At 36.9% G+C, this 57,671-nt stretch carries 41 protein-coding genes, 1 tRNA gene and 1 riboswitch (2 of these 43 cut by a window edge); of the genes, 26 read left to right on the plus strand and 16 right to left on the minus strand.

The features are described from left to right. The 6 genes from LUA91_RS12535 to LUA91_RS12560 all read left to right on the plus strand — a co-directional run. Nucleotides 1–739, plus strand: the 3' portion of a protein-coding gene (locus LUA91_RS12535; RefSeq protein WP_231426396.1) for a DUF6688 family protein. The gene continues 335 nt to the left of window position 1, outside the view; 739 of the gene's 1,074 nt are visible here — the last part of the coding sequence; its start codon lies off the left edge, out of view; it ends in the stop codon at nucleotides 737–739. Between the two features lie 33 nt (nucleotides 740–772). Further along, on the plus strand, nucleotides 773–1,525 hold the full coding sequence (locus tag LUA91_RS12540) for a hypothetical protein (protein ID WP_231426397.1): 753 nt from the start codon (nucleotides 773–775) through the stop codon (nucleotides 1,523–1,525). Between the two features lie 136 nt (nucleotides 1,526–1,661). Then, nucleotides 1,662–2,303 (plus strand): hypothetical protein, encoded by a 642-nt coding sequence (locus LUA91_RS12545; RefSeq protein ID WP_231426398.1) that lies wholly within the window; start codon nucleotides 1,662–1,664, stop codon nucleotides 2,301–2,303. A 37-nt stretch (nucleotides 2,304–2,340) separates the two neighbouring features. Then, nucleotides 2,341–3,306 carry a hypothetical protein gene (locus LUA91_RS12550; RefSeq protein ID WP_231426399.1) on the plus strand — a complete coding sequence of 322 codons (966 nt, stop codon included), beginning with the start codon at nucleotides 2,341–2,343 and terminating at the stop codon, nucleotides 3,304–3,306. Between the two features lies 1 nt (nucleotide 3,307). After that, entirely contained in the window at nucleotides 3,308–3,757 is a 450-nt protein-coding gene (locus tag LUA91_RS12555; RefSeq protein WP_231426400.1) for a hypothetical protein, read from the plus strand. A 104-nt stretch (nucleotides 3,758–3,861) separates the two neighbouring features. Further along, nucleotides 3,862–4,905: an NAD(P)-dependent alcohol dehydrogenase gene (locus LUA91_RS12560; protein WP_231426401.1), complete on the plus strand. Its 1,044-nt coding sequence runs from the start codon at nucleotides 3,862–3,864 to the stop codon at nucleotides 4,903–4,905. A gap of 95 nt (nucleotides 4,906–5,000) precedes the next feature. Here the strand turns inward: LUA91_RS12560 and LUA91_RS12565 are convergent, their stop codons facing one another. The 8 genes from LUA91_RS12565 to LUA91_RS12600 all read right to left on the minus strand — a co-directional run bounded on the left by LUA91_RS12565 (nucleotide 5,001) and on the right by LUA91_RS12600 (nucleotide 17,181). Continuing rightward, entirely contained in the window at nucleotides 5,001–7,475 is a 2,475-nt protein-coding gene (locus LUA91_RS12565) for a TonB-dependent receptor (RefSeq protein ID WP_231426402.1), read from the minus strand. Between the two features lie 45 nt (nucleotides 7,476–7,520). Continuing rightward, the gene (locus LUA91_RS12570; protein WP_231426403.1) at nucleotides 7,521–8,906 is read right to left on the minus strand and encodes a DUF3526 domain-containing protein; all 1,386 of its coding nucleotides are present in this window, start codon (nucleotides 8,904–8,906) and stop codon (nucleotides 7,521–7,523) included. Further along, nucleotides 8,903–10,324 (minus strand): DUF3526 domain-containing protein, encoded by a 1,422-nt coding sequence (locus LUA91_RS12575; RefSeq protein ID WP_231426404.1) that lies wholly within the window; start codon nucleotides 10,322–10,324, stop codon nucleotides 8,903–8,905. Before LUA91_RS12575 ends, LUA91_RS12570 begins: the two co-directional genes overlap by 4 nt. 2 nt (nucleotides 10,325–10,326) lie before the next feature. Further along, a complete protein-coding gene (locus tag LUA91_RS12580) occupies nucleotides 10,327–11,037 on the minus strand; it encodes an ABC transporter ATP-binding protein (RefSeq protein WP_231426405.1) in 711 nt (236 codons plus the stop codon). Between the two features lie 639 nt (nucleotides 11,038–11,676). Continuing rightward, entirely contained in the window at nucleotides 11,677–12,129 is a 453-nt protein-coding gene (locus LUA91_RS12585) for a hypothetical protein (RefSeq protein WP_231426406.1), read from the minus strand. 1,041 nt (nucleotides 12,130–13,170) lie between these two features. After that, nucleotides 13,171–15,588, minus strand: coding sequence for an outer membrane beta-barrel family protein (locus tag LUA91_RS12590; RefSeq protein WP_231426407.1), 2,418 nt, complete (start codon nucleotides 15,586–15,588; stop codon nucleotides 13,171–13,173). Nucleotides 15,589–16,152: 564 nt separating this feature from the next. Next, a complete protein-coding gene (locus LUA91_RS12595; RefSeq protein WP_231426408.1) occupies nucleotides 16,153–16,410 on the minus strand; it encodes a hypothetical protein in 258 nt (85 codons plus the stop codon). Nucleotides 16,411–16,635: 225 nt separating this feature from the next. Beyond that, complete coding sequence (locus LUA91_RS12600; protein WP_231426409.1) at nucleotides 16,636–17,181, minus strand: hypothetical protein; 546 nt, start codon at nucleotides 17,179–17,181, stop codon at nucleotides 16,636–16,638. A gap of 307 nt (nucleotides 17,182–17,488) precedes the next feature. Between LUA91_RS12600 and LUA91_RS12605 the strand changes: the two genes are divergently transcribed. The 11 genes from LUA91_RS12605 to LUA91_RS12655 all read left to right on the plus strand — a co-directional run bounded on the left by LUA91_RS12605 (nucleotide 17,489) and on the right by LUA91_RS12655 (nucleotide 36,359). Then, the gene (locus tag LUA91_RS12605; RefSeq protein ID WP_231426410.1) at nucleotides 17,489–18,019 is read left to right on the plus strand and encodes a sigma-70 family RNA polymerase sigma factor; all 531 of its coding nucleotides are present in this window, start codon (nucleotides 17,489–17,491) and stop codon (nucleotides 18,017–18,019) included. 58 nt (nucleotides 18,020–18,077) lie between these two features. Continuing rightward, complete coding sequence (locus tag LUA91_RS12610) at nucleotides 18,078–19,091, plus strand: FecR family protein (protein WP_231426411.1); 1,014 nt, start codon at nucleotides 18,078–18,080, stop codon at nucleotides 19,089–19,091. A gap of 51 nt (nucleotides 19,092–19,142) precedes the next feature. Then, nucleotides 19,143–22,112, plus strand: coding sequence for a SusC/RagA family TonB-linked outer membrane protein (locus LUA91_RS12615; RefSeq protein ID WP_231426412.1), 2,970 nt, complete (start codon nucleotides 19,143–19,145; stop codon nucleotides 22,110–22,112). Between the two features lie 17 nt (nucleotides 22,113–22,129). Beyond that, the gene (locus tag LUA91_RS12620) at nucleotides 22,130–23,650 is read left to right on the plus strand and encodes a RagB/SusD family nutrient uptake outer membrane protein (protein ID WP_231426413.1); all 1,521 of its coding nucleotides are present in this window, start codon (nucleotides 22,130–22,132) and stop codon (nucleotides 23,648–23,650) included. Nucleotide 23,651: 1 nt separating this feature from the next. Continuing rightward, entirely contained in the window at nucleotides 23,652–24,656 is a 1,005-nt protein-coding gene (locus tag LUA91_RS12625; RefSeq protein ID WP_231426414.1) for a metallophosphoesterase, read from the plus strand. Nucleotides 24,657–24,818: 162 nt separating this feature from the next. Beyond that, a complete protein-coding gene (locus LUA91_RS12630) occupies nucleotides 24,819–26,423 on the plus strand; it encodes a tetratricopeptide repeat protein (protein ID WP_231426415.1) in 1,605 nt (534 codons plus the stop codon). Nucleotides 26,424–26,683: 260 nt separating this feature from the next. Beyond that, a complete protein-coding gene (locus tag LUA91_RS12635) occupies nucleotides 26,684–29,461 on the plus strand; it encodes a TonB-dependent receptor (protein ID WP_231426416.1) in 2,778 nt (925 codons plus the stop codon). A gap of 22 nt (nucleotides 29,462–29,483) precedes the next feature. Next, nucleotides 29,484–30,746, plus strand: a complete 1,263-nt coding sequence (locus LUA91_RS12640) for a right-handed parallel beta-helix repeat-containing protein (RefSeq protein ID WP_231426417.1) — start codon at nucleotides 29,484–29,486, stop codon at nucleotides 30,744–30,746. 1 nt (nucleotide 30,747) lies between these two features. Then, entirely contained in the window at nucleotides 30,748–31,824 is a 1,077-nt protein-coding gene (locus LUA91_RS12645; RefSeq protein WP_231426418.1) for a phytase, read from the plus strand. Nucleotides 31,825–32,325: 501 nt separating this feature from the next. Further along, nucleotides 32,326–33,336, plus strand: a complete 1,011-nt coding sequence (locus LUA91_RS12650; RefSeq protein ID WP_231426419.1) for a YhcG family protein — start codon at nucleotides 32,326–32,328, stop codon at nucleotides 33,334–33,336. Between the two features lie 17 nt (nucleotides 33,337–33,353). Beyond that, nucleotides 33,354–36,359 carry a DEAD/DEAH box helicase gene (locus LUA91_RS12655; RefSeq protein ID WP_231426420.1) on the plus strand — a complete coding sequence of 1,002 codons (3,006 nt, stop codon included), beginning with the start codon at nucleotides 33,354–33,356 and terminating at the stop codon, nucleotides 36,357–36,359. A gap of 127 nt (nucleotides 36,360–36,486) precedes the next feature. Here LUA91_RS12655 and LUA91_RS12660 read toward each other — a convergent pair. Further along, nucleotides 36,487–36,559: transfer RNA gene (locus tag LUA91_RS12660), tRNA-Lys, on the minus strand. A gap of 378 nt (nucleotides 36,560–36,937) precedes the next feature. Between LUA91_RS12660 and LUA91_RS12665 the strand changes: the two genes are divergently transcribed. After that, the gene (locus tag LUA91_RS12665) at nucleotides 36,938–38,242 is read left to right on the plus strand and encodes a sugar MFS transporter (RefSeq protein WP_231426421.1); all 1,305 of its coding nucleotides are present in this window, start codon (nucleotides 36,938–36,940) and stop codon (nucleotides 38,240–38,242) included. Nucleotides 38,243–38,321: 79 nt separating this feature from the next. On the opposite strand, the gene LUA91_RS12670 is transcribed toward LUA91_RS12665, so the two are convergent. Next, nucleotides 38,322–39,746 (minus strand): MATE family efflux transporter, encoded by a 1,425-nt coding sequence (locus LUA91_RS12670; RefSeq protein ID WP_231426422.1) that lies wholly within the window; start codon nucleotides 39,744–39,746, stop codon nucleotides 38,322–38,324. A gap of 325 nt (nucleotides 39,747–40,071) precedes the next feature. Next, entirely contained in the window at nucleotides 40,072–40,491 is a 420-nt protein-coding gene (locus LUA91_RS12675; protein WP_231426423.1) for a thioesterase family protein, read from the minus strand. Between the two features lie 386 nt (nucleotides 40,492–40,877). Here LUA91_RS12675 and rpsO point away from each other — a divergent pair, with 386 nt between their 5' ends. The 4 genes from rpsO to LUA91_RS12695 all read left to right on the plus strand — a co-directional run bounded on the left by rpsO (nucleotide 40,878) and on the right by LUA91_RS12695 (nucleotide 46,897). Continuing rightward, a complete protein-coding gene (gene rpsO / locus LUA91_RS12680) occupies nucleotides 40,878–41,162 on the plus strand; it encodes a 30S ribosomal protein S15 (protein WP_055913898.1) in 285 nt (94 codons plus the stop codon). Between the two features lie 178 nt (nucleotides 41,163–41,340). Next, nucleotides 41,341–43,476, plus strand: a complete 2,136-nt coding sequence (gene pnp, locus LUA91_RS12685) for a polyribonucleotide nucleotidyltransferase (protein WP_231426424.1) — start codon at nucleotides 41,341–41,343, stop codon at nucleotides 43,474–43,476. A gap of 249 nt (nucleotides 43,477–43,725) precedes the next feature. Beyond that, the gene (rpe, locus tag LUA91_RS12690; protein WP_231426425.1) at nucleotides 43,726–44,397 is read left to right on the plus strand and encodes a ribulose-phosphate 3-epimerase; all 672 of its coding nucleotides are present in this window, start codon (nucleotides 43,726–43,728) and stop codon (nucleotides 44,395–44,397) included. Nucleotides 44,398–44,476: 79 nt separating this feature from the next. Next, entirely contained in the window at nucleotides 44,477–46,897 is a 2,421-nt protein-coding gene (locus tag LUA91_RS12695) for a TonB-dependent receptor (protein ID WP_231426426.1), read from the plus strand. Between the two features lie 359 nt (nucleotides 46,898–47,256). On the opposite strand, the gene LUA91_RS12700 is transcribed toward LUA91_RS12695, so the two are convergent. Further along, nucleotides 47,257–48,483, minus strand: a complete 1,227-nt coding sequence (locus LUA91_RS12700; protein WP_231426427.1) for a multidrug effflux MFS transporter — start codon at nucleotides 48,481–48,483, stop codon at nucleotides 47,257–47,259. Between the two features lie 147 nt (nucleotides 48,484–48,630). Here LUA91_RS12700 and LUA91_RS12705 point away from each other — a divergent pair, with 147 nt between their 5' ends. After that, on the plus strand, nucleotides 48,631–49,401 hold the full coding sequence (locus tag LUA91_RS12705) for a queuosine precursor transporter (RefSeq protein ID WP_231426428.1): 771 nt from the start codon (nucleotides 48,631–48,633) through the stop codon (nucleotides 49,399–49,401). Nucleotides 49,402–49,485: 84 nt separating this feature from the next. On the opposite strand, the gene LUA91_RS12710 is transcribed toward LUA91_RS12705, so the two are convergent. From LUA91_RS12710 to LUA91_RS12720, 3 genes are all read right to left on the minus strand, one after another. Beyond that, nucleotides 49,486–50,730 (minus strand): homoserine dehydrogenase, encoded by a 1,245-nt coding sequence (locus LUA91_RS12710; RefSeq protein ID WP_231426429.1) that lies wholly within the window; start codon nucleotides 50,728–50,730, stop codon nucleotides 49,486–49,488. 218 nt (nucleotides 50,731–50,948) lie between these two features. Continuing rightward, complete coding sequence (metX, locus tag LUA91_RS12715; RefSeq protein ID WP_231426430.1) at nucleotides 50,949–52,007, minus strand: homoserine O-acetyltransferase; 1,059 nt, start codon at nucleotides 52,005–52,007, stop codon at nucleotides 50,949–50,951. Nucleotides 52,008–52,039: 32 nt separating this feature from the next. Further along, the gene (locus LUA91_RS12720) at nucleotides 52,040–53,371 is read right to left on the minus strand and encodes an O-acetylhomoserine aminocarboxypropyltransferase/cysteine synthase family protein (protein WP_231426431.1); all 1,332 of its coding nucleotides are present in this window, start codon (nucleotides 53,369–53,371) and stop codon (nucleotides 52,040–52,042) included. A 293-nt stretch (nucleotides 53,372–53,664) separates the two neighbouring features. Continuing rightward, a riboswitch (SAM riboswitch) is annotated at nucleotides 53,665–53,775 on the minus strand. A gap of 193 nt (nucleotides 53,776–53,968) precedes the next feature. Here LUA91_RS12720 and LUA91_RS12725 point away from each other — a divergent pair. Continuing rightward, complete coding sequence (locus LUA91_RS12725) at nucleotides 53,969–54,976, plus strand: hypothetical protein (RefSeq protein WP_231426432.1); 1,008 nt, start codon at nucleotides 53,969–53,971, stop codon at nucleotides 54,974–54,976. 254 nt (nucleotides 54,977–55,230) lie between these two features. Here LUA91_RS12725 and LUA91_RS12730 read toward each other — a convergent pair whose 3' ends face one another. After that, nucleotides 55,231–56,346 (minus strand): PLP-dependent aspartate aminotransferase family protein, encoded by a 1,116-nt coding sequence (locus tag LUA91_RS12730; protein ID WP_231426433.1) that lies wholly within the window; start codon nucleotides 56,344–56,346, stop codon nucleotides 55,231–55,233. A gap of 123 nt (nucleotides 56,347–56,469) precedes the next feature. Between LUA91_RS12730 and LUA91_RS12735 the strand changes: the two genes are divergently transcribed. Both LUA91_RS12735 and mqnE read left to right on the plus strand, forming a co-directional pair. Then, nucleotides 56,470–56,964: a hypothetical protein gene (locus LUA91_RS12735; RefSeq protein WP_225872404.1), complete on the plus strand. Its 495-nt coding sequence runs from the start codon at nucleotides 56,470–56,472 to the stop codon at nucleotides 56,962–56,964. A gap of 213 nt (nucleotides 56,965–57,177) precedes the next feature. After that, nucleotides 57,178–57,671, plus strand: partial view of an aminofutalosine synthase MqnE gene (gene mqnE, locus LUA91_RS12740; RefSeq protein WP_231426434.1) — the start only. It continues 700 nt past the right edge of the window; the window shows 494 of its 1,194 coding nt (coding positions 1–494); the start codon lies at nucleotides 57,178–57,180; its stop codon lies off the right edge, out of view.

Here is a 57,671-nt window from a genome sequence, read left to right on the forward strand (position 1 = left end):
AGTTTTTGTAGTGATCGGCTTCCCAATATCCCTCGCCATTATATTGCAGGTTTCAAAAATTAAAGCAGACAATAGTGGTATGGGTATCCTATTTGCATTTCTGCCGTTCAGTTATATGATATCTTCAATTTTTGTTCTATTACATACCACTCTAAATGAAGCTAAATTGGCATCAAACAGAGTTTATCATAATAAAATTTTAAACTATCTGAATCAGAAAATGGCAACTGTAAGTACACAACCTTTGTGGGTTTTATTATTGCTGATACCTGTTTTTATTTTGATTACTGCTATTTTAATGCTTTTCGGTCAGCATGCAAATTCCATAACCAAAGTTTTTACCGAAACCACCACGTGGGCTTTTTCGCAAAAAACACATCCTCCGTTTTTAGATCATAAAGGGCATTACTTGTGTACAGTTGCTGCCTGCGGCGATCCACAAATAGTTAAACCCATTCGCTTGGGTAAAAGGCATGGTTACGAAATAATCGTAAATAGACAGTTAATGGTGGCCAATGCTTTTGAAGATCTCATTCAACAATACACACCTGCTTTACATAAAGTGATCAGAAGTTTCTACGATCAATATGGTTATTCTTTATCAAAAAATATTACTTCAGCCAAAGGCTCAAATTTGATTTATATTTTAATGAAACCATTAGAATATTTTTTCTTAATTGTGCTTTATTTATGCTGCATAGAGCCCGAAGAACGCATTGCTAAACAATACAGTATGTAATTTTTTGAGCCTTCATATTCATAAAAAACCGTTATGCGAAAATTATATCTTTATTTCATTTTTGTGATTTGTTTTGCTGCATGTAAATCAGATAAAAAAGGAATTCAATCAATAACGACTGGTTCTTCTTTTAAAATAGTAGGATTAGATACCTTGTCATCCAATACTGAAAAAACCAAGCCCTCAGTCTCAGTATCAAAAAAGATTTTTACTGATACCATAACTTTTATCGAATATGACGACAATGGCGATTATCCACTTTTATTTGCGAAGAAAGGAAACCAAAGAAAAACCTTTATTTATCAAAAAGAGGGTAAAATTAATTTTTTACGCGATGATGAATTACGCATCCAATGGAAAGCAGATAGTACCTGGATTTCGGGTGAAGGTGAAAAATTAGAGTTAAGGGAATGGATTGTAAAAGCATCGAAAATAAAGGATGGCAGCGTTTCCCGATACAGAAAACAAAACCGAAAACCTATTAAGTATTGGCATGCAACAGATGATAGTTACACCGATACTTTTAAGGATTATCTCTATACCTTGATAGAATATTATTTAGCCAATACCAAAAATAAATTGGTGTTAGCAAACCAAAAAGCTGATGCCAATTTCAGTTACTCCATAGAAGATGGTCAGAAAGAAGGTCGATCCTACACTATTATTGGACTTTCGAGCATTGCTGAAGGCCAATCAAATATTAATGCGTGGCTTTATTTGGATAATGAAACCAGAAAATTTTATGAATATGATTTAGCTCAAGACAAACTATTCGAATTTAAATAATTCGAATGATATTCCAATGAGCCATCCTACAAATAATAAGCTAAAACCAGCAGATATAATATAAACTGTTGCGAATAATTAATTGCCAAATAAGACATTTTAAAGAGCTGTATATTTCTTTCACATTGAAGTAATTATGGAAGATAATAAAACAGTACAAACAGCAGAAAAAATTAAGGCTGCAGCAATGGGTTTTATTGGTGCTGGTATTTTTAGTCAGGGAACCTTATATTTTCGTCCACAATCGAGTTATAATGTTCCACGAATATTGTATCCAGTGTTTGAACTTTTGGGGAATAAAGGTTTAGCTGTTGCAATGATTATATTGGGTTTGCTTTTGCTTTATTTTGGCTTTAGCAAATGGAAAAAGTTTAATGGTAGTCTTAGTGTTTTTAGTTTAATCGGTGGCGTGTCGCTTGCTCTATTTTTCTCCATATTGCTTTTAACAGGAAAGAAACAGCAAAGCACTCAAGAAATATTAAATGCATCAAATCAAGATCGTGAAAAAGCCATTGCTGGTATGCAAGCGATGGATAAACCTGATTTCGGAAATAAAGCAATAGACAATCATTTTGTAATCTTTGAAATTAGCCTGAAGCATTATAAGGAGGCTGTTTTGCGAAAAGATGATACCGCAGTTGAAGCAAGCCAGGCAGCTTTTGCTAAATGGAATGAACGGGCATCGGCATTAATGCTAAAACTACCTACAATTGCAGAAAAACAGCAAATGGCCCTATATGTAGGTAAACTAAATATGAAATGGCAGGAAGTAAAGTAGACCTATGGAGCGGCGATAGTACAGATAATTTTAGTTGATGAATATCTACAGAAAGAATATTTTAATAATTCTATTTTCGGTTAGTGGCTTTATATTAAGTATTGCCTACGGCTATTTCTTTCGAAACTTCATCAATCAGCCTAGCTTTCAAATAAAAGATCAGGAATATAAAATGTTAAGTGAAGGAATTGAATCAGATAAGTACACCATTTCTCTACTATTCAAAAACGGCTCTGCAAGTAATCTTTCAGGGCCTTATTGTTTTCCTGAAATGAAGAAAACTATTTTTGGTAATAATCATGAAGATAAACGTGAAAAAACATTTTATAAAATAGATAGTTTAGGGGATTTAACGGATAGTATTTCATTTTCCAATAATTATAGCACTCATATTTTTGGATCCTATATCCTGCAAGACACAAAATTTTCTAGTTGGATTATTAATGGCGATACCTTAAAGAAAGATTACATCGAAGTGAATCCCAAAGCTGATTGGAACCAGGAGAAAGTTGATCGAGAATTCTCTCGTTTGAATCAAAAGGCAGAAAGTGTTTTTTATTTTCAAGCCGATCGCTTGTGGGGATATGATGATCCTAAAAGAAAAAATCAAATAGATAAAGCAGTATTTTTAATCGGTGGTAAATGGTATGCGCTTTATGGAACGAACCTTTATGTTAATTTAGACGATCTTCCAACTGATCAATTAAACAACCTGGTGCCAAATAACAGTCGGTTTGATAAACCAAACAATATTGTTTATGTAGCAGACTTTCAGAAAACCAACAGGATTAAAAAGAATAGGTGGGATGGTTTCGCTTACCTTAACTTATTTTACAAAACTGATACTATAAAAATAAAATTAAAGCTAACCCAAAATGAAACACTTAAACAGGGTGAAAGTAAGTATGCTTGGTACAATGTAGAATATTACAAACCAAATGGTTTACCATACGCATTTATAGTTCAGGATAATGTTTATTATATAATTAAAAGTAGAAAATAGATTGAGAATTAAATTATCATTTTTAAAGGCTTTTTTAATTTCACTGGTAACTACTATCGGGTTGTTGATTTATGTATTTGCAAATCCGGAATTAAACAGCGGCTATGCAGGTTTATTTTTCTTAAGCATTAGCCCGGCAGTATTAATAGGAATTATTGGATATTGCTACCTTATAAAACTATTGGATAAACTAAATATTCTTGCACCCCATTTCATTTTTAGGTATTTGGTACCTTTTTCGGTAATATCATTAGCCATTTGGATTGCGATAAATTGCGGTGATGATCCTTACATTGAGGCTTATCAACAAGATAATTTTCAAGATTATATTACTTATTTTTTTGATTTTGCACTATCTGTTTTATTGCCATTAGCAATAACTTTAGCCGCCATTACAGCAATGCTGCATATCGGGAATGATGAAACAATGAACGATCAAAACCAACAATAGTTGTGGAATATTTGATCTTATCAATTTATTACTTTAATAATATAATTTTTGTTTAACAATTAGCCATTATTTTTGTTCAAGTATAATTAACTAAAATTTATAAAATGATTGCAACAAAAGGATATGCGGCACAAAACCCAGGTACAGACTTAGCACCTTGGGATTTTGAACGCCGCGAAGTTGGACCACATGATGTTCAATTCGAAATATTATTCTGTGGCGTTTGCCACTCAGATTTACACCAAATTAAAAATGACTGGTTTCCAGGTATTTTTCCGATGGTTCCAGGGCATGAAATTGTGGGACGTGTTATTAAAGTGGGCGATCATGTAAAGAAATTTAAAGTAGGCGACTTGGCTGGTACGGGCTGTATGGTAGATTCTTGTCAGGTTTGCGAAAACTGCAAGCAGGATTTGGAACAATACTGTTTAGAAGGAAATACTCAAACCTATAACGGCTTAGAAAGAGATGGCAAAACGCCAACTTATGGTGGTTATTCTAACTCGATAGTAGTTAGAGAAGAGTTTGTTTTGCATGTTTCTGACAAATTAAATTTAGCTGCGGTTGCGCCATTATTATGTGCGGGCATTACCACTTATTCTCCATTAAGACATTGGAAAGTAGGTAAAGGACATAAACTTGCGGTGCTTGGACTTGGTGGTTTAGGGCATATGGCCGTTAAATTTGGAGTGGCTTTTGGCGCTGAAGTTACTGTTTTAAGTACATCTCCAAAAAAAGAGGAAGATGCTAAAAAACTTGGTGCGCACCATTTTGTAGTAACTACTGACCGCGAACAGGTTAAAGCTGCCAAAGGAACTTTCGATTTTATTCTGGATACGGTATCAGCAGAACATGATTTTAATATGTATCTATCATTGTTGAGAACAAACGGAGTACATATTTGCGTTGGTGTTCCGCCGAAACCTGCTGAAATTGCTGCTTTTAGTTTATTAGGTGGTAGAAAAAGCCTTGCAGGCTCAGGAATTGGCGGTATTGCTGAAACTCAAGAAATGTTAGATTTCTGTGCAGAAAACAATATCGTTTCAGATATCGAAATGATTGATATGAAAGATATTCATAACGCTTACGAGCGCATGGAAAAAGGGGATGTTCGTTATCGTTTTGTAATTGATATGGCTACTTTGTAAGAGAAGTATGCCGTAATTTAAATGCCCAGCAGATTTAAATTTGCTGGGCATTTTTGTTTCTGTTAATTATGTTTGATAAATAGTTAGCAAAATCATTAAAAAATCTTCGACAAAGTAAACATCACATTTCTAGGTTCTCCTGGGAAAATCCGGGTATAATTATAACCTGCAATCCAATATTTTTGATCGGTTAAATTATTCAGATTCATGGCCAACCTTATTTTGTTGATGGTATAATAAGCGGCAATGTCCAAAGTTGTGTAGGAAGGAAGCTGAAGACTGAGGATTTCTGTATTTCTAACAGAACTGTAATTTAATCCTGCACCTAAACCTAATCCTGCAAAAAGACCGTTTTGGATCCCATATTTAAGCCAGAGATTGGATAAGTGCTTTGGGGCATTGGCTTTTTGTAAACCTTGTTCAGTTGAAAGGCCCTGGACTATTATTGCTTTATTCAAAGCATAGTTTGCATTAACTGATAGATTTGGCAAAATATTTCCGATGATTTCGATTTCCATACCACTGGAACGCTCTTCACCACGCTGCCTTAGCAAATCCGTATTAACAGGGTCGTTTGCACTAACCAGGGTGTTTTTCTGCTCAATTCTATAAACTGATAAGTTAAGAGCCAATCTATTTTCAAAGAAATTTCCTTTTGCACCAGCCTCGATCATATTACTGGTAGAAGGTGCAAATGGTCCACCATTATTGGGGTTGTTGAATGTGGATGGACTTTGCGGCTGATAACCTTCGGTATAGGTTGTATAAATATTAACCAGTGGATGTATTGCATAAACCACTCCAGCTCTTGGGATGATTGCCTTTTGAACAATACGGGTTTCGTTTGATTCCTTGAAGTTGGTGTAGTCTGTATAATATTCTCCACGAATACCTAATAAAACCTGAAGTTTACCAAATGTGATCTGATCCTGAAAGTAACCTGCATTTACAGCATATTTACTTTGTGCATAAATAGTTGGCGAGAAGAAATAACCTGTTGTGCTGCGGATTGGATATTGTACTTTCTGCAAATCAAAATGTGCAACGTTTGGCACAGGATTGCCCGATGCATCCAATAAGTAATCACTTTTTCTGGCAGGGTTATAGCTATTGATGGCGCCCGTATTGGTGGCATTTCTGTAACCACGGGCAACATTTTGTGTGCTGCCCACCGGTCTGATTTGCTGTATGAAATCATAACCCAAAAGCAAGGTATGGGCAAAAGCTCCGTGTTTTAGTTTGTATCGGAAAAAAGCATTGATATTATCCGAACTAATCTTCTGCAACCTGTCGAATACCTGCATGGCAACTTTGGAAGGGATTTCCTTTCCGTTTCCGTCGACAGCAAAAATATTGCTCGTACGATGTTCCAAAAGCTTTTCGTCCCAGGCAAATTTCATATATGAGGCATTGATAGATAGATTTTCATTGAAATCATGAGTCAGGCCAAGATTCAACTGCAGGTTTTTAACCTTATAAAAATCATTGGGTGCACCTATTGCCAAACTGATTGGTGTGGCGTATATATCGTTGACAGCGCTTGCCCCAAAAATTGGCTGCCCACGGTCTATTTTACTGTTATTTTGATTGTAAACCAAATCAACATTAATCCTTGTCTTTTCTGATGGTAAAAAACTAAAGGAAGGTGCAATCATGTAATTTTCGGCACCTTGCAAATTCCTGAAACTCTCATAATTACTATATGCGGCATTTAAACGATAAAGGATTGTACTGTCTTGATTAACTGGTCCTGTAAAATCCGCCGACCCTTTTAAAGTGTTGAAACTTGCACCGGAAAAGCTAAGTCCATATCGTTTCTCGGCTATTGGTTTTTTGGTCACAAAATTTATGGTTCCTCCGGGTACGGCATTTCCGAAGAGTGCAGATGCGGGCCCTTTAACCACTTCAATCCGTTCGAGATTTGCGGTTACCGGCTGGTCAAAATAGCCAAATGCTGCCCTAAGTCCGTTGATTAACCTGGGCTGGTTTTCGCCACTCCGAAAGCCGCGAATCACAATATCGTTATAATTGGAATATCGGTTTACGCCACTCATTACTTTGGTTGCGTCCCAGGCCCGTTCAATTTGTCGATCCGCTAATAACTCTTTTGTCACCACGCTCACCGATTGTGGAATATCTTTTAAATAAGTGGCGGTTCGGGTTGCACCAAATGTATAATCACTTTTGTAGGTGCTTTCCTTTCTCCCAAGAATTTCAACCTGCTGAAGCTCATCAGACGACGATTCCATTACAATCTGTAAATGTTCTGCGTCACTTTTTTGTGTATCAATATTTCTTGAGATGGATTTATAACCCACGGCAGAAAAAAATAACTTAAACTTTCCAGCCTGTGACAATAAAAGTTTGAAATTCCCATGCTCATCTGTTGATGCAGAAAGATCTAACGTTTTTAGGCTAACCGTAACGCCTGACAGTTGCTCATCCTGCTGATTCACAACTTTTCCAGTGATCAGCAGGTTTGAGGTTTGCCCGAAAGTATCGCTAACGGGACATATAAATAGGTATAAAAAGGCCATGAAAATCCATAGCCGGATATTAATTGAGTTCATCTGGTTATTATTGTTTGTTTGCTTTGAGTGATGTAGCTAAGCGTGTTATTCTAAAATATTATTCGAGGATTTGTAAATAATTAAGCCTGCAAGAATGGCGATTACGGTTGCACCCATCATAGCAATTAAACCATTAAAGATCTGTAGATCATCTGCCTTTGACCTAAAACTCATTTGCGGCTCACTGGCAAAATCATCATGTGTGAATGGTAAATTTTTAAAAAGAAAGGGATAATAAAATTTTTTTAAGCGCTCATGGTAATTCTTGCTCGCTAATAAGAAATCAAGCTGCGCCTGAAAACCCGTTCCAGAAATACCATTTATGGTCTGCTGAAGTTTTGCTGCTGGTGATAGCATATCAAGATTTGCACTTAATGCAGCTCTTGTAGTTAGTTTCTGCATATAATTTTCGAAAAGAGATTCTACTGATGCATCACCAAGCTCCTGAAAAGCAAAATACCATTTCCACTTAAAGGCACCCTCCACAGATGTAGTATCTTTAAATTGAGGGTAACGCTGAAAAAAGCGTTTCATGGTTTCAGCCCTGGGTTTGTCCCAGCCCGAATGAACTTCCTGCCTCTGTTTCAGACTTATCGCCAAACCTTCATCAACAGGAATTTTTACCTCGCTATAAGTTTTTGCCAATACCGGAAAAATAACCACTAATAACAGCCAGATGCCCAAAAGTGAAACGGCATTAAAAGCCGAATTGCGTTTGATGGCAATAATGGCAAAGGAAACTGAAAACCAGAAAAGTGCATAAAGCAATATAGCCATTAGCCAGGTCAATGCCCTTGCATCAATAACAACATCAGCCCATAACCATCCGGTAATGGATAATGTGAAAACAATAACAGCAACAACAATAAACCTAAAAGTGAGTTTGGCAAGCAAGAAAGTAGAAAGCTTTACCGGAAAAGATAATACCAGTGCCAGCGTTCCCTGTTCCCTTTCGGAAGAGAGCACATTAAAACTTATCGAAATGATAAATAGGGGCAATAGAAAAACAAAAACAAAGGCTAAATCGAAACTTCCAACAGATAATTTAAATGGGTTGGTGTTTTCAGATGCATATAATTGGTTTTGAACCGCTAATAACCGAAGCTTTAAATAGGAGGGGGCAACATCCCGCTGACCAATGGAAAGTTTTGCCCAGTTGTCTGGTAAATTTTTAGCAAAAGTCGAATGATAATAACCAATATCGCCTGCGTCAGCATCAGCTGGAAATTTTTGCTTCATTTCCGCAATGTTTTCCTGATAGAGTTTATCAAGCGCTTCAAGTTTTGATTTTTGGTTATTGATTAAGCTGCTCCCAGAATAAATACCGTATAAACCAGACAAAAGAATTAACATTGCGAAAAGCAACATGCTGCGCTCAGAACGGAAGTTTAACCATTCAAAATAAGTCAGTGTACGAAATTGCTTGATCATAAGATGGAAATGTTTTTGAGAATAGTAATGCATAAAATATAGATACCCAATGCCCAGATGTATAAAGCAAATATTGAAATGAGGCTTGGGAACAAAACCTGCCAAAATGTGGGCGGGTTATAGCTAAACTCAGGATAGTGATTGTATTCTGATTTATCTAAACGGGTGTCTTTAGCTTTATTGGCCAATTTATAAGCTTGCAAATGATTGAGGTGTTGCGCAAGTTTGAACCTGTAACTTTCAGCAGCATTTAAGAAGGTAACATAGTGCCTGAAATCAGAACCAGCCATCGACATAGAAATCGCTCTGATAGATTGATATGGGTTTAAAAATCCAGACCATTTAGAAATATTATTTTGCTTCTCGTAGGTATTCACCAGTTCATCAAAATGTTTCTGATAAAGTTTACTGCTAAAAGCTTCACCCTCGGCCATCACAAGCCCGCCCAAATTTACCGGTAACTGACTGGCAGAATCTACACCATATTTTTTGAGCAGTTTTTCCGTGAATTCTTTTGTTCTCTTATCCTGATCATCATGTCCATTAATTCCGTTTTTTGCCTGACGGTGAATAGCTGCATCCATTGCTGCTTTAGATGGAGTTTGGAATAATGCATCCCCTAAACTCACGGTTAATTTTGGTATCACCACGCAAAAGAATATCCAACAGCCTAAGAGTGCAATTAATGCCGTTTTTGATTGCTTGCATAAAGATGAGATGAGTACAGAACCTGTGATGAAAATGAAAAAATATGCTGCATAACTTAGTAGCATAGTGAATAATCTCAGGGCTGTATCGAAATTCCAGGGCTCATTGTTTATTACTAAACTCGTTAATATGGCAATCAGGAAAGCCGGAAAAATAACAATCGTAATCAGCAAACTAAAGCCCATTATTTTGCCCTTTGCAATCTGCTGAATAGATATTCCCTGGCTCATCAGCAATTTTAATGTACCGTTTTCACGCTCCTGCGTAAAAGCATTGAAACATAAAAAAATGATTAGCAAAGGCATGAGCCACTGCATTACAAACGCCATAGTCATTTCGCCAATTCGTATGAGCGTGTTGGATTGCTGCGCTTGTGAAAAGTTAGCGCTGTTTTGCTGGTGTGCTTCCAGGTAAACCATTGTTCCGGTATAAGGATCTAAGCCGGCATCAAGAAAACTTAATGCTGATTTTGGCCGGAATGCGTAAGAACCATAATGTGCTACGCGGTGCGGATGCCTGTCTGGTTGACTGTGAAAATCTTCTTCGGCATGATGTTGTGCCAGATTTCGCTCTGCCTGCAGTATGCTGTAACTTTTGTATCCGCTGATAATGGAAGTAAATAGCAAAATGAAAATTATTATGGCGAAAACCATAAAGCGTTTATCCCGCAATGCGGAATAAAATTCCTTTTGTGCAATTGTTCTGATCATCTTTAAGCCCTCATGTAATCCAGGTACAAACTCTCAATTTCAGAGGCATTAAAAACCGTATGATCTAAAAGGTCGATAAGCTGTCCGTTTCTCATGATACCAATGCGGTTACTGATTTCTGTTGACCGGAAAATATCATGGGTTGCCATAAAAATGGTTGTGCCTTTTGCCGATAATCCTTTTAAAAGTTCAGAAAATTCATTACTTGCTTTGGGATCCAGACCAGAAGTTGGCTCATCAAGCAATAATACTTTGGCATCTCTGGCAACTGCAGCCGCGATACCAACCTTCTGGCGCATGCCTTTTGAGTAGCCACCTACATTTCTTTCAATCGCATCAGGCTGAAGACCAGAGGTAATCAGCAGCTCATCCAGTTGATCTTTAGCATAATTGAAACCAGCCAGGCTGCTCAATAAAGATAGGTTTTCCCTTCCGGTGAGATTTTGGTAAAGCATTACGTTCTCAGGGATGTAAGCCAGGAATTGTTTAGATGCTACGGGCTGAGCGGAAACATCAATACCATTAACGAAAGCCTGTCCGGAAGTAGGTTTGATAAAGCCTAAAAATAGATTGATGGTCGTGGATTTTCCAGCACCGTTCGGACCAAGGAGACTAAATATTTCTCCCTTGTTAAGTTGCAGATCTAAAGAAACCAAGGCCGTTTTTTGCCCATAAGTTTTAGATAGCCCTGCAGCTTCTAAAATAAATTGCATAATAAAAAATTAAAATGAATGATCTCGACCATCGTAAAACGATAATCAGATGAAAATGAAAAGTTTAGGAACTACAACGTAGTTAGCATATTGCAGCAGGAGGTCCTCTGCCAGTTATCTGAAATATTATTGAAGTATACTGTGCCTGGCAGAAATCAAAATTTATTACAACCGAACTTGGATTAAAATCAGTTAAATATGTACATTCAGAAGGATAGAAATGGCTGTTAAAGTGATTAGCAACCGACTTGCAGAGTTCACAATTCAGTTGATATTGCTGAATGGAGGTTGATTTTGTATCGAGGGATTTTACAGTTGAAAACCCTGGATGTCCACTTGAAAAGTCATGGTGCAAACATTCAGCCGTACCCATACTGAATAGAAATATCAGTAAGATGCGTGAAATGTAAACTAAAACCTTGTGGTGGATGAACCTCATTTTGTGCAACAAAGTTGCAGGTATTTTTTTTAATAGACGAATTTATTTCAAATGACTTCAAATTTTTGGGAAAAAGTTAAGATTTCATTATTTCCTAATTCCCTGTACAAAAACTCAATTTTCATTATTGTCTGATCAATAATATTAAAGAATTAGCTATGATATTGATCGCTTTTAATTCGGGTTTTAGAGGCTTCAATTTATTTCCGGCTGAAATAAAATATCTGCTTTGCGGTGGCATAAGCGGGATCATTCTTGTATGGCCCCTCAACCGACCAAGTCATCTTATTGTTTTCTATATTGATATTGTAGGTTTCGGTAGGGTTATTTGTTATGCTGATATAGTTAACATTGTTGAGCTTGGAGAAACTGTAGGTGTAAGTCCTTTTTCCCCTGTTGTCATAACTGTTCACCGAGTTGTTGTCAAAATATTCCCAGGTCTGCTCACTGGTACCCGACTGATCTACTGTGTTTGCCAATTTTCCACTCGCATCATAATATTCGATAATGGCGCCTGTGGTAATCCAGTTTCCCAAAACTTTTTGTTTGAGTAATGCCAGATCGTCAATAGTTGGCGTGTCGTTTGAATTTTTCTTGCAGCTGATAAAAAAAACAGAAAGAATCAGGGTAAATAGGGACAGTTTAAGTTTCATGCAGATAATTTTTATGAGCAACATTTTGTTTCAATAATAGTTTGATTACCTGTAATAAATAATATAAGGCTAATCCACCAGGTCTCTTCTACGCTTATTTCAATGGAAAGCCAAAGGGAAAATTCGCTGATTGATATCGCTTCGAGGAGTGGAATGGATGGATTAATTTTATTGAGATTTACAAATGATTTAAATATAATGGCTTACCATTAATCGAGTAATCTTATGGGAGATCTGTTATTTATGTAAATAAGTATTCGGTACAATATTTTTCCGAAAATTTAAAAATAGAACAACTAACAGTGCCAAGTAGGGTATACAAAATAGAATTCCTGGCCAAGGCTGATCCCACATGGCTAATAATAAGATAAATACAAAGACAGCAGGTAGCAGAAAAAAACTTGTGGCACTCCAGCCAGGACTGGATCTCACCCGGTTATTGAGATTAAGAAAAATTGGAAATGTTCCCAGTGCAAAGCAAAGGTTAATTCCAATAGCAATGCCATAAGGAAGATTATTGAAATCTGAATCACCGGCTCCTATATATTTAAGGGACGACAAGATAAACAGGCCTAAAAAACTGATGATTGTGGAACCGAAAAAACAAATGATAATCAACTTCAAATACTTCATATTGATAAATGTTAAGGACATTTATTATAATAACGAACAAGCTGTACATATGTTTAAATGATTTTTACATCAAAGGTCTGAAGTATTTTGCAGGTATCATTTTGTAGAAGTGGGAATGATATGATGCTAAACTCTTAAATCTTACTGCAGGAACTTGTTTGATTTATCATCCTTATTTGATTATTTAAATTGCCTTTGATATTAAGGATTCTTCATTTGTGTGAAGAAAAATCATTGCAAACAAATATGCTAAAGAAAAAACGGGATCACAGCAATAGCCATAATCCCGTTTATCTAAATTATCTTTTCAATCTTTATTCAACTTCTGTTTAAGCGATAGTTAATATGATAGCTGAGCGTGAATAATAGAAAAATTTAACTAATCAAATAACATCTTTAGTAAACAGATTAATTAGCTGCCTTTTTAGTATCATCATTATTAATGCTGCGTTCACTTTTTTTAATGGATCCTTTAAGTTTTCCAAATTTCCAGTTCATCGCAAAACTCACTCGTCGGAAAGGGTTTTCTCTGATGCGTTCCTGGGTAAAGTTTACGCCCTCTGTGTAACTTCTATACTCCCGGTTTTTTTGGAATGGATTCGCTACCATAGCAGTTAAGGTCAGTTTATCTTTGATAAGATCCTTACTTCCGCTCAAACCTAAATAATAATAGTCATTGGATTTACCTTGCAACATCACATCCGGTGCACCATAATTAAATGACACGCTTGTTTTCCAGGTCTTCTCGAATTTATAGCTGGTGGTGAAGCTGGTATATCCAGTGATGCCACTGTTTTCAGCAAGTACGCCATTGATCATTCCCTCAAGCCAGATGTAGTTCATATTGGCACTCACATTCAGGTTCCATTTTGCGGTAAGTGGATAATTAAAATTGGCATTAGTTCCCAGCAATCTTGTTTTGCCAATATTGAAGGAAGTTACTCTGGTCAGGTTTTCTGCCGGAAAATAAGTGGAAACCTCTTGCTGGGTATTGTTGGCGAAATTATAACTTAAGCTTAAATTTAGTGAGCCTTTTTTAAAGTTGCTATAAGTTAATTCAAAGTTATTGCTTAACGTGGCCTCTAAATCCGGATTACCAAAATACTCGAAATTAGGCCTGGATTTGTCAACAAAAGGATTTAAGTTCCAGATTCCCGGACGCTGAATTCGCTGGGTGAAGCCCAAACTCAAACTCTGGCTATTCTTTAAAGTTCTGTTTAAAGATACGGAAGGAATGAGGTTGAAGTATTCTGTTTTTACGCTTGTTCCGGTAGTCTGGAAATTACCAGTAACGTAAGTACCCTCAAGGCGTGCACCCGCTTTAAATGTCCAGTCTTTAAGTTTGAGTGTGTACGTGTTGTAGACTCCAAAAATATTCTGATCATTTCCATATACATTGCTTTGCGAAGGATCGATGATGTAAATATTTTGAGCGGAATTAAACCCTAAATATTGGAAATCACTGTCTCCACGCCTCAAAATTGCTTTTACACCTGCTTCTAAAGTAAGTTTTTTCCATGGGTTAACGTAGTCAATCTGGGCAGTTTGTTCTTTCGAGCTGCTTACATTATCCTGTCTGTAATTTATCCCGTTGAAGTTTGTACGATTGGTGAACATCACATCGTTAGTCTGCGGCTCTGAGCTGTCAAAGAATTTATACGATAAGGTTAAAAGGTGTTCCTTTTTATCCCTAAAACTTCTTTGATAGTTGAAGGTGTAATCTGTTCCTCCCCACTCATACCTGGTTTTTCCATCTAAATCGTAAGAGGAAAGTACCGAACCATCCCGCAAATCAAAATGCTGACTGAGGTCTTGCTGGTTATAACCTCCATAGGGATTTACCTCTACTGTGATCAGATTAAGTGAATCAATCTCATAACTTAACTCTCCACCGCCCCAAGCCCATTTGTTATCGGTTTTCTGAAAACCTAAAGAATTCAAGCTCGAAGGAACGGCAACCCCTCTACTGTTTCGCATGTCGCTAATTTTTACCCCATCTACCTGCCATACACCTGTCCCTCCGTATAAGTTTGCACCAAAATTGCCCTGTTTGAGGGTAAAATTCACATTCCCACTTGGTCCACCTGGAGTTTGATAACGGGCATTTACATTTCCATTGTAGCCATTTTCCAGCTTTCTGGACGTAATGATATTGATAATCCCTGATAAGCCTTCGCTTTCGTATTTTGATGGAGGCGTAGTAATGACTTCTATTTTTTGTACGCCTGCTGCCGGCATGCTCTTTAAATATTCTTTTGGATCACGGGTGAGGATACCTGACGGCTTACCGTTAATCAATATCCTATAATTACCTGTTCCTTTTAGCTTTACATTGTCATCTGCATCAACCGACAAAAGGGGAATCTTGCGCATCATGTCCATTACGGAGAGTACTTTACTTTCTGCATCTGCCTGAATATCATATACAATTCTGTCTGGCTCTTGCTTAATAAGGGGCCTGCTGGCTGCTATGGCAACCTCTCCAAGTTCATTGCCGGCTGAAACTACTACAATATTATTGAGGGAGGTATCATTGTTTATTTTAACAGCAATCGTTTTTGACTTATATCCCAAGGCGCCTATAATGAGTTTATATTCTCCTGCGGGCACACCAGTGAAAAGAAATTTCCCTTGTTCATTTGAAACTGCGGTTTTAATTACTGTTGAATCTTTTCGAAGTGCGATGGTAAAATATTCACCAGGTTTTTTTGAAAGGCTATCCACCAGAATCCCTGAGAGCTGGTATTTGTTTTCCTGGGCCTGCGCCAGATTAGATAGGAGAAAGCATTGAAATGCAATGCAAAGCGTTAATAAGTATCTGCTCATAAAATAATTTTGTCTGGTCGGTATTATGTAGTTGTTATATACTAGATGCTAAAAAAATAAAAGTGTTGCATCTGGAATTTAATTTTTATTAAAAACTACTGATAATCAGTGTGATAATTTTAGTCTGAAGCTTATTTGCAAATATTTATATTTCTGCAAAATTGTGGGTAGGAGTTCAATAAGTTGTGCTAACTCAGGCCTAAATAAGCACTGCAGTATGGAAATTGATTAGGTCTTTTGGTATGTTACTGTTTGATAGGCTAAGATGAGTGATTAGGATTAGCATCTGAAATAAACTAAAAAAACACCCTTAATACCTATTTGAAAATAAGGAGGAGAGTTCACTCAAAGTTTCATAATTATAAACCGGTAAATGTACGGATTGTTGCCTCGAGAAGATCATTCAAACTTAGAGAGGAGAGCTTACAGGTAAAGTTCCGCTAACTGTTTCAATAAGTCACTTTACTTATATTCAAAGATCAACCATTCAAATGCCTTATCATTTTGGCTTGGATTTTATTCCAAATCAAAGGCGTGAAATGAATCTGGACATGTGATTGTCTTTCATTCTTCAATTAATTTTAAACTCAAATTACTGAATTGACCTTGACTACTATTAACACTTATTTGATAAGCATAACAACCATCTTTTAGCGGCTCCTCCCCAACAAAATCAATGGGCTGAATAGTGTAAGTCTTGCCATCGATTTCCAACTTGACGAAGGCATAGCGGTAGGCTTTGCTAAATTTTTGGTATGCTGTATTTTTTCCAGCATCTAAATTGCCAAAGGTTACTTCACCTGTTCCCGTATTGACAACCACATTTTTAAAGTTATGGTGACTGCTGTTTAACAGGCGTATTCTGGCCCGGATTGTCCGCTAATCTTCTCTTTTGAGCAACCGATGATGATATTAATCATGAAAATAAAAGCCAGGATTCTTTTCATTTGCTTTATTTTAGGTGGATAAGAATTAAATTACAAAATAAAAAAGCTAACCTCTGTGTTTATATCAGCTTTCCCCTTAGTATTAGTTTGATATTACTGATTACTTCAGCACTACTCCATTAATCTTTAATCTGGTCCAGTCTCCCGGATATCCCTGGCCTTTAATGTAAGTATTTACGTATGGATGCCCCTTCAGGTTAATATGGTAGATGTAATCAAAGGAGAAACTTATTCTGGTATCGGTTTTCTCTGTAACTGTCACTTGTTGGTCGGTATCGGTCCCGGTTCCTATGGTGAAAAACTGTTCGCCAACTTTTGCGCTGAAATCCCCGCGGATAACTTGTAAATCAGGATATTTTGGATCACTGGAGATGAGTTTTCCGTTCTCATCAATGCGCAGGTAACTAATTGCAAAGGCATCGCCTCCTATGAGTGAAACGAATTTATAATAAAGTTTTCCCCTAATCATTACGCTGTCCTTAATTTCGGTATAGTTCTGGCTGTTCATGTACCAGAGATTACCAACCTGCATCGGCAGGAAGGATTGGGATGTTGTAGGCGCTGGTGTTGAAAGTGGTTTTTTGCAGCTGATTACGATGGCCAGGCTAAGCATTAAAATAATGAGTTTAAGCGTTAAGTTTTTCATAGGGTTGGTTTTATGAAGTTTATCTCCTAAACGGGATAATGGGGTTTAACGCTACATCAGCATCAAAAAAAATAATCGCGATAAATTAATCGGTCTTCGAAATATATTAGAAATAAGAATTAAATTATAAAGATGTTCAAAGTGTGTTTTCAAAATGCTAATCCTTTAAAATATCATCCCTAAGTGTTCAATGGAGATTGGTTAAAAATATCATAAACATCATCAATATTTGCCATGAGAGACTTCACACATTGATAACATTAAATTAAAATACCTTCGCGTGTAAGCCTATAATTTTGTGGCTTCAATGATCCAGGATAAGATACGCGAAATTAGGGCAGGAGAACTGCCGGCTTTTAATGAGGCATATTCCCGTTATCATCAGCCAATTTATCAATTCATTTTTAAGAAAACACAATCAGAATATATTGCTACAGAAGTTGTTCAGCTTTGCTTTATCCGTTTGTGGGAGAAAAGAAATTCGTTGAGCGAAACCACCGAATTAAATGTTCAGCTTTTTGGTATGGCTCGCCAGGTAATGATTGATGAACTGAGAAAAGAATCAACCCGATTAAAATACAACACACAATCCAGCCAATATCCTTTTACAGATAATTTGATGAAAATGATCGAAAGTAAGGATATGTTAAAACATTTTGAGCAAGAGATAGAGGCGATGCCGCCGATGCGGAAAATGGTTTTTAACCTGAGCCGGGATAATGGACTTTCATATCTTGAAATCGCTGAAATGCTGGGTATCTCTACCAAAACCGTCGAAAACCATATTGGAAAGGTTTTATCGCGGTTAAAGCATTATATGTTCACCATATTGATGTAGCTATATTAAGTTATTGTTAACTCGTGAGGGCTAACCCGGCGGCGTACGTAATTATAGTATGAAGCCAAACAAAGGAAGAAAACGCAAGCTCAGTGATGAGGTGTTTATCCAGGAAAATTTTAGTGATCAGCAATGGCAATCTTTTAAATCGGATGAGGAATTATCTTCTTCCAAATCAGAAGAGATGCATCGTTTTGTACTCAACGAAATTTTCGCCAGGCAAGCACAAAAGCAAGCCAGAAAAATCAAATTAATTCAGTTCAGTAAATATGCAACTGCGGCATGTGTAACGATGCTTTTAGGTTTTGCATTGTACCTAGGTTTAAACAATGTAAGCAACCAACCTTCAAAAATCAATCCGGTTGCCAAAACTACAATTAAACCAGTTGCAGCAGAAAATATCTGGAAAACCATTAATAATACCGCTCAGGAAATACTAAATTATCAATTGCCAGATGCTTCACAAGTAACCATTTATCCTGGTTCGGGTATCAAATTTAAAAGTGCATTCGATCAAAAACTGCGTGATGTTTATTTAACCGGTAAAGCAAAGTTTAAAGTTAAAAGAAACACTTCGAGACCATTTAGCGTGTACTCAGGTGCTTTAAAAACCACTGCCCTCGGCACTTCTTTTACCATAAATACCAAAGGAAAAAATATTTCTGTTAAGCTGCACACAGGGAAGATTGTCGTGGCAAACGTTAAAACCAAAAAACCACTGGCATACATTTCCACCGTTGGAACCACTTTAGTGTATGATCCAAACCTGGAATCTACCAATTTCATCAATTCATCAAAATTAATTAAAGCCCCTACTGAAGCCATTTCACATGAAGGCGCTGTGATTAATATGAAGAATATTCCATTGGCAAAAGTTTTCAATCTGTTGCATGACGCTTATGGAATTGCAATCAGTACCGATCAAAAAGAAATCAATCACATCACTTTTACAGGCAAAGTTGATACGGTAAAGGAACAACCAGAAGACATCCTAAAGGTAATATGCCTCATCAACAATATGACTTTTACCAAGGTATCAGAAAACGAATTTTTTATTCAAAAATCCAATTAATATAACCAAACAGCATCCACACAAATTATTATGTATTCAAAAAGATTAAAAATGCTAAAACGTATGTTATGCCTCGGCATCATCGGTTGGGCAAGTCCACTTTTGGCACAGGAGCAACCCGTTAAAGGAATTGTTCTGGATATTTCTGGACAGGGGATTCCTGGCGTAACCGTTAAAGCGGAGCATGAAAAAACACGCAAATCGGCGGTAACAACTTCGTCAGGTACCGGATTATTCAGCTTTTCAAATATTGCTCCTGGTGGTCCATATCGTTTTATTTTCAGTTCCATCGGTTTTAAATCCGATACGCTTTCGGGTTATACCGTTACTTCGGGTCAGCAAATTGCTTTGAGTATAAAATTAAAAGAAGCGTCAAATGATTTGCAGGAAGTGGTTATCGGTTATGGTAAAAGTAAAAGAAACGAAATTACCGGTGCCGTAACTTCCATTAAACCCGATGAATTTAACCGAGGTGTAGTGAGTTCTCCAGGACAGTTGCTGCAAGGTAAGGTTGCAGGTTTGAATATTACCAGAAGTGGTAATCCAACTGATAAGCCTGCGGTAATTTTGCGTGGTCCATCGAGTTTTAGGGAAGGCGCACAAGAACCTTTTTATGTAATTGATGGTGTTCCAGGAGCATCAATTGATCTGGTAGCACCGGATGATATTTTAAGCATGGAGGTTTTAAAAGATGCATCATCAACCGCAATTTATGGTTCAAGAGCAGCTAACGGGGTAATTATGGTGAATACCAAAAACTCGGGAAAAGGGCTTGGAAAACTTTCATACAGTGCTTATGGGGCAACTGAAACCATTTCAAATAGTATTGAAATGGCCACAGGCGATGAATTAAGAACTTACTTAAGAGATAACGGAAAAGTATTGGATAAAATTAGTGATGATGGTAGCAATACCAACTGGTTAAATGAAGTAACCAGAACAGGTATATCTCAAAACCATAATTTAAATTTTAATGGCGGTGGAGAAAATTCATCGTATGGTGCCAGTTTAAATTATTTAGATAATCAGGGGATTATTAAAAGGTCAGGAATGGAGCGCTTCATTGCCAGGGCCAATATGGAACAAAGATTATTGAATAACCGCCTGAAAATAAATTTGAATTTAACCAACAGCAATACCACAAATGATAGAATTGCAAGCCAGGTTTATAACAATATGTTTACTTATTTGCCAACTGTAGGTGTTAGAAAAGCAGATGGAAGTTTTTATGAAGACCCCACCAGAACAACCGGAACGGGTGGTTATTATAACCCTGTCGCCTTGCTTGAAAATAATACTTTTCAAGGCAAAAGCAATCTTTATTTAATTAATGGAAACGTTAAAGCCAATATTGTAAATGGATTGGATTTTAACGCAATGGTTTCCATGCAAAGCGAACAGATAAATGAAAACCTCTACAATAACCGGTTTTCGATGTTAAAACAGGGATTTAATGGTTATGCAGAACGTTCATCAGTAAAAAACACGCAAAAGGTATTTGAAGGTTATTTTAACTACGATAAAAGCTTTGGCGATCATAACCTAAAACTATTGGCTGGTTACTCGTGGCAGGAAAACCGCAATGGCGATGGTTTTCAAACATCGGGACAGAATTTCGTGTCAGATGATCTGTTGTGGAATAACCTGGGCTTAAGTAATGGTAACGGCTCAACGGTGGTAAATTATGGCAGCAATTACATTTCTACCCTTCGATTGATTTCCTTTTATGGAAGAGCCATTTACGATTATAAAGGCAAATATTTACTGCAGGCCACCATTCGTAGGGATGGTTCATCAGCCTTTGGTATAAACAACAGATGGGGAATGTTTCCTTCAGTTTCTGCAGGCTGGAATATTGACCGTGAGGCTTTTATGGAAAACGTATCTTTTGTTGATAATCTAAAGATTCGTGCTGGTTATGGTGTTTCCGGAAATTCAATCGGTTTTGATGCCTATACTGCCAGACTCATTTATGGCGCACAAAGTGGATCATATTTTTACTCAAACGGCAAATGGTTAACGGCAATTGGCCCAACACAAAATGATAATCCCAACTTAAAATGGGAGCGTACCGCTACACTAAACATTGGTTTGGATTTTGGCCTTTTCAAAAATAAAGTTTCAGGATCAATCGATGTGTACAACAAAAAAACAACAGATCTGATTGCACCTTATTCGGTATCAACAACACAATATCCTTTTAATGTGTTAACTGCAAATGTTGGCGCAATGACGAACAAGGGTATCGAATTTACTTTGAATACCACACCTGTTAAAACCAAAAACTTCAGCTGGAATACGGCGATTAATTTATCGCACAACAAAAACGAAATTACATCCATCTCTAACGATTTATTCCAGGCCAGTGAGTTTTACACGGCAAGTGTAGGTGGCAGAGGTCAATCGGGCGCTTTGGGTTATCAAATTATTAGAGAAGGGTTGTCTTTAGGTTCTTTTTACACACTTAGATATGCAGGGAAAGATGCTGCGGGTAAATCGATGTTTTACGATAAAGCTGGAAATGCATCAACAGCCAATACGGGTTTTGAGAATTTCGAAGTTACCGGTTCAGCGCAACCCAAATTATTGTACGGTTGGAACAATACTTTCAGGTACAAACAATTTGATTTTAACTTTTTCATCCGTGGTGTTTATGGTAATCAAATCTTAAATGCAACACTTGCTGATATGACTGCGCCTATTTACGCCTTTCAAACCAATATTGCGAAGGAAGCACTTACCGAATCGATTAATGATGATAAGGCTCAATTTGTTTCTGACCGTTATTTGGAAAGTGGTTCTTACCTGCGTCTGGATAATGCAACTTTAGGCTATACTTTCAAAATGAAAGGCAGCAGAAGCTTGCGCTTGTATGCTTCCGGAAACAATTTATTCATCATTACCAAATACAAAGGTGTAGATCCAGAAATCAATATGGCAGGTCAAACGCCTGGTATTGATTACCGTAATTTCTACCCTAAAACCCGTTCGGCAATTTTTGGTCTAAACTTCAACCTATAATATTTACAACGTATAACATGAGAAAATATATAACAGCGGTAGCGTTAATGGCATTGACATTAAGTGCCTGTACTAAACTGGATGTAAATGTGGAATCACAATTAACCAGTGACAATTTTCCGGTAACGCCAGATGCTTTTGTGGCTGCAACAGGAACGGTTTATCAAAAATTTAATGCAGGTTTTGGCACCGATGTTTGGCGGATTTACGAATTGACCAGCGAAGAAGCCATTATTACTGCCCGAAATGGTGGTTATTATGATCAGGGCAGGTACCAAACCTTGCACAAACACAACTGGTTACCCGATCAGCCGATTGTACAAAGTGCCTGGCAATGGGGTTACGCTGGCATCAGCGATTGTAACCGGGTATTGAATTTGCTCGAAAAATCGGTTGACAGCCCTACTAAAACTCAATTTTTAAATGAAATCAGAGCGATGAGGGCGTTATACTACTTTTACATTATGGATATGTTTGGCAATGTGCCGATTACCAGTTTTGGAAGCACTGAAAGTCCTAAACAATCTACCAAAGCAGAAGTATTTGCGTATATCGAAAAAGAACTTTTAGCTGTGTCTGAAGGATTATCTGCTCCTGTTACCGTAACAGCTGAGTTTTATGGTCGCCCAACAAAATGGATGGCTTATGCGTTATTGCAGAAACTTTATATTAACGCCCAACAATATATCGGTAAGCCGATGTATGCCGAATCGATTACTTATGGCGATAAAATCATCAATGGCACATCAATGGTCTTAGTTAGCGATTACAATACGCTCTTTTCGCCTACCAATGGTGCGAATACGGAAACGATTTTCGCTGCCATTTACGATGCCAATTATTCTGCCGGAAATGCCATTACCCGCTATACCTTGCACAGCACTTTAAGGGCAAAATACAATCTTCCGTTTAGCCCGAGTAATGCACAATGTACCTTAAAAGAGTTTTATGATACTTTTAATCTGCCTGGTGATGTACGTAACGCCACCTGGCTTGCTGGTAAACAGTTTCTGGCAGATGGTATCACACCAATCATGAATGGTTCTGCTCAATTAAATTTCACACCGGAAATCATTTTAACCAATGATCAAACCATGGATGTAGGTGCTGAAGTAGGTGGTATTTCCAGAGGCGTTCGTTCAATTAAATTTTATCCTGATCCTAATACAAACAGCAGCACGCGTTTTCAAAACAATGATATGCCGATTTTCAGATTGGCAGATGTTTATTTGCTAAAAGCTGAAGCTTTATTGAGAACAAATGGATCAACAGCTGAAGCAGTGAAATTAGTAAATAGGGTGCGTGTTCGTGCGAAAGCGACAGAGGTTACCACCATTACTTTAGATGGGATTTTGGAAGAACGTGGACGTGAACTGGCCTGGGAAGGATGGCGCAGAAATGATTTGATCCGCTTTGGTAAATATCAGGGCAAATGGGGATTTAAAGCAGGTAACGAAGGTGCTTACCGCGATATTTTTCCAATTCCTGCAACAGAATTGGTGCTTAATAAAAATCTTAAACAAAATACAGGTTACTAAAATGAAGAGAAGAGATTTTGTAAAAGGAACGGCGTTAGGCGCTATAGGTGCGGGAATGCTTGCACCATTACACTCATTTGCCGAAACTCGCGAAACACATTTAGAGAGTGAAGATGTTGCACCACGAAGTGAATTAAAGGATGATTATCCAGTTCATTTTATGGCCGTTGGCGATTGGGGCAGAAACGGTGCTGATCACCAGCTTCATGTGGCCAAACAGATGGGGAAGTGGGCGACCGAAAACCCAAACGATTTCATTATTTCATTGGGCGATAATTTTTACCCGAAAGGGGTTACCAGTGAACATGATCCACTGTGGCATTATTCTTTCGAAAATATCTACACAGATTTTTCTTTGCAATGGGACTGGTATCCGATTTTAGGAAACCACGATTATATTTCTGATCCTGATGCGCAGGTAAGGTACAGCAAAATCAGCCGGAGATGGAAAATGCCATCACGTTATTATTCAAAAGAAGTGGCCATTAAAGGTGGCGGAAAGGTGTTAATGATTTATATTGATACTTGTCCGCTGATTCCTGAATTTCATCAAAGTGAGCAATACAAACCATGGGTGCAAGATCAGCATCCAGAAAAACAATTAAAATGGCTCGATGAAACGTTGAAAAATGCTGGCCCTGATGTAAAGTGGAAAATGGTAATGGGGCACCATCCAATTTATACGGTTGGCCCAAGAATTAAAAACTACGATACGTTAGCGGTTAGAAAAGTGCTCGAAGATATTTTCGAACGCAACAAGGTTGATGTTTATTTATCAGGTCATGATCATTCGCTTCAACATCTGGTAACGCCGGGTATCACGCATCAGTTTATTTCTGGGGCAGGTTCGGAGGTTACACCCGTAAGCAGCGGAATACCCTACAGTAAATTTGAAGCTTCAGATTATGGTTTTATGTATTTTTCAATTGATCAAAACCGATTGAATGCAAAAATCATTGATCACACGGGTAAAAATATTTACGAAACAACTTTGCGTAAACCTTAAAATAGGAACTCATTTACTTCAAAGGCTGTCTTTAAAATTTTGCGTTAAATAATTTGGCATTTAGCGTAAGGTGAAAAGACAGCCTTTTTTATTGATTTAATTTACGGGTTTAACTTTAATTTAACATAGTCAGTCTTTCTTTGTCGCAATAAATCCTTCGACATGAAAAAACACTTCGGCACTTGCCTAATCTTATTCTTTTTAACCTGGAGTGCCTTCAGTCAGGAAGCCGAATTTGGTGGAGCTGTTTTTGCCGAAGTAAAAAAGCCAATTGAATCTTTAGTTGAACTAAAAAAACAATATGCATGGTCAATTGAGCACAATGATGTTGTTTTGGAAGGAGAATGTTTACAGCAAATGGGAAGGGTTTGCTATCGCCAGGGACATTTTAGGCAGGCATTAGAATTCTTTTTAAAGGCAGAAAAAATATTCAGCAGTAACAGCAAACCTTTATCGCTTGCTGCAAACTTAAGCGATGTCGGGGTTTTATATTACTACATTAAACAACCAGATAAGGCGATGAAAAACTATTCGCTCGCATTATCGATTTATCAAAAACAAAAGGATCTAAAAGGTCAGGCCATGGTTTATGGCCATATTGGCCAGCTTTATGAAAAGCGTAAAAGCTTTGATAGTGCTTTCGTGTATCAAAGGTTGGCGTTGAAAATCATCGAAAAAACCAACGATAGGAGCGGTGCTGCTAAAATTTATGAAAACCTGGGCAGCATCTATGAAGACCTGGAGAAATATGAACTGGCAGATCAGCACTTTAAAAAATCACTTTCTTTATATCAACAAGACCACAATGAACTGGGCAGCATTGAAGTGATTAACAACCTCGGCGATATTTTACGTAAAACCGGATATTACAACAAGAGTATAACGGAAACCAGGTTAGCCATGCACCTGGCAAGTAAGCTTGGAAACGCTTATCAACTGGCATCATGCTGCAGAGATTTGGGCAAAGCCTATGAGCTGTTAAATCAAATGGATAGCGCTTATCATTATATTCAGCTGGGCTATAAGTACACCTTAGATTTGTATTCGGAAGATGGCGCCAAACAGGTGGCTTTTTTGCAGGTGCTCTATGATATCAATAAAAAATCAGATGAAATCAATAAACTTCAGGCAGATAAAAAAATCAACCGGATTATTGTAACTTCTGCCACAATCGTGGTTTTGCTGCTTATTATTCTTGGGTTTGCCATCTTCAGCAGGCAACGTTTTAAGCTAAGGGATGAAAAAATGTTGGGTAAGCAAAAGCAAATTGAACATGATTTAACCAGTCTGGAGCTAAAAAATCTTCAGTTGGAAGAGCAAAACCTTAAACAACAGCTGGAGGTAAAAAGCCGTGAACTTTCTACACATACTTTAAACCTGATCAAAAACAATCAGTTCCTCGAAAACCTGCGTAATACATTGCAGGCAATGGTAAAAGATGATAAACGTGACCAGAAAAAACAGATGAATCAGATCCTGACGGAGATTAATCAAAGTTTTAATCACGAAAGAAACTGGAAAGAATTTACGCAGGCCTTTGAACAGGTTCACCATCAGTTCCTGGAAAATCTTAAAAAATTTAGCAATGAGCTCACCTCAGCAGATATGCGGTTAATCGCTCTGCTAAAAATGAATCTTGATTCTACAGATGTAGCAACATTACTTGGTATCTCAACAGATAGCTTACGTGTATCAAGATATCGCTTAAGGAAGAAGCTAAATCTTTCGCAGGGTGATAATTTATCAGCATTTATTCAAGCACTTTAGCCGTTACATTTCAATCTAAAAAATAGATTTTCATCTCTATTTACATGCTTAACAATTTGTTAATGTAACGGTAATAAAAGCATAACGGCGTTTTGGTTGCCGTACATCTTGTTGATAATCAATAGCTTGTTTCTTCGTGTTGCTTTTTGATATATGGATATGGTAACGCTGTTGCCTTTATGTAACCCGCTAAATTTTTCAGTATGGATGCGTGTACACACCTTTGCCATGTCGATAATAAAAAGACATGACCAAACACAATGAATAAACTTTTACAAATACTATTTTTTCTTCTTTTTTGTGCTGGCGCAGCCAACGCTACAAAAATTAAAGGACACGTTTACGATAAGCAAACCGGCGAGGCCATTGTAGGCGCAACGGTTGTGCTTGATAATCCCAGACGAGTAACCAATACTGGTCTTGATGGAACATTCGAATTCAAAGGCATGACAACCGGCCCGGCTAAAATTAGTGTAAGTTACATTACCTATCAAACCATAACAAAAACAATTATGGTAGAGAAAGAAGATAACGAGCACTTAAAGTTTTATATGGAAAGTGATTCAAAAGCGCTGGATGATGTAACCATCAAATCAAATACGGTAAGCTCAACCGATCAGGGTGCCCGCAGACTGGAAAAAAATGCAACACAGATTATGAATATCGTTTCAGGCAGGTCTATTGAGATTTCTCCAGATTTAACGGTAGCCAACGTGATGCAACGTGTTTCTGGAGTATCTATTGAGCGTAACAGCAATGGCGACGGACAATACGCCATTTTAAGAGGGATGGATAAACGCTACAATTATACTTTAGTTAATGGTGTTAAAATCCCTAGTCCTGATAATAAATACCGTTACGTACCGCTAGATCTTTTTCCATCTGATTTGCTTGATCGACTGGAAGTTTATAAAACACTTACACCAAACCTTGAAGGTGATGCCATTGGCGGCGCAATTAACATGGTAATGAAAAATGCTCCAGGCAAATTTCAGGTAAATGCAAATGTTTCATCCGGTTATAGTCAACTCTTCATCGATCGGAAATTTGCCAGTTTCAATTCATCAGATATCAATTACAAATCGCCTTACGAATTGAATGGCAAAAGCTATACCGCCACACAAAACGATTTTACAAAAGGTACGCTTGATTATAAATATAAAAATCCGGCACCAAATTTAATTGGTAGTTTATCACTTAGTCAGCGATTTTTAGATAATAAATTAGGCGTTGTTTTAGCCGGAAGTTATCAAAATACTTATCGTGGAAGTAACAGTACCTTTTACAACACTGCTGTAAATGGAACAGATGCTTATGCTGTGATCACAAATAAAAGTTACAGGGAGTTTTCAGAGCAGCAACAACGTACAGGTTTACATGGAAAAGTTGATTATGTTTTTAATCAAAACCACCAGTTAAGCCTCTACAATGTGTACGTAAATTTAAAGAACGAACAATTAAGAGATGCGGTAACAACAACTTATAACGGTGTTTATAACCCTACACTAGGTAATGCTGAACTGGTTTACAATACCCGTAGCCGTTTAACCGAGCAACAGATTTACAACAGCACACTTCATGGCGATCATAAATTTTTTGATGGGAAATTTGAATTACAATGGTCTGCGGTATATTCATCAGCTAAGAACGATGTGCCTGAAAATACAAGTATCAGTTTAAACGGAATACAGCAGAATTTTCAAAGCAGACGTTTGAGTTTGGTTAATACTTCGCCTGTAAACCGCAGGTGGGAGCGCAACACTGATGAAGATTTAGCGGGTTATCTGGATCTTTCTTACCGAATCGATATTGGTAAACATAAACTGGATGTGATGGCAGGTGGTTTATATCGCGATAAGCAAAGAAGCAGTTTCTTTAATAATTATACGTTGGCGCCAAGTGCTGCCGATGCAAGTAAGGTATATGGAGTTGATTTCCAAAATTATACCGATTTAAACCTTGTGGTAAGCAACCCAACAGGTGCAGTAGCCAATCCACTAACTTATGATGCAACAGAAAAAATTTCAGTAGGCTATGGAATGTTTAAATATGTGTCTGCTAAAATGGAAATTGTTGGTGGTGCAAGGGTAGAGCATACCAACCAGGGCTATAATTTGCTTTTTCCGGCTGGAGAAACCTTCCCGAAGGGACAACAAGTTTACACAGATGTATTGCCAAGCTTAACTGCAAAGTATTTCATTACTGATAAGGCACAATTACATGCGTCTTATTACAAAGCACTTAATCGTCCGGGTTTCTATGAAATTGTACCTGGTAAGGTGGTTAACGAAGAATTTCAGGAGCGTGGAAATCCAAACTTAAAACGTGCCCTGGCCGATAACTTTGATTTAAGGTATGAAATTTTCCCTGGTGCATCAGAACAGTTGCTTGTAGGTGCATTTTACAAACGCATAAAAGACCCGATTGAATATACTTTCCAAGCTGATGCTGTTCGCGGACAGGATATTTATTACACTCCTGGAAATTTTGGTACGGCCAATAACTATGGTGCTGAAGTAGATTACATTAAATATTTCAGTAAAATAGGCTTGAAGGCAAACTACACTTATACGCATTCGCGGATTACTACGCCAAAAACTACGAGAACTATAAATTCGGCTACAGAAGATATCGAGGCATTATCGGTTAATCAGGAACGCCCGCTTTATGGTCAGTCTGAACATATCGCCAATGTTTCTTTATTGTTCAAGGATACCAAAAAAGGTTGGGATGCACAGTTGGCCGGAGCATATACAGGGCCGAGAATTAATACGGTTTCTCAGTTTCTAAATAATGATTTATGGCAGAAAGGGTTTATTCAAATGGATGCATCAGCAGAAAAAAGATTTAAAAGTGGCATAAGTGTTTTCATCAAAGCCAATAACATTTTAAATACACCAACCAAGCTGTTCATCAAAGGTACCAATCCAGAGAATAACAAAATCAATGAGGATTTGGTAAAGGATGGAAATACTTTGGTTAGAAGTGATTATTACGGGCAAAACTATTTAGTTGGCTTTAGATATAAATTTAATTAATTGAAATTTTAAAGATAAAAACATGAAATCGAATCAGATTTTTAAATTGCTAATTCTTGCACTTCTGGCATTAACAGGCTGTGAAAAAGCAAACATTGATGTAGATACAACCGTTATTGATGGCGCTGCAATCGGAGAAGTTTCTGGCGTTTGGGCAAAAGGAAGCACCCAGGTAATCAAAGGTGATATCATTATCCCGGAAGGTAAATCGCTCACTATTGAAGAAGGTGTTACGGTTTTGATGGATACGGTTGCTAAACCCGAGATTATTGTAAAAGGTAATTTGTATGCTTTGGGTACAGCCGAAAATCCAATCAAATTTACAGTAAACGAATTTTATAAAACTGCTCAGAAGAAATTTGGTAAGTTATGGGGCGGTATATTGGCAGGCCCAACTTGCGAAGAATTGGTATTGGATCATGCAATTATTGAATATGCCGGTTCAACCACTTCCGATGCATCTACATCAGTAAAGATGGGTTTATACAAAGCCGTTGCCGGAGAAAATCTTCCTGCATTGTGGTTTTCCAATGCAAAAGGAAAGTTAGTGGTTCAGAATAGTATTTTCAGAAATCTTCAGGAAGATTGTACTTATATTGAGGGTGGAAAAATTATTTTTGCCAATAATGTTTTCTACACTACGGGTGTAACAGGTGGCGAGGCGATGAATTTTAAATCTGGCTGTTTGGCTGATATTGCTTATAATCTGGTTTACAGTACCAATACCAATGCGCTAAAGCTATCCAACACAGGAGATAAAACACCACAAACCTATATCATTATTTATAACAATACAATGGTTAACACAGGGTGGAGGCGACCAACAGCTAAAGGTGGATCGGTTTGGTTGGAAAGTACGGTACGTGCTGATTTGTACAACAATCTTTTTGCGAATACCCGATTTGGGATAAAAAGAGATCCAAAGAAACCAGAAGATGCACGTTCTGCTTACAGCAACAACTGGTATTATGGATTTGATCAGCTTACAGTTAGCCAGTTTCAGCCAGGTAAAAACGATGTAATTGGCGGAGTTAATGATGTAATCAGTACCGTAGCAGGGGCCAATGATCCTAAATTTGTGAACTATCCGGTAAATACTGCGGTATCAAATGCCGATTTTAATACTTTATGGGATTTTCACTTGCAAGGAAATTCTCCTGCACTAAATAAAGGTATTACAAACTTTACCCGGCACCACGCTGCAGGCATTGTGATGAAAAATGGAATAACTTATACCTCGCCAGCGCCAGCTGTTTTTGTAGGTGCTTATGGAATTAAAAATTAAAATGAAGAATAAAAATACAATCAATATTGCCGCAATTGCTGTTTTAAGCCTGCTTTTTTCTTGTAATGGAATTGCTCAAAAAGTAGATCCTGATGCAGTTAAACCACTTTATGTATCCGATCCGGTTGATTTTGATACCGATGATCCCGCTATTTGGGTAAATGTAGCAAACCCCTCACAGTCTCTTGTAATTGGAACCGATAAGGATGAAAACGGTGGTTTATATGTTTTTGATTTGAAAGGAAAGATTGTTCCTGCAAAAACCGTGAAGGGTTTGAAAAGACCTGATAATGTTGATATCGCCTACGGACTTAATCTTGCTGGCAAGAAAACGGATATTGCGGTAACCACTGAACGTTACACCCACAAGCTTAGAATATATTCCCTTCCAGATATGAAACCAGTTGATAATGGTGGATTACCAGTTTTTGAAGGAGAGACAGGACCGGAATTCCGCGATTTGATGGGCATTGCCATGTACACCAATTCGAAAGGTGAAATTTATGCAATCGTTGGTCGCAAATCCGGACCAAAAGAAGGTGGATATTTATGGCAGTATTTATTAGCAGATGATGGCAAAGGAAGCGTTAAAGCAACTCTAGTTAGGAAGTTTGGAAAATATAGTGGTAAAAAAGAAATTGAAGCCATTGCCGTTGATAACGAATTGGGCTATGTTTATTATTGTGATGAACAATTTGGCGTTCGTAAATATTATGCTGATCCATCAAAAGGAAATCAAGAACTTTCTTTATTTGGGCAAGGCGATTTTTCTGTAGATAATGAAGGAATTGCAATTTATAAAACCGCTGGAAATAAAGGTTATGTTTTAGTTTCTGATCAGGGATCAAGACAATTGAAGGTTTACAATAGAACGGGTAAGTCAGGCGCCCCAAATCAACATCCATTAGTGGCAACGGTTAAGTATTCTGCCAATCAAACTGACGGTATCGATGTGGTTTCAGCGCCATTAAATAATGATTTTAAGCATGGTTTATTGGTTGCGATGAGCGATGATAAAACTTTTCATTTTTACCGATGGGAAGATATTGCCGGAAAACAACTTGATGTAAATCCATAAATTCTGTATTTCATCGAAATGAGGATTTTGAATCTAAAGATAAAAAGTTGTCCTAAGATAGCTTTTGGTCTGCAATAAAAGCAAAAACCCTGCTAATCATACGATTGCAGGGTTTTATACATTTTGATAGTTATTGGTGTGATCCCGCTGGGATTTGCACCTAGTGCTAAAATCAGCGGTTAAATAGTATTTTATGCGGTTTGGATTCGACTCACCGAATCGCTCACCAATTTTTAGATACGTTTTAGCTGCAATTGCTATGATACGGATATAAAGAAAATAAGAGTGTTAAGCCAAGAAAATCGAATAGTATTTATTTCAAATCTATTACCTTTGCGTTGATGAAATCGTAATAGGGTGTATATAATGCTGGCTCAACGCTACCACATCAAAACTTTCTCGATTTTAATGCCTGTCGTTTCTGTAGAGCTTCTTGAAACCATGAGCGAACACGCTATACAAATTTAAAACGCTGCGGCATAACGGAGTTAATAATTTACAATGGAAACCATACATACGGCATATAGAAGCTTAATAGCCAACATTTCTACTACCTATACCAATGGCAAGGTAATAGCATTAAGGGCTGTAAATAACCAGTTGTTAACTACATATTGGCAAATAGGAGAACACATAGTAGAGTTTGAGCAGGGTGGTAAAGCTAAGGCCACCTATGGCAAGGCCTTATTAGAAAATTTATCAAAAGATCTAAATAAGCTTCATGGAAAGGGTTTTAGTCGTAGCAACCTTAATTATATGCGGTTGGTTTACGTATGCTTTCCAATTTGTGAGGAGCTTCCTCACAAATTGACTTGGACACACCTTTGCGAACTAGTAAAAATAAACGACCCGTTAGAACGTAGTTTTTACCAGCAACAAGCCATATTAGAGAACTGGAGCACAACGGAATTGATTCGTCAAAAAAATAGCTCATTATACCTACGTTTGGCATCATCAAAAGATAAAGAAGGCATTTTAAAACTAGCACATCAAGGACAAATAGTAGCACAGCCAACTGATATCTTAAAAGACATTTATGTGTTTGAATTTCTTAAAATAGCCGAGCCTTACCAATTATCTGAAACTGATTTAGAGCAACGATTAATTACTCATCTGCAAAGCTTTTTATTAGAACTAGGCAAAGGTTTTGCATTTATTGGTAGACAATATCGGATTACACTAGGTAACCGAAACCACTATGTAGACTTGGTTTTTTATCACCGTATATTAAAATGCTTTGTGCTAATAGACTTAAAAAGAGAAGAAGCCAATTACCAGGATGTAGGGCAAATGAATATGTATTTGGGCTATTTTGAAAATGAAGAAAATACCGAAAGTGACAACCCACCTATAGGAATTGTTTTAGCAAAAGAAAAAGACGAATTGGTAATACAATATGCTATGCATAATGTGTCTTCACAATTATTTGTACAAAAATACCAGTTGTATTTACCCAACAAAGAAGAATTGAGAAAAGTAATCGAAGACCAGTTGAATAGAGAAACTGAATAAAAAACAATTTTAAAAGATTGAGTCGCTCGTCACAAGAAGCCAGAATATTATTATACCAATCTCTATTTCGAGGTCGTGAAGATATTTTTGCCATTCATTGGACAAAGGGAGCCAAAAGTGGCTATATGCCTGCAAAGTTATATGATCCTTATTTCAATAGAATTTACAAAAAACCTTCTGGTTCTCCAAGTTCAGAACCTGTAACTTATCTTTCACTAACCAATGATCAAGTCCAGAGACACCTTGAAGGAAAGGAGTTGATTGGTTTATATCCACTATTACAGGATAATAGTTCTTGGCTAATTGCAGCAGATTTTGATAAGAATAGCTGGTTGGACGATTGCAGAAGTTTCATCAAAGTATGTGAAGACTACAAAATTCCAGCTTATTTGGAGCGCTCACGTTCTGGAAATGGCGGTCATGTTTGGATTTTTTTTGATAAGGCTTATGCCGCTTTTAAGAGTCGAAGTATTGTCCTTGCGCTCCTTGAAAAATCAGGTGTGGTTTCGGCCTTTGATAAAAATTCAAGCTTCGACAGATTATTCCCAAATCAGGATAGGCTTTCGGGAAAGGGATTTGGAAATCTGATAGCCATGCCTTTTCATAAAACAGCAATGGAAGCTGGAAACAGTTGTTTTATTGATAAGAACACTACTTTGGCGTATGTAGACCAGTGGCAGTTTCTCGAAAGTATTGAGCGGATCTCTACCATCCAACTGGATAAAATATTTTTTTCATTAACCAATTCAAAAGTAGAAGAAGCCACCGCATCTGGAACGCTTAATATCTCCCTTTCAAATGCAATCGAAATAAAGAGCAAAGAGATAAGTCCCGCATTAACCCATTTTCTAAAAGAAGAGCTCAACATCTTCAATGCGGATTTCATCATTAAAAAGAACAGTGGACGAAGTACGTTTGGTACCAAGAGATATTTCAGGTTCATCGAGGAAGTAAATGGACGTGCCATTATCCCTAAAGGTTTTATCAGGAAGTTGGTTACACATTGTATTCAGCATAATATCCCATATCAACTAAACGACAGTCGTAAATTACTGCCCGCAATAGGATTTTCTTTTAATGCCTCTCTGAAAGACTATCAACTTCCAGCTGTAGAAGCTGCTGCTAAAAAGGGTATTGGCGTAATCGTTGCACCGCCTGGTTCTGGTAAAACTGTGGTGGCGCTAAAAATTATTGCGGATAAACGGCAGCCAGCGCTGATAGTGGTTCATCGTAAACAATTGGCCGATCAATGGGCTGAAAGGATAGAAGCATTTCTAGGTATCCCCAAACAGGATATCGGTAAGATTGGGCAAGGGAAGGCAACAATTGGAGAACAGGTTACAATTGCCATGGTACAAAGTCTTGCGAAAGAACTGCAAAAACCTGATGTAGTAAAGTTGGTTCGAGCTTTTGGAACCATCATCGTTGACGAATGCCACCATATTGTTGCCGAAACTTTTAAGGATGCCATCTCGCATTTCCATTCTTATTATCTATACGGGCTAACTGCAACGCCTTTCAGAAAGAACAGTGATGACAGACTGATTTTTATCCATCTGGGTGAAATAATTTCCGAACTGAAATCTGCTGATTTAGGGATTTCAAAACAGCCAGAAATAATCATTAGGAACACAGCACTGGATGTTCCTTTTAATGCGAAAACAGATCGCTTTGAAACGTTATCAAATATATTGGTTCATGATGCAGATAGGAATAAACTCATTTTAAAAGATTTAGCATTTCAACTAAATACAGGAAAAAGAATCGTAATCCTTACAGAAAGAAAAGAACATATCGAAACATTGCAACAATATTTAAAGCAATCCTATGAGACGGTTACTTTGAGTGGTGATGATTCTGAAGCTAGCCGTAACACCAAGTGGAAAATGTTAAAGGATGGAAACTATCAGGTGCTCATTACCACTGGGCAGTATTTTGGTGAGGGTTCCGATCTTCATAATGCCCAATGTCTGTTTCTGGTTTATCCATTTTCCTTTGAAGGCAAACTGATCCAGTATATCGGTCGGGTACAGCGTTCTGAGTTAACCCCCATCATTTATGATTACCGTGATATCAAGATAGACTATCTGAATGCCATGTTTTTGAAACGAAATGTCTATTACAAAAAGTTGATCAAACACCGAACATTATTTGACGACCCGATTGAAGAGGATGAGCCGGTAGAACAAACAAATAACTTAAAAAGCATTTTAGCTGATCAGGTGATAGAACGTAAGCTTAAAATAACCATAGAATCGCTTGATTTTCTATACGGTAGTATCGGGTTTCGTACCCCTATCCGTGAAGTTGGACATGAAGTATCATTCGATATAGAAAACATCCACATCCGCCCTGAATTTGAAGTATTAAAGCCATATTTTGAAAAGTTTCTAAAAACGAAATCGATAGCCGCAGCTATCTGTATCATCATCGAAAATGGAGGTATTGTGGCCAAATCCGCAACCTCGCAAGACCTACAACAATTAAATAGAGAAGTTGTAGATGGTGTTCGTTTCCGCTTTGCCGAAAGGAATATTTTAATGAAATCAAACGTGCTAGGCAAGGGCGATAAAATATCCCAATTAAATATCAGTGATTCCAATACGCTGTATGATTCTGGCGAAGAATTGCTTCAGGATGTCCTGTCCAAAGGTAGTTATAGGCATAAGCTGCATCTCCAATATCTCGCTGAACAGCATTGTGGCAATATCTTAAAACTGAGATTTGTCATTAGTCCATTCGCATTTGTTTTTCTTATCGGGGGAATTGAACAATATCATATAATTATGGAAACCTTGGATACGGACGAAGCGACTTATATCTGGCATATTCCAAAAGATATCATAGCGCTTAAAAGTGCACTCCTTGAAATTGATAATGATCTGTATAAAATACGCAAGGGGGGAAGGGCATCATATATAGAATCCGGACCAATAAACTTTAGCCGTGTTTTACATGACTATACAGATGAATTCAAAGGTTTTGTAATTTGGAAAGATAATTTAGAACAACATTTAATATGAGTGTGGGAAATTTTAAAATTTCCCACACTCATATTAAATGTTCCCATTTGCTTCTCATGGAAGGTCCTGGAATTAAATGCAAATATTTTTTAATGCAAAATGCCCCAATTTGCATTGAGGCATTTCGTGATCCCGCTGGGATTCGAACCCAGGACCACTACATTAAAAGTGTAATGCTCTACCAGCTGAGCTACGGAATCTACTTTGTTAAAAACGTTGTCTGTTTTGTTTAAAGTGATGCAAATATAGGGTTACAATACATCCCATGCAAATAAAAATAATGAAAAAGTGCTACTGTATTGATTTATAAGGGAATTAATTATTCTTGTATATATTTTAAGATAAAAAGCCAATTCAAAACATGATAATAAGTTTTATTTATTCAAAGCTTTCATTAATGCAATTTCTCTCAATTTCTTCTAAAAATTATGCAGGCAAATAATTTTGGTCAAATCAATTGATGTATTATGAATTCTTGTCCATTGAAAATCACGCAAACGTTTGAGTTAAAAATTTATAATTTAATTGCTTAGTTTGGTCTCATCAACTAAACAAACCGAACAAATAACCTTATAAAAATGATCAATCTTCCTGAAACGCAAAAGAGAACTGCATTATTACCGATGATAATATGTTGTGCACTGTTTTTTATTTTTGGTTTTGTAACTTGGGCCAACGGAACATTAATTCCATTTTTAAAACTCGCACTAAACCTCAAAACTGATTTACAGGCTTTCTTTGTCACTTTTGCATCTTATATCGCTTACTTTTTTTTAGCGTTGCCAAGTTCATGGATTTTGAAAAAAATAGGTTTCAAGAATGGTCTGGTATTAGGCATGATCATTTTAGGCCTCGGTTCATTGGTTTTTATTCCGGCGGCAGATAATAGAAGTTTTGGTCTTTTTTTAGCAGGGATTTTTATTCAAGGATCTGCAATGGCACTTTTACAAACAGCAGTAAATCCTTATTTAAGTATTATAGGGCCAATTGATAGTGCAGCAGCCCGAATTTCTATAGCTGGGCTATGTAACAAAGGCGCAGGTGTTATGGTACCTATAATTTTTGGAATACTGTTTTTAGATAATGCTAAAGAAGTTACCGCTAAATTAGAAAGCACAATTGATCCAAATGCAAAAAATGCAATTTTAGATGAACTTTTACAGCGTGTTCATACTCCTTATATTGTTTTGGCGATTGTTTTTGTACTCTTTGCTGTCCTGATTAAATTCGTGAATTTACCTGAGGTTAATGCCGAAGATGATGATGAAATCTTAGCTAATGATGATCCATCTATTCGTGTGATCGCTAAAACAAGTATTTTTCAATATCCACATTTATTTTTAGGAGCGCTAGCTATTTTTAGCTGTGTAGCCGTCGAAGTGATGGCGGGCGATATTATAAATACTTATGGCCGCGAACTAAATATCGATGCCAACCTGCTCCGCTTTTCTACTTCCTTTACATTAATATGTATGCTCGTTGGCTATGTATTGGGAATAGCGACTATTCCTCGTTTTGTATCTCAACAAATGGCACTTAGAATTTGTGCACTTACAGGAGTTTTGTTAACTATTATTTCTGTGTTCACTACTAGTTACGTTTCTTATTATTCCGTAGCGCTTCTTGGTTTAGCAAACTCTTTAATGTGGCCGGCCATTTTTCCATTAGGAATAAAAGGTTTAGGCAAATTTACGAAAACTGGATCTGCGATTATGATTATGGGTATTGCAGGTGGCGCAATTTGGCCATTGGTTTACGGCTTCTTGAAAGATAAATTGCACATCGATTTCCAACATGCGTTTTTATTGGCAATGGTTCCTGCTTATTTATACATTATCTATTTTGCTATCAAAGGTCACAAAGTTGGATTAAGGCATAAATAGATTTTTATCTGGCTCTAATCTATTTAGAGCCAGATAAATCTCATTAATTAGTCCTTATATAGATTTTCAATTCATCAACTTAAACCATTGTTTTTTTCCATTTACCTTTTTTAAATAGGATAAAGGCTGCAACGGCAATACCAGCTTCGGCAGTTGGTATGGCAATGAAAACGCCAGTCGGACCCATTTCTAAATATTTCGCCAAGAAATAAGCCAGTGGAATTTGAAACAACCAAAAAGCAAAAATATTGATTTTTGTTGGCGTCCAGGTATCGCCGGCGCCATTAAAAGCACTGCTAAAAACCATTGCCGAACCATAAATAACAAAGCCAATACTTAAAATCTTCAAAGCACGACTCGCAATTTCTATCACTTTTACATCTGAGGTGAAGAAAGAAGCAAACAAATGGCCGCAGGTTAAAAATACAACACTCACCACCGCCATAAAAATGATGATGTATTTTAAGGTTTGAAAAACGGATTGTTCGGCTCTATCAATGTGGCCTGCACCTAAATTTTGTCCCACTAAAGTTGCGGCTGCATTACTTAAACCCCAAGCTGGTAATAAGAAAAACATCATCAGTCTTAAAGCGGTTTGATAACCTGCCGAACCCTCATCGCCACCTGTGGTTGCCACTAACTCTGCTAAAAATACCCAGCTACAACTTGCAATTACAAATTGAAAAATGGCTGGAGCAGCAATTTTTACAATGGCTTTAATTTGCTCAAAATCAGGGATGAATTGACTAATTCGGATTTTTAAAGCGTTCTTGCCATTGAACAAATTGTACATCTGATAAACTACTCCCAAGCCACGGCCAATCGTTGTCGCAATTGCTGCGCCTGTTAAACCAAATGCAGGAACTGGTCCGAAACCGTTAATGAAAATAGGGCAGAGGATAATGTTAGCGATGTTGGCTATCCATAAACTTCGCATGGCGATTGCGGCATTTCCAGCACCTCTAAAAATTCCATTGATTAGAAATAATAAAACGATAATAATGCTTCCGCCCATCATAATTCGGACGAATGTAGTTCCGTGGTCGGCAGTTTCGGTTGAAGCACCCATTAATAAAAGGATATCTCTGGCATAAATTAATCCCGCAATGCTGATTAGGATATTAACCGCTACAGCTATTACGATAGTTTGCATACCAGCTTTTGCCGCCGCTTCCGGACTTTTCTCACCGATTCTCCGGGCAACTACTGCTGTCGCAGCCATGCTTAATCCAATGGCTAATGAATAAATAATAGTTAAAACCGATTCTGTTAAACCTACGGTTTGTATCGCGTGGCTGCTGTTTTCTAAATGCCCAACGAAATATAAATCGACCAATGCGAAAACTGACTCCATCGCCATTTCCAACATCATCGGAATGGCTAATAAAATAATTGCCCGTTTAATACTGATTGAAGTTAAATCAACTTCGTTGCCTTTTAATGATTGTACAAGTAAATCAAAAAAAGAAGATAGTTTGCCCTGTGTCTTTACTGACTGTGACATAAAAAATATATTGAAATGTGATGAATAAACCAAAAGATAGGCAGTTAACTGCACATATCTGAAATTGAAATGAGAGGGAATCCTCGGTTATTTAAAACCTAAAACGGATTGCAGATACTATCATGGCTCGGATCTTTTTGATAGCTCAAAGATAAATAAATTTTTGATTGCTAATTATTTTTTTTTGCCACGGAAAAAGGGAAGTCACGGAATTAAATGTTCTATTTTATGAGAGTTTTGTGTTTCGGCTTGTTAGGACACAAACCTCGGCACAGGGATATTTCTGAAAAACCATATCTTCCAACCTCAGACTTCTAACCCCTAACTAAATACTATACGCCTTAATCATTTCCTCAGTCACTTTTGTTCCGCGGCTGGTATTTAAATCAATTAATACGTAATCGAAAATCCCATCAGATGCTACTTTGCCAGTTTTCTTATTAATGATTTCGAATTGAACAGAGCATCCTTTATCATGCATGGTTAAAATGCCTGTTCTAATTAAAATTAAATCGTTCATTAAAAGTGGGCGTTTGAAATTGATATCAACATGGCTTACCACCCAACCTAAGCCTTGCTTAGTGAAGTGTTCCCATGGCATGTTGTAGAATTTTTCCATTTGCTCGTAACGTGCCGCCAATACATAATCCAAGTATTTGCTGTTATGAACGTGGTTAAACATATCTATATCATCAGGACGGACACGTAATTCGCTTTCGAAAATGCTAAATTGATTCTTTTCCAAGGGTAGAGGTTTTGTGCAAAAGTAAGGTATTTGTTTTATCTGAACGATTGCAAGGGAAAACTAACTTTATTGCACAATCTTAAACTCTCTAAACCCGACTTAGCGGAAATCCTTTTTGCAGCACTTTCCGAATGAGGTTGCTTTCCCGATTGGTCGGGACAGGCTGTCGTTCCTCCTCGCAAAGACGACAAAGGAAGTACGATGGCAAAAAGATTGTAGCGAGGGCGGGGCAGGAGTAACCTATGAAAAACGGAACCTTGCTTTCCAAATAATCAAGCGATTAGCTTAAAAATTCTATTTGCAAATCGCACTTGCTTATGATTGAAAATAGCTTTACCTTTGCGGCACAATTAATTAATTTTTTATTGCTTTAATATTATTCAAGAATGTATTTAAGTCCAGAGAAAAAAGCTGTAATCTTTAAAGAACACGGCGAAGTAGAAACCAACACTGGTTCTGCAGAAGGTCAAGTAGCGTTATTTACATACCGTATTGCGCACTTAACAGAACACTTAAAGAAAAATCGTAAAGATTTCTCTACACAGTTATCACTTCAAAAATTGGTAGGTAAACGCCGCGGTATTTTGGCTTATCTATACAAAAAAGATATTGAGCGCTACCGTGCTATCATTAAAGCTTTATCGCTTCGTGATATCATTAAACAAAAATAAGCGAATTTTATCAATCGAAAGCCATTCTTTAGGGGATGGCTTTTTACATTTCCTGTTAAATTATTTAACGGGATTTATTATAGATAGGCTTTTTTAATCTTATCTTCGTTTGCAAAAACAAAAACATATATAAACAACGGTGTGTAGAAAGAGGAAAACACACCATAATTCTATTTAAATGAATGTAATAAAAAAATCGTTCGATTTGGGCGATGGCAGAATTGTAGAAATTGAAACTGGTAAATTAGCTAAACAAGCTGATGGTTCGGTTGTAGTGAAAATGGGTGATACCATGTTGTTAGCAACGGTTGTATCTACTGTAGGTGCTAAACCAGGAACTGATTTCTTACCATTATCGGTTGATTATCAAGAGAAATATGCGGCTACCGGCCGTATTCCAGGTGGATTTTTACGTCGCGAGGCAAGATTATCTGATTACGAGGTTTTAATTTCTCGTTTGGTAGATAGAGCTTTACGCCCAATGTTCCCATCTGATTATCACTCGGATACTCAAGTGATGATTTCACTAATTTCTGCTGATAAAAATATCATGCCTGATTGTTTAGCTGGTTTAGCTGCATCGGCTGCATTATCAGTTTCTGATATTCCTTTCAATGGTCCAATTTCTGAAGTACGTGTTGCTAAAATTGATGGCAAGTTGGTAATCAATCCATATGCTAGCGATTTAGAACGTGCAACTTTAGAATTTATGGTTGCTGGTTCGGCTAACGATATCGGTATGGTTGAAGGTGAGTGCGATGAAATTCAGGAAGATGAAATGGTTGAGGCTTTAAAATTTGCACATGATGCAATTAAAGTTCAATGTGCCATTCAGGTTGAATTAACTGAAGCTACAGGCAAAACTGTAAAACGCGAATATAGCCACGAAGACCACGATGCTGATTTAAAAGCAAAGGTTTATGCCGATACTTACGATAAAGTTTATGCTGTTGCAAAATCTGGTTCGAATAAAGACGAGCGTAAAGTTGGCTTTACTGCAATTATTAACGAGTTTTTCGAGGCGATGCCAGAAGATACTGCAGATTTAACTAAAGCAATGGCTAAACATTATTACCATGATGTTCAGTACGATGCGATTAGAAATTTGTTATTAGATGAAGGTATTCGTTTAGATGGTCGTAAGACTACAGAAATTCGCCCGATTTGGAGTGAAGTTGGTTATTTACCTGCTGCTCACGGTTCGGCTGTATTTACACGTGGCGAAACTCAATCATTAACATCAGTTACTTTAGGTAGCAAAGATGATGAGCAAATGATTGATGGTGCTTTCTTTAACGGTTACCAAAAATTCTTATTGCACTATAATTTCCCTGGTTTCTCAACTGGTGAGGTTAGACCAAACAGAGGTGCTGGTCGCCGCGAAATTGGTCACGGTGCTTTAGCGCAACGTTCGTTGAAAAAAGTTTTACCGCAAGGCGAAGCTAATCCATATACAATCCGTGTTGTTTCTGATATTTTAGAATCTAACGGTTCATCATCAATGGCTACAGTTTGTGCTGGTACATTAGCCTTGATGGATGCTGGTATCAAAATTAAATCTCCAGTTTCTGGTATTGCAATGGGTTTAATTACTGATGAGAAAACTGGTAAATATGCAATCCTTTCTGATATTTTAGGTGATGAAGATCATTTAGGAGATATGGATTTTAAAGTAACAGGTACTGAAAATGGTATAGTTGCTTGTCAGATGGACTTAAAAATCAATGGTTTATCATACGAAGTATTAACTAAAGCTTTATTACAAGCTAAGGATGGTCGTTTACACATCTTAAACGAGATGAAGAAAACGATTGCTCAGCCTAATGAAGATATGAAGCCACATGCTCCACGTATTGTTTCTATTACTATTGAGAAAGAATTCATTGGTGCAATAATCGGCCCTGGAGGTAAAATCATCCAGGAAATGCAACGCGAAACTGGCGCTTCAATCTCTATCGAAGAAGTTGATGGTAAAGGTATCGTAGAAATTTTCGCTGATAATAAAGCTGCAATTGATGCTGCTGTAACTCGTATCCGTAACATCGTAGCTAAGCCAGAAATTGGTGAAGTTTACCAGGGTAAAGTAAAATCAATTATGCCGTTTGGTGCATTTGTTGAGGTTATGCCAGGTAAAGATGGTTTACTACACATCTCCGAAATTTCATGGGAGCGTTTAGAAACTATGGATGGTGTGTTGAAAGAAGGTGATAAAATCGAGGTTAAATTATTAGACATCGATAAGCAAGGTAAAATGAAACTTTCTCGTAAAGTTTTATTACCAAGACCTGAAAAACCAGCTGCGCCACAAGCTTAATTCAATTAGCTAATTCACTAATGTGCTAATTAGCTTATATAAAAACCCTTTCAGTTTTACTGGAAGGGTTTTTTGTTTTATTTAAAGCGAACTTAGTTCTTCTGATTTAAAACTTTCAGACTTGTTTTGTAACTTGCCATATCAGTTAAATAAATAATCAATTCGTCATTGCGAGGCACGAAGTAATCTCATAAAGTATTAATGCATTAAGATTGCTTCGTACCTCGCAATAACGTCAACACGATAAAAATGAAATACATTATTGCCCCATCTATACTTTCAGCCGATTTTGGCAATTTACAACGCGATATCGAAATGATTAATCAAAGTGAGGCCGATTGGTTTCATGTTGATGTTATGGATGGAGTTTTTGTGCCTAATATCTCTTTTGGTTTCCCTGTGATGGCAGCAGTTAAAAAACATGCAACAAAACCTTTGGATGTTCATTTAATGATTGTTGAACCTGATAAATTTATTCCTGAATTTGCGAAAGCAGGTGCCGATAGAATAACGGTTCATTATGAGGCTTGTACTCATTTGCACCGAACGATTCAGCTCATAAAAGCATCTGGATGTAAAGCTGGAGTAGCACTAAATCCACATACGCCAGTTACTTTATTACAAGATGTGATCGAAGATTTAGATTTAGTTCTGATTATGTCAGTAAATCCAGGATTTGGCGGGCAGGCTTTTATACATAATACTTACAAGAAAATTCAGGATTTAAAACGTTTGATTCAAGGCGTAAATGAAGATTTGATTATCGAAGTTGATGGTGGCGTTGGTTTACAAAATATCGCTACATTAGTATCAGCTGGTGCAAATGCATTTGTGGCTGGAAATGCGATTTTTGCTACTGATAACCCAATGGAAACGATTTCTCAAATGAAAAATCTAACTGTAAGTGGTTTAGGTGTTTAGCCGTATAACTGATTAATTGTCAGGGCATAAAATGGCCAGAAATTCTTAATACCTGATACTTTTATCTTGATACTAAAAAATGCTCAAATTTCGGCTAATCCTTTTCCTTTTAATTGCGGGTTATAGCCTAGCTAAAGCACAACCATTGGTTAGAGTTTCAGGAATAGTTTACAATCAGGAGAAATTACCATTATCACAAGTTACCATTATTGTTTTGGGTCAGGCGCAATCTACCGTAACAGATGAATTTGGCGTTTATACCATTTACTCAAAATCAAAAACTTTCAGCATTAAGTATTCGTTACTTGGTTACCAACCGCAAACGCTTAAATTTAATGAACGTTCTGGCGCAAGAATTACCCAACAAGTTAATTTAATGGCTAACATAAATGAGCTGGAACAGGTAGATATTACGAATAAACAAAATCAATTAAGCAACACTACCACTATCAATATTGCAGATATTGCCTCGGTGCCATTGGTTTCCGGGAATTTTGAAACTATGCTTAAAACATTGCCTGGTGTATCTACCAATAATGAGTTAAGTGCCCAATATAGTGTTCGTGGAGGAAATTTCGATGAAAACCTGATTTACATTAATGATGTAGAAATCAATAGGCCCGTGTTAATTCGAAACGGACAGCAGGAGGGGTTAAGTTTTATAAACTCCGAATTGGTAAGCAAAGCGAAGTTTTCTGCTGGTGGTTTTGAAGCCAAATATGGCGATAAACTTTCATCAGTTCTGGATATTAGGTATGATAAACCGGATAGTAACCAAACGATTTTAAGCACCAGTTTATTAAATACTTCATTAACTGCAAAAAGGATTTTTAAAAAAAGTTTTCTCCTTGCGGGGTTACGTTATAAAAACAATTCAAGCGTATTAATCAAGCAAGATGAAAAAGGTAGCTACAATCCAAATTTCGCTGATGCACAGTTGATGTACCAATATGATTTTTCTCCAAAATTTAGTATAAGCGTTTTAGGAAACTTAAATTTAGGTCGGTTTAAGTTAGAACCTACAAACCGTGAAACCCAATTTGGCACATTAAGCACTACATTACGCTTAGATGTTGATTATACAGGTCAGGAAATTGATGATTACCAAACTTTAGGAACAGCGGTAACGGCAACCTATTCTCCAAAGCCCAATCAGGTTATTAAGTTTATAAATAGTTATTTCAATACTATAGAACGAGAACGTTTTGATATTGATGGGAGTTATATTTTCGATGAAGTTGATAACAGCTTCCCCATTGAAAACTTTGGACCTGTAAGTAAAAATAAAGGCATTGGTAGTTATTACAATTACGGTCGTAATAGCTTGAATACGCAGATTTTTGCTTCAGAAATTAAGGTCGACCAAAATTTTAATAACCATGTTTTCTCTTGGGGGCTCAAGTTTGATCAATCTAACTATGATGATCGTTTGAATGAGTACAACTATACTGATTCGGCTGGATATATTTTGCCAAATAATTCTAAAAATATCGTTTTACAGAATGTAATTAATGTAGAAAATAACATTAATATTAAAAATTATAGTGCTTATATTCAGGATAGTTACTCGCTTTCAAATTACGCAGAACTTCAGTTGGGTGCTCGTGCAACTTATAATTCTTTAAGTAAGCAATTGCTGATTAGTCCGCGTATGTTAATTGCCTATCGGCCAAATTCAAACAATAAAATACTTAGGTTTACTGCAGGGGTTTATAAACAGCCACCATCTTACAGAACTATACGTGATTTTACCGGAATATTGAATATTGATCAAAAAGCGCAAAGTTCTTATAATACTTCTATAGGTTACGATTATGCTTTTGATGCCTTTGGAACGCGTTTAAAATTTACTTCTGAGGCTTATTTTAAATATTCGGACAGGTTAATTCCTTATAAAATTGATAACCTTCGGATTAAATATTTAGCAAATGAAGTTTCCAGAGGTTATGCTTACGGAGCAGATTTTAGTATTGGCGGAGAATTTGTAAAGGATTTGGTTTCATACTTCCGGATGTCTGTTATGCATGCCAACGAAGATATTATTGGTGATAGTTATGTTCAAAATGGTGAAACAATTTATCCTGGTTATTTAAAGCGACCAACCGATCAAAGGGTGAATTTTTCAATTTTCTTTCAGGATAAATTGTTAAATAGTCCGACTTACAAGGTCCATTTGAATGCACTTTATGGTTCGCGTTTGCCAATTGGTCCATCACAAACGCCGAGATATTTGGATAAATTTTATGTTCCTTCTTACAAACGCGTTGATATTGGTTTTTCTAAAGATTTTTTGGATGATGCAGCATCACACAAACCGAAGTTTTTAGATAGAAATTTTAATTCTGTAATTTTATTTTTCGAGGTTTTCAACATGTTAAATATCGACAATACTGTTTCTTACCTGTGGCTTAAAGATGTTGACAATGTGCAATATGCGATTCCAAATTATTTAACCGGACGACAGTTTAATTTGAAATTAATTGTGAAGTTGAAAAATTAACGAGGATGGCAAGATTAAAAATTTTAGGATTTTAGTTTTTCCAATTAAGATTTCAAATGAACTACATTATGCAGTCTGCATGGAAAATTATCCGAAGAATTACCAAACTGATATAGTTAAACCCGACAGGAGTGAAAATACTTTTTGTTTACAGTGAACTTAAAATATCACACATCTGCAACCGATAAAATAAATGCTTTGAGCTTCAGGATGGCGTAAGTTACAAAAAGATTGTAGCGGATGGCGGGGCTGCAGGCCGCCAAAAGGAAACAACTTTAATTTTCAAATCATTTATTTTACCTATACAATGTTGGATTTTCATAAAAACCATACTTTGGATTAATATTTTTTTTAAAAAACTAATGCCCTACAACTGTGTTTTCCGTAGAAGCTTCAATCTCAGTTTTAATAAATCTTCTTCCGATTGTTAAGCACATCAAAGCGATAAATGCTGCAGCTGTCATAACCAATGGCATTGGAACAACAGAGTGTTCGCTAAATAAACTTACCATTACAGAAGCTAAAGCACCTAATCCCATTTGTAGAGCGCCCATTAAAGCTGATGCACTACCGGCATTTTTACTGAATGGCGCTAAAGATAAAGCTGCTGCATTAGGATTAATAAATCCTAAACAACATAAAAATAAAGCGATAAAACCAATTGTTGAATATAAATTTAGCCAATCATTCAACGCGAAAACCAAAAATATTAAACTGAATAAGCATTGTGCCAATAGTGCCCAGGTTACAATTTGCTTACTGTTAAACCATCTTAAAATTAAACTGTTAACCTGACTTGACCCAATAAAGAATACAGATAACAATGCAAAAATCCATCCATAGCCAGTTTTGCTTACTTCATAAATCTTCATAAAAACTTGCGGAGAGGAAGATACGTAAGCAAATAAACCTGAAAAAGTAATTGAACTGATTAAGGCATAAGTTAAAAACTGTGGTTCTCTTAAAACGGTTAAGAAGCTTTTTATAATCGGCTTTGGTTTTAATGAATAGGTAGGATCGGGTTTATAGCTTTCAGGAAGTTTAAATATTGATGCCAATAATATTAGAATTGCCATGATACCTAAGAATACAAAAACATACTGCCAGCCTAAAGCGGAAATTAAATAACCTCCTGCAGTTGGGGCAAGCATCGGCGAAACTGCGATAACCAACATCAGGGAGGCAAATACTTTCGGACTTTCTTCTACAGAAAACAAATCGCGAACCATGGCTACTGATGCAACTGCAGTAGCACAACTTCCGATGGCTTGAACAAAACGCAAAACTATCAGCTGATTTACATCGGTAACAGCCAAACATAAAAATGAAGCAACTATGTAAAGTATTAAGCCAAAATACAATGGTTTTTTACGCCCATATTTATCTAACAAAGGACCATATAATAATTGACCAGCTGATATGCCTATAAAAAAACTTGATAATGATAAGGCAACTGTAGATTCTGTACTTTTCAAGTCTTTTGCAATATCTACAAAACCAGGTAAATACATATCAATTGAAAAGGGTCCAAGTGCCGCTAATGAACCTAAAATTAGTATAAGATAAAAATGCTGCTTACTAGCCATGTTGTTGGTATTTCCGAGGCGCAAAGATTGTGACATTTAAGTTCTTAAACTATTTTTAAGGTCGAATGATTGTAAAAAGGTATTGATTTTAAAATTTAATGTTTAAAAAAGTAATTCTGATTCGTTTTATCTTTAGATTTATACGCTATGACTTTTAAAACTAAAGAAAGCCGTTTACTTCTCGTTCTGGGGAGTTTTTTTGTGGCGAACGCGATATTATCAGAATTTATTGGTGTTAAATTATTCAGTGTTGAAGAAACTTTAGGCTTTAAGAAATTTGATATCAACTTATTTGGAGTTCCTAACCTTTCATTTGTAATGTCAGCTGGCGTGCTTACCTGGCCAATTATTTTTATCATGACAGATATTATCAACGAATATTTTGGTGTAAAACAAGTTCGGTTTCTATCTATTTTAACTTCAATTTTAATTGCTTTTGCTTTTTTAGTGGTTTGGGGTTCAATGCATTTAAGCGCTGCCGATTTTTGGGTACATCAAAATATAAATGGCGAAGATTTAAATATGAACAATGCTTTTGCGGGTATTTTTGGTCAGGGTATGTGGATTATTATGGGGTCAATTGTTGCATTTATTGTAGGTCAACTGGCTGATGTTTTAATCTTTCATCGCATAAAAAAAATAACAGGAGAGAAATCGCTTTGGTTAAGGGCTACTGGCTCAACGGTGGTTTCTCAACTGATTGATAGTTTCGTAGTGATTTTTATCGCATTCTATCTAAACCCTCAATATCATTATAGCTGGAAAATGGTAGCAGCAATTGGTTTGGTAAATTATACTTATAAGTTTATCGTAGCTATTTTAATGACTCCAATTCTATATGTGGTGCATGCAATCATCGATGGTTATCTGGGAAAAGAATTAGCAAGAAAGTTAACGGAGATGGCCGGGAGAGGGTAAGATATCATAACGCAAAAGGTCAGACTCGCTCTGACCTTTATACTTAACAACAAAACAAATAAAAAAATTAACCTTAAAAAATTCTTAAAGCGCAGCTAACTCCGCTGCATATACATTTTCTGCAACTTGTTCCTGCTTGTAAATCTGTCTGCCGGTGTAGGCAATAAACACATTTCTATCAAGTAACAAATCGCGGTTTTTAATTAAATTTTCAAGTTTTACGGTGCCAATAACATATTTGTATTCACTTGCGGCATAACGTTCGCTGATGCTGTCGAACTCCAATAAACGCACTAAATCTTCATCAGCATATCTTAAATAAATTTCTAGTAAAATGTCTTCAGTATGATTTACACCATTTTCTGAATGATATTTTTTATACTCGTAACGATAATCGTAACGCAAAGCGGCAATATCAGAAAGTACGGCAGCGCCTGTTGGATGGCCACCTGCACCTTTACCAAAAAAGAACTGTTTATCTGCAAAGGCGGCTTGGACGGTTACAGCGTTGTACTCATTTTCTACATTATACAAGAAATCATCTTTAGCAACAAGTTTTGGCAATACATAGGTAACGATATCTTTTGTATTTACTTTTCTAGCCGTTGGAACCAATTTAATCTTAAAATTTTTCTCACGAGCATATTTAATATCATGTTGAGATAGGTTTTGAATTCCAATATTCAATATCGCATCAGGATTTACAAATAAACCATAAGCATGTGCTGTGGCAATGGCCAACTTATATTTCGGATCATAACCTCCAACGTCTAAAATTGGATCAGTTTCAGCGAAACCTAGATCTTGCGCCTCTTTCAATGCCGAATCGTAGCTCTGATTTTCGTTAAATACTTTAGATAAAATGTAATTTGATGAACCATTAAAAATACCGCTTAAAGCATGGAATAATTCGTTATCGTAATATTCTTCTAAGTTTCTGATTATTGGAATACTTCCACAAACTGCACCTTCATAAAGTAAGGATGTTCCATGTTTTTGCTGCAAATCTACTAACTCCTTCAAATGGGTAGCAATCATTTTTTTGTTCGCCGAAACAACGTTTTTGCCATTCTTTAATGCAGTAGTTACAATTTCGTAAGCTGCATCAGCATCATTTATCAACTCTACAATCGTATTGATTTCTGAATTATTCAGAATCTCATTTTTATCGGTTGTAAATAAATCTTTATTAAGTGTACGTTTCTTTCTTGGGTCTTTTATTGCGATTTTGATGATTTCAAGATTGAGGTTTTGGCTTTGGATAATATCCAATAAACCTTGTCCTACAACACCGAAACCAAATAAACCTATTTTTAAATTTTTACTCATGGTGTATTTATAGTATCAAGTAGCGAGTATCAAGACTTGAAGCCTAATATTTCGTTACTATTTTTTTATTTTTCTTTTTTCGCCACGGAAACACAGATTGAAACGGAATTAGGTTCGTTATTTAAGTGAGTAAGTGTTCTGTGGCTGATTGATTATTTTTTATTTCTTTTTGCCTTGGGTTTTTACCTTAAACCTTCGGCCTCTTAACCCTCAACCTTTCAGGCTGTGTGCTGCAGCTTGATAATCTTTTTGTTTCTGCTTTCTTTTATAAAATTTCCGATGATGTTTGTCAATGCATTTGTTTCAATTAAAAAACCATCGTGGCCGTATTCAGAATGGATTGCTGCAAACTCTGCATCTTTAATATGATCAGCCAAATATTTCTGCTCCGAAATTGGGAACAAGAAATCATTTTCAATTCCAATAACCAAAGTGTTTGCTTTAATTAATCTTAAAGCTTCTGCAATTGATTTTCGGTTACGTCCAACATTATGACTATCCATTGCTTTAGTTAAATAATAATAACTATAAGCATTAAAGCGATTTATCAATTTCTCTCCCTGATAGTTTTGGTATGATGATGCCCTAAAATGATCCGTTTTATCGTTCACGCTTTCTACTTGAGTATTGCCATAAGCATTGTAGGTCCTGTAACTAAGAAGTGCAATGCTGCGAGCAGTTTTTAAACCTTTGCTACCACCATTGGGCTGATTTGCATAAAACGTTCGATCAGTAGTAATGGCTAAACGCTGACTTTCGTTAAAAGCGATTCCCCATGGAGAATGAACAGCATTAGTAGCAACTAATATCAGGTTTTCTATTCTGTTAGGTTCAGTAATTCCCCATTCAACAGCTTGTTGACCGCCCAATGATCCGCCAATCAATAATTTGATATTTCCAATACCTAATGAATTGGCCAATAGCTGATGTGCCGAAACAAAATCGCGAATAGTAAACTGTGGAAATGATAAATAATATGGTAAGCCGTTTACAGGATTTGTACTCAAAGGATTAGTTGTTCCGTAATTAGAGCCCAAAACATTTGCACAAACGATATAATGTTCTTGTGGATTAAACAATGCATTTTGCCCGAACAAACCTTCCCACCATTCAAAAACATCGGCATTTGCAGTTAGTGCATGGCAAACCCAAATTACATTGTCTTTATTGGCATTTAACTTTCCAAAAGTTTGATAAGCGATTTGTAGGTTACGGATTTTCTTCCCGTTTTCTAATTTAAATTGTTTGGGATAACTGTATGTTGATGCTGTGCTCATTATAAATTGTAGTGTTGTAATTAAAATCTGGCTTAGGCTTGTAAACTTTCCGCATTTGCGTGATCGCCGATGGCAGCAAAGGCTTGCTCGAAATCTGCTTTAATATCGTCGATGTGCTCAATTCCTACTGAAACCCTTAGCGCATTTGGTTTTACGCCTGCAGCCAACTGTTCTGCTTCACTTAATTGTTGGTGAGTAGTTGCCGACGGCTGAATAATTAACGTTTTGGCATCACCCACATTTGCCAGGTGAGAAACCAGTTTTAAATGATCAATTACTTGTGTAGCGTTTTCTTTTGTTCCATTTAATTCGAAAGATAAAACACCACCAAAACCATTACTTAGGTACTTTTTCGCTAGATTATTATACTTACTGCTGGCCAAACCTGGATAATGGACTTCTTTAATCAACGGATGGTTTTCTAACCAAGTTGCCAATTCCAAAGCATTATCTACATGACGTTGTACACGAAGTGATAAAGTTTCCAAACCTTGCAATAAAAGAAATGAATTGAATGGTGAAAGGGCAGGGCCTAGATCTCTTAAACCTTCTACACGTGCTCTAATGATAAACTGAATATTGCCAAATGGGCCACCAATACCGAAAACATCATTAAAAACCAAACCATGATAACCTTCGGATGGCTCTGTAAATTGAGGGAATTTTCCATTGCCCCAATTATAATTTCCGCCATCAACAATTACACCGCCAATGCTGGTTCCATGCCCACCAATCCACTTGGTTGCAGATTCTACAATAATGTTAGCGCCATGTTCTAATGGTTTAAATAAATATCCGCCGGCACCAAAAGTATTATCCACTATAAAAGGAATATCGTATTTTTTCGCGATTGCCGCAATTTTCTCAAAATCAGGAATACTGAAAGCAGGGTTTCCGATAGTTTCTAAATAGATAGCTTTTGTTTTCTCCGTGATTTTTTGTTCGAATTCTTCCGGTACATCAGGGTTTGCAAAATCAACGTGAATGCCTAAACGCTTAAAAGCTACTTTGAACTGATTGTAAGTTCCACCATAAATATGCGATGATGAAACAATACTATCGCCAGCTTCCAGGATATTATGCAAGGCGATAAATTGTGCTGCCTGTCCTGATGCCGTTGCTAAAGCCGCAACTCCACCTTCTAATGCAGCAATTCTTTTTTCAAAAACATCGGTCGTTGGATTCATTAACCGTGTATAAATATTTCCGAACTCTTTTAAGGCAAATAAGTTTGCACCGTGTTCTGCACTATTAAAACCGTAAGAGGTTGTTTGGTAAATTGGAACTGCTCTTGAGCCTGTTGTTGGATCTATTTCCTGACCAGCATGTAGTTGTAGTGTTTCAAATTTATATGAAGTTGACATAATTCTAAATGATTGATTGAGTGAATGTTGAATGCTTTAATTCTCAGATTCTGATTATAAAATCTTATAATCCTAAAATCAAGATAATCTTATTAGGGCGTATCCCGGTTTATCGGGACCTTCCAATTTGAAAAAAACAAAAGAGGAAGATTTTAAATTACTGTATGCAGCAGCACATACAAGTAATCGCCTGCATATCACAACAAATAAATGAAATAGAAGAGTTTTCTACCTGTTTAAGGTTTAGATTAGGCTCGCTTTGCGATTGAAGATTTAATATTTTCATCAGTTCTAATTTATATCTCCAAATAACACCCTGTTACTTGGTCAGGAATTGGCACCTTCTCTTTCTGAGGGTTGCCAGTGGGTCACGGAGCCAGTCTCTCGCCACTTCTTTATAAATCAATCCGATTAAGATTGACTTTTATTTAGTTGTTTACCAAATAATATTTCAAATGTCTGAATTATATTTTAAACAACAAAATTTAATTTTGAATTTTTGCTAAATGCCTGGAAAACAAATCCATTTTTTAAATAGAAAAACTAAAAACTTAACTTTAGGTTCAAAACTTATATGTTTGTGATAACGATCCAATCATGATGAAAAAAATTAAATCTATAACCCTGGCTTTGCTTATTGCAATTTCTGGACTAACAGCTCAAGCCCAATTCGGCGGATTAAAAGACAAGTTATTAAAAGTTGGAACAGCTCAGGGCGCTAAGGCCTTGGGTGTTGATAAATTCCTAAAGCAACCTGCAGCAATAACAACTTCATTTGAAGACGTTAATCGCGAGGGAGAAAAAATGCCTGATTTCAATGCGAGCGCAAAATATCAGCCTCTGTATTTATTGCCCAAAAACCCTGATGGCGGTTACGTTTTATGTGAAGGTTTTTACGAAATGACTAATAAAAGCTACTGCTTAAAAGCTGGGACTTTTGCACCATCAAAAGGCGATGGTTATATGTTTGCACCTGTTTTAGGTCCGAAAGAAGAAATTGTGGTCTCTGTTTTAAAAAGCGCAGAGAAACATCCGGATGTAGAGCAACATAATATTCAGGTTTTGCTGTGGACGATTATCGCCCGAACAAAATTTGCCGATTACGCAGGGACGGTGAAGTTAACTGCCCTAAAACTTTTAACGCCAAAGCAATTAACTCAATTAGAGGGTGGTGCATTGGGCGTTTTACCTTTTGATGTGATGGAAAAAGCAAAAGACCAGCTTCCTTCTGGGATTAAAGCAGTTTTTGAGGCCGAAAATAATATTCGTCAACTGGTTTCTTCTGGCAATTACACTTACGCAGATATGGAAAAATATGCTATTATTGCGGGTATGGCGCCACCAAGAGCCGATGTGCCAAGTGGTATCTGGACGAAACATCCTGATGGATATTATGTTCGTTATTTCCCCTCAGGATATTCGATTACCAAAGTGCAGGTTTATGTTCCTAAAGAATTATTAGCCAACGGAAATAAGTTAATTTACGATGCCGCAGGTGATATTGCTTGTCCTGCAAATACAGGTTCGCAGCGTTTAGCACAAACCAACGAGCCGCTCAATGCAAATTATTCTGCGAAGTTGGTCACGGTTTGTAATACGAAGTAGATTTTGAAAATGAACGGGTTTGTAATTCTTAGGGGTTTGCAGTCCCGCTTTTTGCTGTAGCCCCGATAAAAAAAAATCGGGGGCTGCCGCTGCAATCGGGTTTAAAAACATATGGTAGTCCACATAACGATTAGCCACTCGTAATTGCGAGGTTATTACTCGGCGGTCGTCATTGCGAGGCACGAAGCAATCTTAAAACTATGGATTGTATCGAATAAATAAGATTGCTTCGTGCCTCGCAATGACGTGTTGAACTATCCCAACGCTTGTTCTAAATCAGCAATAATATCATCTATATGTTCCAAGCCAACAGAAATCCTCAGCAGGTTTTTAGGAGTTTTACTATCAGGTCCTTCAACCGAATAACGGTGCTCAATTAAACTTTCAACACCACCCAAACTTGTTGCCTGGGCAAATAATTTAACTTTATTAACTACTCTGCTGGTTTCCTCTACATCGCCCTTAACTAAAAACGACATCATTCCGCCAAAATCTTTCATTTGTTTTTTGGCAATTTCATGTTGAGGGTGGCTTTCCAATCCTGGAAAGAAAACCGCCTCCACTTTTGGATGATTAACCAAATATTGAGCAACTAATTTCCCGTTTTCGCAATGGCCTTTCATACGGTAGGCCAAAGTTTTGATGCTTCTGCAAAGCAAATAGCAATCAAATGGCGATGGAACTGCGCCACCTGTTTGTTGTATGTTTTTGATTCTTTCCCAAAGTTTATCCTTTTTAGCGGTTACTAAAATACCACCTAACACATCGCTGTGGCCACCTAAATATTTTGTGCTGCTATGCATTACAATATCAGCACCTAATAAAATTGGATTTTGTAAAATAGGAGAGGCAAAAGTGCTATCGCAAGCAAATGTAATATTGTTTTGTTTCGCAATCTTCCCGATTTCTTCTATATCAGTAACCTTTAATAATGGGTTTGAAGGGGTTTCAATCCAGATTAGTCTGGTGTTAGGCTTAATGCTCGATTTGATCAAATCCAAATCCGTTTGATCAACAAAATCAAATTCTAAGGTTTCATTAAAAATCGTTAACAATTGCTTTTTTATTCCCCAATACATATCATCGGGGGCAATAATGTGGCTGCCCGGTTTTAGGGCCTGAAACAAACTCATTCCACAATTATTTCCGGAGGCAAAAGCAGCCGCATCTTCTCCGTATTCTAATTTAGCTACAGTGTTTTCTAAAGCAGACCTGTTTGGGTTACTCACGCGACTATACATATGCCCACCAGGATAACCTCCCAGTTCATCACGAAAAAAAGTTGTAGATAGATTTATAGGTGGTGTAACATCGCCTGTGGCATTTTTAACAAGATTAGAGGCGTGAATAGCAAGGGTTTCTGGCTTCATGATGATTTATGTCTACTTGTGGTAAATCGCAACGCAATTTAATAATTTGGCGCTAATTTAAGGTTCGTAATTGTTTTGGCAAGATTTATGTAATCAGTTTCCCGAAAATTAATTTAAACTGAAATGAAAAGATTATTTATAGCTATCGCAATAGCATGTTCTACCTTAGTAATGTTACAAAGTTGTAATACGGCAAAAAGAGTAACTGCAGGTGTAACGGGTAGCAGAGGTACAGTTGTTCGCGAATGGGTAGTAAGCAATGTTGCTTTAGAGGGGTTGCCTGATGGCGCTGTTCAAGGTTTGTTTGGCGAAAAATCATATAAATGTTTCCAAGGCAGTACCTGGAATTTAACAAACAGCGGTAACGGTTCTTATACTTTACCTGCATCAAGTACATGTGGTTCGGTAATGCAGACTATTTTCTGGTCAGCTGCTCCGAAAGAAGAAACTTTTCAATTCAAGAAAATATACGAAGGTGATAAAGCTAAAAACGTTACTGAAGGTTACCGTTTAGTTTTAACAGAACTTTCGAGCACGCAAATGGTTATGAAATCTCCGATTGAGTTTGGTGGTAAAACAGCAAACATCATTTTAACTTTCGTACCTGCCGCAAGATAATTTCATCTACCTATGGAATACAACGCGAAAGCGCTTCTGAAAAGAGGTGCTTTTTTTGTTTAGTTCATTTGTTCAATAGTTCATTCGTATCATTGGTTATGGCGCCTAACCTAATTTACTAATTAACCAATGGCAGGTGAACTATTCGTTTGTTACAAGAAAATGATTTTCAAATCGCCCCAATATTGTATTTTTGTTCAAAATAAATCAGGAATGAATACAACTGAACAGGTTGAAAAAATATTAGCTGATACTTCATTATCAACTGAATTACAAAACATAGCACATAAAGTCTTTAATAAGGAGCGTATTACTTTTGATGAGGGTGTGCATCTTTACGAGCATGCAGAATTAGGTTATCTGGGTGTCTTAGCAAATTTCATTCGCGAAGAGAAGCATGGTGATATAACTTATTTCAATCGCAATTTCCACTTAGAGCCAACAAATCTTTGTGTTTATGATTGTAAATTTTGTTCATATTCCCGATTAATTAAACAGAAAGAGGAAGGGTGGGCGCTAACAATGGAGCAAATGCTCGATATCGTTAAAAAATATGACGATGAGCCAGTAACCGAAGTTCACATTGTTGGTGGCGTATTGCCGCAATATGATGTTGCATTTTATTCTGCTTTGTTTACAGCAATAAGAGAACATCGTCCTGATTTACATGTTAAAGCTTTAACACCAGTTGAATACCATTACATTTT

It is taken from the genome of Pedobacter sp. Leaf250 (assembly GCF_920984735.1).
Classification (GTDB): Bacteria; Bacteroidota; Bacteroidia; order Sphingobacteriales; family Sphingobacteriaceae; genus Pedobacter.

Excerpts from the sequence above, each read along its gene's own strand:
- LUA91_RS12540 (WP_231426397.1), top strand. The coding sequence starts at position 773 with ATGCGAAAATTATATCTTTATTTCATTTTTGTGATTTGTTTTGCTGCA.
- LUA91_RS12545 (WP_231426398.1), top strand. The coding sequence starts at position 1,662 with ATGGAAGATAATAAAACAGTACAAACAGCAGAAAAAATTAAGGCTGCA.
- LUA91_RS12550 (WP_231426399.1), top strand. The coding sequence starts at position 2,341 with ATGAATATCTACAGAAAGAATATTTTAATAATTCTATTTTCGGTTAGT.
- LUA91_RS12560 (WP_231426401.1), top strand. The coding sequence starts at position 3,862 with ATGATTGCAACAAAAGGATATGCGGCACAAAACCCAGGTACAGACTTA.
- LUA91_RS12565 (WP_231426402.1), bottom strand. The coding sequence starts at position 7,475 with ATGAACTCAATTAATATCCGGCTATGGATTTTCATGGCCTTTTTATAC.
- LUA91_RS12570 (WP_231426403.1), bottom strand. The coding sequence starts at position 8,906 with ATGATCAAGCAATTTCGTACACTGACTTATTTTGAATGGTTAAACTTC.
- LUA91_RS12575 (WP_231426404.1), bottom strand. The coding sequence starts at position 10,324 with ATGATCAGAACAATTGCACAAAAGGAATTTTATTCCGCATTGCGGGAT.
- LUA91_RS12580 (WP_231426405.1), bottom strand. The coding sequence starts at position 11,037 with ATGCAATTTATTTTAGAAGCTGCAGGGCTATCTAAAACTTATGGGCAA.
- LUA91_RS12585 (WP_231426406.1), bottom strand. The coding sequence starts at position 12,129 with ATGAAACTTAAACTGTCCCTATTTACCCTGATTCTTTCTGTTTTTTTT.
- LUA91_RS12590 (WP_231426407.1), bottom strand. The coding sequence starts at position 15,588 with ATGAGCAGATACTTATTAACGCTTTGCATTGCATTTCAATGCTTTCTC.
- LUA91_RS12600 (WP_231426409.1), bottom strand. The coding sequence starts at position 17,181 with ATGAAAAACTTAACGCTTAAACTCATTATTTTAATGCTTAGCCTGGCC.
- LUA91_RS12605 (WP_231426410.1), top strand. The coding sequence starts at position 17,489 with ATGATCCAGGATAAGATACGCGAAATTAGGGCAGGAGAACTGCCGGCT.
- LUA91_RS12610 (WP_231426411.1), top strand. The coding sequence starts at position 18,078 with ATGAAGCCAAACAAAGGAAGAAAACGCAAGCTCAGTGATGAGGTGTTT.
- LUA91_RS12615 (WP_231426412.1), top strand. The coding sequence starts at position 19,143 with ATGCTAAAACGTATGTTATGCCTCGGCATCATCGGTTGGGCAAGTCCA.
- LUA91_RS12620 (WP_231426413.1), top strand. The coding sequence starts at position 22,130 with ATGAGAAAATATATAACAGCGGTAGCGTTAATGGCATTGACATTAAGT.
- LUA91_RS12625 (WP_231426414.1), top strand. The coding sequence starts at position 23,652 with ATGAAGAGAAGAGATTTTGTAAAAGGAACGGCGTTAGGCGCTATAGGT.
- LUA91_RS12630 (WP_231426415.1), top strand. The coding sequence starts at position 24,819 with ATGAAAAAACACTTCGGCACTTGCCTAATCTTATTCTTTTTAACCTGG.
- LUA91_RS12635 (WP_231426416.1), top strand. The coding sequence starts at position 26,684 with ATGAATAAACTTTTACAAATACTATTTTTTCTTCTTTTTTGTGCTGGC.
- LUA91_RS12640 (WP_231426417.1), top strand. The coding sequence starts at position 29,484 with ATGAAATCGAATCAGATTTTTAAATTGCTAATTCTTGCACTTCTGGCA.
- LUA91_RS12645 (WP_231426418.1), top strand. The coding sequence starts at position 30,748 with ATGAAGAATAAAAATACAATCAATATTGCCGCAATTGCTGTTTTAAGC.
- LUA91_RS12650 (WP_231426419.1), top strand. The coding sequence starts at position 32,326 with ATGGAAACCATACATACGGCATATAGAAGCTTAATAGCCAACATTTCT.
- LUA91_RS12665 (WP_231426421.1), top strand. The coding sequence starts at position 36,938 with ATGATCAATCTTCCTGAAACGCAAAAGAGAACTGCATTATTACCGATG.
- LUA91_RS12670 (WP_231426422.1), bottom strand. The coding sequence starts at position 39,746 with ATGTCACAGTCAGTAAAGACACAGGGCAAACTATCTTCTTTTTTTGAT.
- rpsO (WP_055913898.1), top strand. The coding sequence starts at position 40,878 with ATGTATTTAAGTCCAGAGAAAAAAGCTGTAATCTTTAAAGAACACGGC.
- pnp (WP_231426424.1), top strand. The coding sequence starts at position 41,341 with ATGAATGTAATAAAAAAATCGTTCGATTTGGGCGATGGCAGAATTGTA.
- rpe (WP_231426425.1), top strand. The coding sequence starts at position 43,726 with ATGAAATACATTATTGCCCCATCTATACTTTCAGCCGATTTTGGCAAT.
- LUA91_RS12695 (WP_231426426.1), top strand. The coding sequence starts at position 44,477 with ATGCTCAAATTTCGGCTAATCCTTTTCCTTTTAATTGCGGGTTATAGC.
- LUA91_RS12700 (WP_231426427.1), bottom strand. The coding sequence starts at position 48,483 with ATGGCTAGTAAGCAGCATTTTTATCTTATACTAATTTTAGGTTCATTA.
- LUA91_RS12705 (WP_231426428.1), top strand. The coding sequence starts at position 48,631 with ATGACTTTTAAAACTAAAGAAAGCCGTTTACTTCTCGTTCTGGGGAGT.
- LUA91_RS12710 (WP_231426429.1), bottom strand. The coding sequence starts at position 50,730 with ATGAGTAAAAATTTAAAAATAGGTTTATTTGGTTTCGGTGTTGTAGGA.
- metX (WP_231426430.1), bottom strand. The coding sequence starts at position 52,007 with ATGAGCACAGCATCAACATACAGTTATCCCAAACAATTTAAATTAGAA.
- LUA91_RS12720 (WP_231426431.1), bottom strand. The coding sequence starts at position 53,371 with ATGTCAACTTCATATAAATTTGAAACACTACAACTACATGCTGGTCAG.
- LUA91_RS12725 (WP_231426432.1), top strand. The coding sequence starts at position 53,969 with ATGATGAAAAAAATTAAATCTATAACCCTGGCTTTGCTTATTGCAATT.
- LUA91_RS12730 (WP_231426433.1), bottom strand. The coding sequence starts at position 56,346 with ATGAAGCCAGAAACCCTTGCTATTCACGCCTCTAATCTTGTTAAAAAT.
- LUA91_RS12735 (WP_225872404.1), top strand. The coding sequence starts at position 56,470 with ATGAAAAGATTATTTATAGCTATCGCAATAGCATGTTCTACCTTAGTA.